This window comes from Tenacibaculum sp. TC6, assembly GCF_050606265.1.
GTDB lineage: Bacteria > Bacteroidota > Bacteroidia > Flavobacteriales > Flavobacteriaceae > Polaribacter.
In genome coordinates this window covers 57,672-115,342 of sequence record NZ_JBOCUK010000002.1, presented here as the reverse complement: position 1 = coordinate 115,342, position 57,671 = coordinate 57,672, and the positions used below count along the sequence as shown (strand labels likewise).

Here is a 57,671-nt window from a genome sequence, read left to right as displayed (position 1 = left end):
TAAATAAATACTTACAAAACATAATTTTGAAGGTTTCAACTGGTGCTATATTATTTTTACTATTCTTTTCTATTATTTTAAATAAACTTTTTAATTCTTCTTTTTCACTAACAAATGTACTTAACCTATAAATTATTCCTAATTTCTCTACTTCAATATCATTTAAAAATCTACCTCCATATCTATATTAACGTCATATTTAAATGTAATTTTAAACTTATAACCTTTGAATATTACATATTCAGTTTCAATTCTAACTAATACAAGCTCCAAATGCTCTATTATAGATGAGAATACTTCTATAAGATATTTAGTATCATCTGTCCATCTACTTATAATTTCATGATTAAGATTAACTTTATTGCTTTTCATAGCTATAGTATCAGTGAGCTAAATCTAAAAACATTTGATATAACTCTTCAATTTTTTTATTTACTTCTGGTTGTTTATACACTTTTAAACTAGGTATCATATTAGGTTTTATTCTTTCTGTATAGCTCTTAAAAGCCTTTTCAACTTCTTCTTTAGTAGGAAATGTAATTTTTCGTTTATATGGCGATGAGTCAATAATCTCCAATTGCCTGTCGCAGAAAGCTAGTAAATCTTCTGTAAGGTGCTTACCCTCCTTATTCATTTTATAACTTACTGCCATAATATATGGAACAATCTCTCTTATTTTTGAATAGAGATTAATTTCATTTAATTGCTTTTTTACATCCCAATCTTGTTCTCTTGACTTAGCTAATTGTAAAATTCTTTGACCTTGTTTCTCTTCTGATGACAATAATTGATACTCTAGATTGTCTACAACTTTTCTAAATACAGCCTTTTCTATAGAAAGATGTTTCTTATATTCATCATCATAATTTGTAGTATCTTCGAAGTTTATTGACTCTATTCTTCTCTTTAAAATTTCTATTTGTTTTAATATATCATTCATAATTATTATGGTATATATGTTAACTTAATCACTCTTACTAATGGATCATCTTCAGTAAATCTAGGTTGAAAAGTGAGCTCGTCAACTCTAAATTTCGAATCAGATTTAAAAAAAATTTCTCCTTCTGCTTTAAAACATGAAATATCGCAAATATCATAACCTCTTGGGTTTGAAATTTCATATATAACATCTCCATTTCCTTTATTCATAAAACCTTCAGCAACTTCTTCTTTAATACTTGAGGATTTAAAATCTTTAAAAATAATTTCATCTCCCACTTTCCATTCTTTAGCCAGCTTAGAGCAAGATGCTCGCGCTAGCGGGGAACCTCCTATTTCATCAATTACTCCTTATGAAAACCAGATTACCAAGGATATTTTCCTTTTAAATACTCTTGATACTTGTGTTCCCAATTAGGATATTTTTTATAATTTAATCTATAAAAATCGTAATAGTTAAGTAATTCGTCTAAAGGATATTCTTTATTATCTTCTTCAAAAAATTTACAATCATTTTTAAAAAAAGATACTATCTGAACTAAAGAAGATTCCACACTCATATTAATTGTCTGAATCATTAACCCTTTTAAAAACATTGATTTCCCATATTCATATCGCTCAGGATAATATCCAAAAATTAACATATGACCTTCATTTTCATAAACTATCTTATGTAAAGAAGACTCTAAAAAAGAGAAAGTTTTATATCTTGAATCAAGAATTTTATTTATTCTCAAACATTCATTGTAAATTAAATCAAAATACTTCATTATTTTTTATAATATGTTTTAGTAGCATTATCATAATAATAACCATATTTTTTTGCTAGACCTTCTGATCCTGTAATAGCGTCTAATTCACGTTTATAAGACCCTCCCTTCACAGGATCAGGCTGATAAATTTTTGGATCAGAAACTAATCTAATATCATCACCTCGTTGAAAAGCTTTTTCTAAAAAAATTTTATTATAAGTATGCCAAAATGCCTCATTACCATCATTTATTCCTTTTTTCAAAATGGATAACGCTTCATCCTTAGAAGCATTTGGCAATATTTTATTACTAATTATGTCTTTAACTTGATTACTCCAAGGATCCAAACCATCAATTAAATCTAATTTTGATTGATCTCCTTTAAATAATGGACTTGAAAGTATATTATCTTTTATATGTCCATTTAATAATGAGTTGTATTGGTCTTCTGGTAAATCTAAAAATGCAATAGAATTATTTGGAGGACGTTTATTAACTACCCTACTAATTATACCATTTTCTAAACCTGTTTTTGTTTTATCTAAATATACTGATGTTCCAAATTTAGGAGGATCGAAAAACTTACCCAAAACAGTTGTTACTTTATCTGGGGTCACCAATATATCACCTCCAAACCCATCATAATTATAGTATAATTTACCTTCTTCAATTCTTGCATATTGAAAACCGTTTGGAGCTGTAAAGTGAATTATATTATCTGACTTATTAGCAATTACTCCTAAATTTAACCATCTATCAATTTGAATCAACCACTCAATTTCGATTCTCTTATTAGATACTGATAATGCTACCCAAGCATTCACTAATTCAGACTTATCTTTAAATAGTTTTACTAAATCATTTGAAGCTTCTAAATCATTTCTTATCCTTACTTTATATTCACTTTCTACTGAATTAACTATTTCTTCAATAGCTTTATTATCTATATTATTTATTTCTTTCCATTTACTATAGCTTCCAGCATTTTTAATCTCATCTACAATTACTTCCGCTGTTTTATTTTTTGCCTTTAGGTATGTTGTTACAAAACTTAGCTCATCTAAATTTGTTCTTAAAGCATCTTCTCCAACTGTATCAAACACCCACCAACTAGTAATAGTTTCAGGGTTTTCATCTATAGCTGTTACTAAAGCCTTCCCTGTATCAGTGGTAGCATCAATATCTTTTGTAAAGCGAGACCATCTAAGTTCACAATCTGAACCTTGCGCTACAGAAAAAATTGAGTTCAGTAATATGATTATTACAAATAGTCTTTTTTTAAACCAACTTATTTTCATTGCCTTTATTTTTATTATTTTTTTGGAACTCTTGTTATAAATAACCAGCCATCATGTTCTACCTTACATTTTACATTAAGAATTTCTAAAAAGGAAATAAACTTATCTCTTAGTTCTTCTATTTTAAAATTAGCTTTAATGAATTCTTTTTCAAACTTATAATCATAAAATACTTTCCCATAATCAAAATACTCCTCTCTCTCTCCTTTATAATAGATTTCAACAAAACTTAACATATCCCCTTTATTTACATATTGTCTTTTTATAATCCCTTTAGCAATACTATCAATCGTAGGTTCAACATAATGTTTTTTATGTAGCTCTGAAGGAACCTCCATATAATGAATTCTTTTAAACTCTTTAGTTTGCTTATTTACAACTATTGGCCCTAGCCCTCCTACGGTTGCATATCTATCATCAAAGTCTATCCCCCTTAATTTCTCTAGTTTGGTAAATACATATATATAGGTTTCATCTTCAAAGGTTTTATAAATATATTTACCTTCTTCAATGATATCTTTTAATAATATTTTAATTTCTTTATTTGTCATTTTTCTCTTTAAGACTGCTTTGGGACTCTTGTTATAAATAACCAACCATCATCTTCTACCTTACATTTTACATTAATAACATCAAAAAAGTTTATCATTTTATCTCTAAGTTCATTATTTTTAAATTGTAAGCTAAGAATCTCTAAATCCTTTTCTAAATCATAAAGTACTTTTCCAAAAGTAAACTTTTCATTTCCTCTATAATTTAACTTTAAAAAATTATATACATCACCTTCATTTACATATTTTCTTTTTATAATACCTTTAGCAATACTATCTACTGTTCTTTTTTTAGAGTTTCTTTTTCGTAATTCTGATGGTACATCCATGTAATGAACTCTTTTAAACTCTTTAGTTTGTTTGTCTACCACTATTGGACCTGGTCCTCCCACTCTTCCATACCTATCATCATGATCTATACCTCTTAATTTTTCTAACTTGGTAAATACATATATATAATCCTTATCCTCATATGTCTTATAAATATATTTACCTTCTTCAATGATATCTTTTAATAATATTTCTAATTTCTCAATGGTCATATTACCTCTTTAAGACTGCTCCGGAACTCTTGTTATGACTAACCAACCATCATCCTCTACCTTACATTTTACATTAATAACATCAAAAAAGTTTATCATTTTATCTCTAAGCTCATTATCTTTAAAATGTAAACTAAGAATATCCGTGGTCTCTTTATGATTGTAAATAGCTTTTCCGAAATTAAATTTTGAATCATCTTTTTCTTTAAATTTAATTTTACAAAAGTCATAAGTATCGTTAAAATTTACATACTGCCTTTTTACAATACCTTTAGCAATAATATCAATAGTCCGTTCAACACGATTTTTATCATAATAATGTGAAGGGACATCCCTATTAGAAACCCTTTTAAACTCTTTATTTTTTTTATTTACTCTTATTGGACCAGGTCCTCCAACTTTTCCATACCTGTCATCAAAGTCTATCCCTCTTAATTTTTCTAATTTTGTAAATGCATAAATGTAGGTTTCATCTTCATAGGTATCGTATATGTATTCATCTTTTGGAATCATGTCCTTTAATAATATTTCTAACGCTTCAATTGTCATATTACCTCTTTAAGACTGCTCCGGGACTCTTGTTATGACTAACCAACCGTTATCTTCTACCTTACATTTTACATTAATAACATCAAAAAAGTTTATCATTTTATCTCTAAGTTCATTATTTTTAAATTGTAAGCTAAGAATCTCTAAATCCTTTTCTAAATCATAAAGTACTTTTCCAAAAGTAAACTTTTCATTTCCTCTATAATTTAACTTTAAAAAATTATATACATCACCTTCATTTACATATTTTCTTTTTATAATACCTTTAGCAATACTATCTACTGTTCTTTTTTTAGAGTTTCTTTTTCGTAATTCTGATGGTACATCCATGTAATGAACTCTTTTAAACTCTTTAGTTTGTTTGTCTACCACTATTGGACCTGGTCCTCCCACTCTTCCATACCTATCATCATGATCTATACCTCTTAATTTTTCTAACTTGGTAAATACATATATATAGGTTTCATCTTCAAAAGTTTTATAAATATATTTACCTTCTTCAATGATATCTTTTAATAATATTTCTAACTCTTCAATTGTCATAATCAAAACTTATTTATTTACATATTACACGTTTTGCACCTTGCAGGTTTGCTATCTTGGTTCTAATACTTACGGGTATATTTGGACTTCTTTCCATGGTTTCCCATACCTTAAATAAAAGTGGATCCTTATTAAACTCTGATAATATTTCTACTTTATTATCAAACTCTCTTACAAATTGCTGTAACTTCGTATATGGTAATCCTTCTAAAGTATTAAGAAACTCTTTGGGCATATTATCTACCCATACATGTATCTCTTTAGGTAAATCTCGTTTTAAATTGTTTCTAGAAATGTATGTATGGTCTTTATACAAAACTTCGAACACTTCAATGGAAGTAAACTTATCATCTATATAAGTTTTATCATATTTTGCTCCATTTTGAATATCTATGATTTCCCACTCTCTATTTGCCACCCTTCTTGCATTAAAAGCATGATGTGATGTAAAGTCTTCTATAAAATCTTCTTCATACTTTCCAACAAGTATGACACTTTCTTGGTGAATACCACTTAATTTAATAGTTAAGTTATCAAAATCAAGAGCGTTATGAATTTTTATATTATCAAAACCGAATACATCATAAATTAATTTATTAATCTCTTCTGGAGCAACACCTGCATGGTACTTTTTGGCTATTTCTTCAATAACTTCATTCGTACCTTTTGTAAATTCATTTTGATATTTAATAGCACAGGTAAAACAATTGTGATTAAGTTTATTAGGATTATGAATATCTCTCAACGCTAGTAATTCATCTACTTGTAGTTTTATAATGTCTTCTCTAAGCCCTCCAACTAAACTAAGATATATTTCACCATCATCAAGGTTTTTAACAACACTTATGTTCTTAATTCCTTTAGAACCCGCAGCAGTTTCTACTAACACGTTTTTAATGGTAGCTAGCTCTTCAGTATTTGTGATACCAGATGGTAAGAGTCTCTTGGAGTCTGAAAGTACTAATACATTACTTGAATTAAACTCCAAAGTTCCTAGGTTTACTTTTGAGCCTCCATTTGTATATATTAATGATGGCTTAAAGTCAACCCCTGAAGCTTCAATATCAATAATAGTGGGGGCTCCTTTTTTAAACTCTGTTACTAACTTTGTTCTAAATTTAAAATACGTTCTATAGTTAATTAATTTTGAAACAGGGTCTAATTTTTGTGGATTTTTATACTTTAAAACATAAAGCATCTCGTCTAATGCCTTAATAACTTCCTCTTTTTTCGCCGTACTTTCAATCGCATGGAATGCATCAACTGCATTATTTAAGTTCTCGGATTTTAGTATCGTTCTATTTTGCTGAATTGCCCCTGCAATGTTATCTATCGTATTTATAAATCCTTTCCCAGCCCTTCCAAGTCCTATAATAGCATCTGGCAAATCTTTTAAACTATAAATGGCAAATGCGGCATCCCAATATGCTAACTCTTCTTGTAAACCAGTATCTATTAACTCCTGTCTATTTACCGTTACATAAATATCGATAAGATTTGCAGCAACTTCAACATTTACTACAAATGGTGCTAAGCTTGCACCAAAAGTACTTGGGGCAGCAACTATAGCTAAGATATTTCCTACAACTCTAGCTACAGCCATATTCTGATCATCATCTACACTATCATCTAACCAATGAATAAATATTGCGGGTACTTTTAAACCTGTTCCTTTTTTGAATTGATGAGTTTTATAAGAACTATCTTCTCTAAAATGTATATATACATATTCAAGTGGAGAATAACTATCATTTATAATTTCGTGTCCATACCTATATAACTCTAAATTAATTTTATTATCGGTAAACTTGGTATCTAAGTAATAATTATCTCCTCTCTGTGCGCTTTTAATCCAACTTTCTCTAAAATAAGGAATATAATTATGTTCTTGACTTATAGGTTTTATATACTTTACAGCATCATAACTTGTGCCTGCTAAATAATTAACTTCAGCATACTCTTTAAACGCTTCTTCATTAATACCTGAAGTATCTCCTAATTTTACTTTCCACGAACAAATAGTAAATACAAAATTTGCTAATTCTTCTACTTTTACAAAATTATCAAGCTTGCTGAATGCATTTTTTAAGACCTCTGGTTTAGATTCAAAATATTTTACTAAATCTGCTTGATCTTGTGAACGGTTTTCTAAATTAGAAATAATACTTGCAAAAACTTTTTCTGTTTTATTACCCCAATCGTCTTCTTTAACGTCTGATAATTTTGTTAGAATATCTGTTCTATGTTTTATTCTATCACTTTCTTTTTTATTTACATATTCAGTATATAAATTCAGAAAATCAGGAATAATATCTTCATCTAATTTTTTAATTGATTCCCAAAACAACTTATAATCATCTTGGGTTAAAGTAATTAAGGTATTTTTTTCATCTCCTTCTTTAACAAACTTTACGAGCTTTAGTATTTGTTCGTCAAATTTATTTGTTATTGAGGTTATATCTCCATTATCTTCTCCATAATCTGTATGAGTTCCATTTGCAAATAGTAATAGTTCTATAGCTGTCTCTCTTTGGTTAGGGTTTATATAGTTCGTAATCTGTTCAGTAGTAAGCTGTTTTAAAATTTCATTAATTCTAACTGATTCAACAGCTACGAGAGATGGTGTAGTTACTTTAACAGTTGCTAATAAATTATGGAGCTCTTGAATTAAACTATCCCTTTCTTTTGAGAAAGAATTAATTAAATCGATATAAATCTCTTTTAACTTATCAATATCTAATTCTTTAAAAATATCTATATAGCTTTTTTCTCCATACTTTTGTTTAAAAAACGATTTAAATAATTCAGGTTGTGCATTGTTTAAAACAGCATACTTTGCTAAAATTGCATGCTTATTCGTCCAACTAAAATCTTTTAATATTGGATTCACATATTCAGCTTGTAACTCAAATTGAGAATTAAAAGGAGTCTCTTTGTATGAATACGACTTTGAAGGTTTTGGGTTTGCTCTATAGTTACTGAAAAATTTAGAAATACTGGTATAGTCATCTATCAAATTAAACGTAACTTGTTCTCCTGTATTTGGAGCAAAACTCAAATCCTCTCTAGAAATTTTAATCAACTGATAACCTGACTCAATTGTTCCACTTAAATTATAAGGGTCTTTATACTTTGTTGTATAATGGGGAATTAGTGCAATTACTTTTCCATCTTCAAATTTATTATAACCCTTTTCTTCTTTAGCTGTTCCATAAAAATGACCATCACTTAAAGATTTAAAACCTTTATATGTAAAAGTTAGATCTTCTTTTGTTATATCAGTAAAATTACTACTCCTATTAACTTCTGCACTAAAAGTAACATCGTTTATCTTAAACTTAATTAACGCACCAATTGGATAATCAATAAACTTATCAAAGTTATCTAAACCTGTACTAAATGTGAGTTCTTTTATACCTTTAGGCAAGGTTATATAACTACCATTAAGAGTCATAAAAGTATAAGTACCATCTGAATTTTTAAATTCAGATGGTATCAATTTAACTATTGTACTCTCCCCAGCCTCATCATCTTGAAACCAGTATAATTGAATACCCGGAGCGTGAAGTTTTTGCCAATCCATATGGCTAAAAGCAATTCCTGTTCCGTAACTCATTAAATATTCGTTTTCGTTTTTAGCGTTTTCAGCATTGTATTGATCAAACGGATGTTTCAATCCGAAGATACCATGTCCTAATTCATGAGCTGCCACACGTCCTGGGTCTTGTGTGGTAAATACAAAGCCAAACTGACGCTTTAAAGGCATAAACCCTTCCACATCACTAGCTAAAGTTATATTGGTCTTATCTATAAAAAATAGGTAATACTGGTCTTTCTTAGAACCATTTTTAGCGGTAAAATCATTAATAAAACCACGCTCTTCAGGAGTATAATTTGCCAGTATATCACTATCTCCATTATTTAATGATGTTATAGCTGTACTATAGTGAACAGTATCTATTTTAAAATGAACTCCTGCCTTATTATATATTTCATTAATACGTTCTTTAACTCCCGAAGTGGATGCTCCGTTAACTGAAATCAAGGTTAAATTGATTTCACGTTGTTGTACATGCCAAGTATTTAATTTACCTGCAATAGTATATTTATCGGTAGAATCTTTGGGTTTTACTGTGGCTAGTATTTCATCTTTTGCAAAATTAAACGTACGTTTTAATTGTAGGGTTGCTTCATTACCTAACCATGTTGTTTCTACTTTTGCCCCTTGTTTAGTTTTAAATACAATGTCGTCTTTTGTTTTTCCATTTGAAAACACCGCATTTACTTTAACCACATCATCAGCCTCAGGCTTATCTGAAATTAATTTATAGCGTACAGAATATTCTTTATTATCATGTGTTTTGATAAATTCGTATTCATTTTTATACTTCTCTGATTTTATAGACGTCTGATAAACATCAAAACCATAAAAACCTGACGGTGTAAAAGTTACTTGTACATCTTTATTACTAATTTCCTCAACATTTCCTGATCCAGAAATTCCTTCTGTATTATTATTATCAGGAGTACCCCCTTCTGCTGGCGTTCCACTAGATACATTACCTTCCTCATCAACTGTCCATTGCTTATCTGTTCCTTTAATAACTACGGGCTTGTCAGTTTCTATGGGGATTTCTGTTCCATCATTTAATACTAAAATTATGTCTCCGTTATCTGTTACTTTTACATCTTCTAAACCATCAACATTAGTGGCATCGTATACAGATATAGCACCATCATTTCCTGCAATATCATCAATAACTTCATCTACATCTAAAATACCTCCCCATGTAGGATCATAATCGGTTTCTACAACTCCCTGTGTCAGTTGTTTCGTTGTATTAATATGGACACTCTTAAAAACAACTTTTATTCTGGTATATTTACCTATATTAACATTTCCTCCCTTTCCATTCTCGTCGTTACTATCATTAGTAGCTATATTTACAGCATCAATAATTTCTTTAATATTTTCTAAAAAAGGTAACGTTATATATCCCCAACCACTAAAAACTCCATTACTTCCTGTCACTTCTCTTACTACTACAGGGAAATCTCCGGCTGTAAATGTATCATTTGCCTTTAATGTAGGTAATGGCTCGGTATTATTAATATCGATTTGCGGAGTGAATCCACAATTGTAATATGCCGCTTCATCATTTGAAGGAGTTGTGAATTCCTGAATATTAGAATAAGCATAGCCGGATAAAGGTGTACATTCTCCTCCTACTCTAAATTCATAAACTGTATTGGGCTCTAAACTATAAATGGTTCCTTCATTAGTGTAACTTTCCAGATTAAACCAGTCTTCATCTCCAAATCCTTTTTTTCTATATTGAATTTGATATTTTATATGATCAGATATTTGCCAATTAATTCTTACTGATTCTGCGTTTAAAGCCTGCGAAATGACAAAAGATGGCGGTAAACAATTTTCTAAATATTTAAACCAAAATATTTCACTTTTTCCATCGTTTTTAAATACCGAAGTTTCTTCTATACCATCACTAACAAAAGCTCTTACTTGCCAACCATACATTTTTCCAGACAATAATTGGGGAGCATCTGGTCCAACCAATAGTGTTGTGGTTTGTGTCGTGGTCTGATAAAATGGAATTGAGGCTAAAAAATTTGCTTGCGGGTTTTGTATATCCCACAATTCTTTTAATGTAAACTCGTATTGTACATTTGTTGCATTTGTATGTCTCGGCGTCCATGTAAATACTATATTTTGAGGATTTGTTGCGGCAACAATATTATCTCTAAACGGTAAATTTAAGATTGGTGGGTCATTTTGTAATAAATATATTGTTGTACAACTTTTTGATGATAATTTTCTATTGGTAAAATAATCATATACTTCAAAACAAAAATCATAACCTCCATTTGGTAATGGTGTATTGTATTGTTGTGAAGTAATTCCTGTTAAATTATTTACTTGAAAGTAAGGGCGTAAATCTAGATTTGTGAGCCTTAAATTAACTCCTCCATCAACATATATTGGTGTTTCTCCTATAAGTACATCATTGGTTGTTATAGAAAGCCCTTGCCCTTCTATATACATTTTCAACTTAATTCTGCGTCCTACCTCATTTACATCAGTAAGTAAAATGTTTACATATAATTTTTCATTTGATGTTGTAATATAATCGGATAATTTTACACTATAAGGGGGTATTACTTGTGGAGTAACTTGTACCGGGTATGTTTGTGCAAAAACAGATATTTGAAACCAGATAGTGAATAAGAAAAATAGTTTTTTCAGCATATTTTTAGTACTTAACATTGTTTTCATATACTTCTTCTTAATTAGCTTCTTTTTGAATTTTTATATCAACAAGTATATAGGAGCTTGTTGCTTGCTTAACAAATTGTTTAATTTTTATGGCTCCTTTTCTTTTATCTGATGTTTCAAAAGGGATAATTCTAGGGATAATAATATCATTAAATTCCTTTAATCCTTCATTAGTTTCAGTAAACATCATATTTGAAAATAAACTATCATTAGTCATAGTGTCAAATTCATTTTCTGACAATTGAATACTACAATTACATTTTTCTAAACTATTTATAAACTTTGTTACTTGTGCGTTAGGAATAGTAGAAAAGGCAACGGTAGATGCTTGAATTGGGCTGACAAATTTATTATAGGAAAAACTTTCATTTAATCCGAAAAAAACAAGGTCAATTAAACGACCTACATCATCAGTAATTTCATTATCCTTATATACTTTTCTTGTTTTTGTAGAAAAGAAAGCTCCTATTTTATTTTCTTTATGAGCTGTATTTATTCCTAATTTTATATTTTGAAAACTTCTTAAGTTGGTGTTTTTATATACTTCAATAGTTTTAGAAATTTCTTTTTCTTCTTTTCCATTGGTTACTTTTAGTTTTATTATGTGTACTCCCGGGGTTATAAAATCTATTTCGAGATTTTCTTCTGAACTACTAACTATATTGGCTCCTTCAAAAGACCATTGGAAAGCTGTTGCACTCACACTTTTATTGGTTAAAGTAACTTTTACAGGTATTTGATAATCATCATCTTCAAATGCCACTGAATAATCAAACTTAGCTTCTAAACGAGGTTTTACCTCTATCTTTTTTTCTAACGTATAATTTTCTTGTCCGTTACTTACTTTTAGTCTAATTGTATGCTCTCCAGTTGATGTAAAAACTATATTTTGTGGATGTTGCTCTGCGGATGTTTCAACATTACCTCCCTGGAAGAACCAGTCATAAGCTAATGCTCCTTTAGTTTTATTCGTTATTTTAACTTCTACAGGAGAAAAATTATTCTGTAAAATTTCTACATCGAAATCAATTATTATTGTAGGTTTTACTTCTATTGTCTTTGTTTTTATATCTATACTTCCATCTCTATTAGAAGCTTCCAAAGTAATAATATACTCTCCTTCATTAGCATAGGTTATGATTCCCGGATTTTTACTTGTAGAGGTTTCCGGCACTCCACCTTCAAACGTCCATTTATACGTATCTGCTCCATCTGTATTATTTATTATTTTTACTTTAACAGGAGCTGTAAAATCATTATTGACAACTTCCGTATCAAAATCTGTATAAACAGGTAAGGCTACTTCATTTACACAGGCATAAATAGAGATTATTGCTATTATTAAGCTAACTAAATATTTTTTCATTATTCAATAACTATTTTTCTAATTCTACGAGCTTTTGGTGTTTCTAATAGCAGAACATATATACCAGCCGGTGCTCCTAAATCATAGGTTATTTCATATTCTTTTTCTCCTTCCATTTTTTTATCTTCAATAATTGTATTGGCTGATAAATTGAAAAGACGTAATGAAATTTCTGCTTGTTTTTCTAATTCAATATTTACTTTGAATTTTCCTTTATTAGGGTTTGAGAATACGGTAAATTCTTTTATAAATGGATTTTTACTATCTCCTACATCTGTTAGATCTCTAGCTTTTAAAACATTTACTTTTTTAGTTGCTATTTTTTTACAATTACCCTCGAAAGAAATTAAAGAAATATCATAATTTCCCGGCGCCGGAAAGCGAAGTACTATTCCTTCGTTTGTTTTTTGTACTATTGTTACATTCGTAGGAATTTCCCACTCAACTTTTTCACTTATCGGATTTGACACATTAATAATAACGATATCTTCTCCTACAAAGGCTTGAGAAGTTACTATTAATTGTGCATCAATTACAGTTTCAGATTTATGAATTTGTATTTTCTTAGACACTACGCATCCATCTACCGTTGTTACTGTTAACGTATAAATTCCTCCTTCAGATAATACTACAACACTTTTATCACTGATAAAACCGTTGGTAGATTCCCATGAATATGATGCTATATTATTCATTGTTACATCATATTCTATAGTTTCTCCATAACATAAGGTTACTTCTTCTGGTACTAAATCGAAAGTAAATTCTTCAGCATCTTTAATAGAAATTGCTTTTTTAACTTGACAACCTTTTTGATCAGTAATTGTAACAGTATATTCTCCAGAACATAACTCTGAAATTGTATCAGTTGTTTCTCCCGTATTCCATAGTATTTGATAAGGTGGTAATCCTCCTTCGATAGTTAATCCTATTTCTCCGGTACAGCTCTTATAACAAATTTCATCTTTTACTATTTCTTTAATAGTTAATGGCGTAGTGTTTTGAAGCGTAATGTTACCTGATGTTTGACAACCGTTAGCATCAGTTATCAGTACAAAATAACTTCCTAAAGAGACATTTGTTATTTCACTTGTGTTTTGCCCTGAACTCCATGCATAGGTATACGGAGGGGTTCCTCCAATTACGTTTGATATTACAATCCAATCATTATTTAATCCGCAACCCGTTGCAGATGTTTGTAATGTAACTTCTAATATTTCTGGTTCAGAAATATTTAAATTGGCACTTTTAGCAGTATTATCATTAGCATCTGTTACTATTACATAATAAATTCCTTTTCCTATATTATTTAATGAGTTAGCAGTTGATAATATATTTCCATTTCCTTCTTTATACCATTGATATTTGTATGGGGGAATTCCTCCTGTTACTATTGAGTTTATATTTGCTGTATTATCATTATTACATAAAACTATGTTTTGTTGTTTGATAGTAGCTTCTAGTTTATCCGGTTGATTCACTATAAACTCTTTCTCTGTAAAACATCCTTTGCTATCAATTACTTTAACGATATAAGTATCTGCTCCAATAGTTAATAAGTCTTTTGATGAACTAATTATCTGTCCTAAAGAATTTTTCCATTCGTAAACATAAGGTTTAGTTCCTCCAGTAACGGAAATTTCAATGCTTCCATTAGTTAAACCAAAACCTGTAGTATTATTTACTTTTCCTTCAAGATTTAAAATTTCAGGTTGTGTTACTACTAAATTTATTGTTTTGATTGCTCCGTTAGTTTCTTTAAAATAACAATCATTACTATCTTTTATTTGTAAATCATATTCTCCTGCTTGTAGGTTTTCAAGAATGGTACTTCCTGTAAAAGATTGCCATATGCTATAAGCATTGCCATTTATTCTTTGTCGGTAAAAATAATTACCTGTTCCACCTACTGTCTCTATAATTATAGTCCCATTATTACTTTCAAAACAAGTTAAGTCAGAATGGTTAGCTGAAACTTGAATTATATTAGGTTCTGTAATTGTATATGTATTACTAACCGTTTCGATACCATTAAAATCGGTAACTTTAACATAATAATTCCCTGCCGGTAAATTGTATATTGTTTCAGTAGTTCCTACACTATTTCCTAAATCGGCATTATACCAAATAAAAGTATTTCCTCCTACACCACCTGTTACTAAAGCCTTTAGTATTCCTGAGGTTTCGCCATTACATTGTATCTCTTGAATTTGTGTTATACTAGCAATAAGTGGATCAGGTTCACTTAAACTATATGTTTCATTTAATTCACACCCTTTACTGTCAATTACTTTTATGTAATAATTACCCGCAGGGAGGTTCGTTATAGTATTTGTATTACTAATAATATTTCCGCTTTCATTTTTCCATTCTATAACGTAAGGCATTACTCCTCCAACCACAGTTACAACTATTTTTCCATCAGAAACTCCCGATCCTGTTGGTCGTGTTAATTCTTGTAATTGTATTTTATACTCATCGGGTTGGTTTATAGTAATCGTTTCTTGTTGTTGACATCCATTTTCATCTGTAACTTTTACAGAATAAATTCCTGCCGATAAGGTATTAATATCTTCTGTTTTTACTCCATTATTCCAGTCGTATGTATATACACCAGTTCCTCCTTTTACCGTTATATCAATGCTTCCGTCATTTCCATTAAAACAGGTTATATCTGTCTTGGTAAAGGCTATTTCAATTAAATCATTTTCTTTTAATTCTTCCTGTGAAAAAGCTATGTTACCATTAGAATCTGTTACAACCAATCTATATGTTCCAGCAACCGTAGTAATAGTTGGGTTTGTACTAATTATTGTAGAAAGATCAGATATATTATACCATTCATACGAATATGTTACTTCACTCATTAAATATCCTCCTATTACAGCTGAATTTAATACTCCAGTTTCTCCCTTACATGGTATGTTTTTATTTATTGTTAAACTTACTTCTAATTTATCTGGTTGTTGTAAAACGTATTCTTTATCTATGGTACAGCCTTTTGCATCTACTATTGTCATAATATAAGTTCCTGCAGAAAGTCCTGTAATAAAATTACTTGTACTTATAATTGTAGTTGTTCCTTTTAACTTTAATTCATAACTATAAGGTTCAGTTCCTCCTACAACATTTTCTATATTAATTTCTCCATTTGCTATTTCAAAACCTGTTAAATCTTTAGAAGAATCTTTTGTAATTGTAAGTACTGATGGTTCAGTTAGGGTTATTGTTTCTTCTTTTTGACATCCGTTTTCATCTGTAACTTTTACAGAATAAATTCCTTGAGCTACATTGGTTATATCTTGTGTTTGCATACCATTGCTCCAACTAAATGTATAAACTCCTGTTCCTCCGGTAACCGTTATATCTATTTTACCATCCCCCCCGTTATTACAACTAATATTTGTTGATACATAATCTATATTAATCGGATTGTTTTGTGTAAGTTCTATTTCTTTAGACTCGGTATTTCCATTAGTATCTGTTACTACTAACTTATAGATACCTGCAATAACTGTTATCTCTGGTGAAGTACCTATAATTGTAGTTGTATCATTTATATGATACCATTTATAATCATAGGTCGTTCCTGTTAATAAAAAACCTCCTGTTGTCTGTGACCCTATTGTACCTTTTTCTCCAAAACAGGCAATTTTATTAGCCACCGTTAAATTCAATACTAATTTATCAGGTTGAGTAAGAGTATATTCTTTTTTTATAGAACAACCATTTACGTCTTTAATTGTCATGGTATAAATACCTGCAGAAAGCCCTGTTGTTAGATTAGATGAACTAATTATTGAAGTTGCTCCTTTAATCCTTAGTTCATATGTATAAGGAGAAACTCCTCCTGAAACTTCTTCAATATTAATTTCACCATTTGCTGTTTCAAAACCTGTTAAGTTTTTTTGAGAATCTTTTCTTAAAATTAATTCGGATGGTTCTGTAACACTAATAATTTTTTCTATTGGAGGATTCGGACAATTATTAGAGTCTGTTACCACAACTTTATAGTCACCTGACTTTAAGTTTTCCAATACGTTAGTTGTTCCTATTTCTGCAACCTCGCCAACTTTATACCATTTATATATGTATGAACCTGTACCTCCTATTACATTTATGGTTATTTTTCCTGTTTTTTCTCCATAACAATCTACCTCTTTTACAGTTACTTTGTCAATTTCTACTTTACCTGGGTTTACCATTGTTTTCAAAGCATTGGCTTTTACTCCGCTTCCATCTCTATCTGTAACCTCAACTCCATAAGTTCCTGAACCAATACCACTCAATATAATAGCAGTTGCATCAGCTATAAATACCTTATTTCCTCCTCCATCAACTTCATACCAATGATATCTGTAAGGCTTTATTCCTCCAACAACAGATACATTCATTTTTCCATCAGTATCTCCATTACAAAACAATACTCCATCATTTGGTATAGTGATTGTAGCAATTAACTCATCAGGTTCTGTTATTATTTGATACAATTCATCAGTACATCCTTTAGCATCTGTTACTAATACTCTATAAGTTCCATCTCCTATATTAGTTATATTTTGAGAAGTTCCTATTACATTTCCTCCATCATTAAACCACTGATAAGTATAAGGTAAGGTTCCTCCTGATACTGAAATATTAATGCTTCCATCCGTAGCTCCGAAAGCTAATGGATTTTGATGACTATTATAGGTAACATTTAATTCGTTTGAAGGTTCATTAACAGTATATGTTTCTTCAATAAAACAATTATTTGCATCTGTAACCTTAACGGTATAACTACCTGTAAAAAGTCCTGCTATATTCTGTGTCTTTTGTCCATTTGACCATGAATAAGTATATGGTAATGTACCTCCATCTACTGTTAAATTAATACTACCATCATTTCCTCCTTTACAAGATACCGTCATGATAGATTTATGTATACTAATTGGAGCAATGGGTTGGTTTAAAGTTATGGTATTTTCATTGGTTTCTACCTCAACACTATTTAATAACACGGTAACTTTTACTTTGTAAGTGCCAATACTTAAACCTGTAATACTATTACTATTTGTTCCAATAGTTGTATTGGTAGCTCCTTCTACTTTAAACCATTCGTATTTATACGTATTACTAGCTCCGCCAGAAACCATTGCCTCAATACTTCCCGTGTTATCTCCAAAACATTTAATATCGGTTTTTGTTAGTTGTATTTCCAGCTTAGCAGGATTTGTAAGAACCATATCGGTAAACTCTTGAACACAACTATTGGCATCGGTCACTCTCACTTTATAGATGCCTGCTTTTAACCCTGATACATTTAGAGTAGTAGCAAAAGGAGTAGTACTTCCATCTTTGTACCATTGATAACTATATCCTGCTCTACCTCCTGAAACTGCTATATTTATAAATCCGTCGCTAGCATTATTAAAGGTTGGATTTCCATCAGTTATTTTTGAAACATTTAAGGCTGGAGGTTGTGTGATGGTAAAATTTTCTAATGAAGTTTGACAACCGTTCTTATCCTTTACTATATAAGTATATGTTTTTGCTTCTAAATCAGAAACTGAAATCGATGTGTTAAACTCCTCTGGTTTCCCTGTTGTTTCATCCAAAACTTCACTTCCTTCAAGAGTCAAAACATACGGAGAAGTTCCTCCAGTAATTGAGATTGTTACTGTTCCATTTTTACCTCCGTTACAAGAAACGTTTGTTACCGTAGCAGTTGGCGTAGACAATACTGGTGGTTGTATTAATGAAACTGTTTTAATTTCTTCATTATACTTATCCTTAACGGTTATTTGATATGTACCATGCTCTCTTCCAGTAAAATTCACTATTTTTTCTAATGTTGAAAAAGGAACAGTCTGTGTTTCCAAAATTGTTGAATTTCCACTTTTTCGCAATTCTACAATATAACCTCCATTACTTCGTGCTATACCTCCTTTAACTGTAGCTTTTATTGTTCCAGTGCCTCCATAACAATTTATACTCTGAGATACTGTTGCGGTAACATCAAATGAGGGAGGATTGGTAAAAGTAATTTTTTCACTAATTGCCTCACAAGTTTTACTTTTAATAATTACATGATATTCTCCTGGTTCAAGTCCATTTATTTTATTATTTACGTCTATTACTGGTTGTGGATTCATTAACACTGAGTTTTTGTACCACTCATATGAATAAGATCCGGCACCCCATCCGCCTACTGCCTTTATTATTTCAATAACTCCATTTTTAGCATCATTTGCAGTTATTTCTTGAACTGCTGCTAATTCAACTTCTAATTCTACAGAAGGTCCTCCTATTACGACTTCTTCTATTTTATCTGCAGGTTCTTGAGCCAACATAGTCATTACGTTTAATAAAAACATAATCACTATTCCTACTTTATTTACTCTTTTCATCATGAGTATAAATTTTTTATTCATAGAATTTTATTTACTTTGCTAAACAACCTTTACTATCTTTTACCTTAATTCTATAAGTAGCTTTTTTTAAGTTATCAACAATTACACTGCTATTCGAAAAAGATGTCCAATCTTTAACAACCATTGTAGTACCTCCTTGGAGTTCATAAATTATATATTCAAAAGTCCGTCCTTGTTCTCCGGAAACATCATAAATTTCGATTTTACCATCTCCTGACAGAAAACATGATTCATTATTTTTAAGTTTAGCCGCAAAAGAGACATTAGATACTATTTCTATTTGAAAAGTATTTGTTTCTTCTACAGAAGCCCAACTAGGATCATTTTGATTAATGGTACCAGCTCCTTTAATTGTTTGAAATTTTACATAATACTTTCCTTCATCTAAAGAGTCTAAGTTATTATCCCAAGTAAATTTATAAGTTGTCACACCATTATCTGTAACTTCTTCTAATACATCTGTAACTTGTTGTTTATAAGCATTAAAATTTCCAGGGCTAAACTCATAATATAAAGTAACTATTAACTTTTCGTTTTCTTCAAGTTTTCTATTTACTGTAAATGAAAAATTTCCATCTTTTTTATAGGAGCAGCTAGTCTTTCCATTAGATGGATGCATTACAATTTGGGGTGAGCAGGGAACCACTTTAAATGTTAAAATTTTACTACATAAATAAGCATATTGCTCACAATCTTTATCATAATATTTAACCCTAATATTTACATTGCTACCTATACCTGCACCTTCTATATTTTTAGCATCAAGTTCAAAAAAACTACCTCTTCTTCCATATGCTAAATAAGGTTTAAAGTTTCCTGTGCCAACAGAATACTCAACAGCATAACTTGATGTTTGATTACAATCATTGACATAAAACTTTAATGGTTCACAGTTTTTTAACTCGAGATTAGAAAATCCTTCATTGACATTACCAGAAATAAGTTTTGGATCTTCGTAAATTCTATATAAATTAAAATGATTAACTGTTATAGATCCGCAAGGTGGAAAGATATAATTATATGCTAAACATCCTTTTTCATTATCTACATTAGTATTCTCTGTTGAATCTAAAGTAGTTATTCCATTAGAATCCACGTTAGAATCCACACATGCCAACATAGAACTGGTTCGAAAACTAATATTAGTTCGGGCTACAACTAAATCTATAGGGTTTATAAATCTAACAATACTATCGTACTTAATATTTCTAATTTGGATAAGATCTGAATTGTATGATGTTATTACGCTTTCATTATAAACTATTTTTTTTTCAAGATTAGCATCAAGAGTAACCTTATAATTTCCACTGTAATTATCAAACGGAATATATTCTATATTAGATTTATTTGATAAATCTATATCGTATTCCAATTTATAACTATAATTCTTCTTTACCTTTGTTATCTCATAATCAAAAGAAAAATTGATAATAGCCTGTCCTCCACCATTGTCTGTACCTGTTATAGTTCCAGAAGAAAAATTATTAGAATCATATACTACATTTCTAGTTTCACTAACACTAGCTGTATATCCATTACATAACCCAACAGCATCTTGCTCATGTATATACGAAGAGAATTTAATACTCTTAATTTCATTAACAAAATACCTATCAACTAATTGAGATTTAACTAAATCATAAGGATTTCCTGTAAAAAATAAATCATAGGTATAATTATTAACATCTGTTACTGATAATCTAACGTGTTTGGCATCACCACACAAACCACTCTTAGCATACATTTGATAATTATAGTTTGTTATTTTAACATTATAATTATATTGCTGTGAGTACGCTATTATTGAGTAAAAAAACAATAAACTAAATAACTTTTTCATTTTGCTTTACATCTGTAATTATCTCTTATCTTTATTCTTTAAATTAGGAATTTCCTTCCAACCGGTATTACTGTAATATTCCCATACTAAACCTGACACATCATGATATTCTGTACCTGAACACTTATCTGCATACTGCCCACATGGACCTCCACAATCACAACTTGGATCATCATTAAAAAAGTCAAAATAATCTAGCTTAATATTAACATTATCTACAGAAGCATTATGTTTTACTTGACGATAAGATAAACTATACCAATACTGCCTATAAGAATCAGAATAACTATCAACTTCCGAATGCAAAACATACAATTCCGACTGGCAAAACCCATTAATAAAAAACAACAAACTTATACAGAAAAGTATTCTTTTTATCATACGTTAATACTTAACTTCCAACCTTTTGATTTGCCCAAAACTTCCATCTTTAAAAACTGGTCTTAAGATGTATATGTATACATTATTAGGATGCACATCTTCATCAACTATTCTAGTTATAACCGGAGGTACATTTCTTAAAAGAGTAGTTTTTTTCTCTTTAACTCCCTTATAAACCATAATCTCTGCTATACTTTCTTTATCAATTATTTTCCAAAACAACTCAATGAAAGCATTAGTTTTGTCAATATAAGTTCCTGCATTTTTTATTCCGGTTTCCAATATATTCTTTGGAATTTCAACCGTCAAGTAGTCTTCATTTGTAGATTGCAAGCCACTATCATCAATAGCTTTTATTAAATATTGATAATCAGTTCCTCCGTCTATATTTTCATCAATCCAGTCTGTGTAAGATATTTTTAAAGAATCTTTTGGTAAAGAAGTTATTAAATTCCATTGAATGCTGTCTCTAACTCTTCTATAAACCTCATGCTTTTCTACATCTGTACTCTGACTATTAGCCCATTTTAAGTATACTTTGCCTTCTTTTGCTTGATATGAAGTTATTACCGGTGATGTTGGAGGGATAAAATCAGGTTTTTTTAATGTTAGCACATCTGAAAATTCAGACATATTGAACCGCTGATCTACTGCTACAATTTTATAATACACTTTATCATTCAAACTTTTAACAGATATACTGTCATAAAAAATAGTAGCTAAATGTGGACTTACCGTGAGTTGTGAAAATTCTTCATTTTTGTTATTCCCTCTAAAAACTCTGTATCCTAACATATCTGGTTCAGCATTTGCTTTCCATTTTAAAGTTACCACACCTAAACTATCCACTTTACCTTCTAAGTTAATTGGTTTTTGAGGTGGTATTGAATCTACAGGTTGAACTAATACCGGATACGACTCTCTATTACTTCCATTTTTTCCAATAGCAGTAATTGTAAAATAATTTGTTGGGGTTAATTCATCAAATTGAATTTTTCTTTGAGTTGGTTTTATAGTATTAATTACTGTTTTATACACTCCATCAACCTTATCACTTTGGTTTAATTTAAAACCGGAAATAAACTCATTACCTTCATTCATAAATTCCCATTCTAAAATCACACTCTTATTATCGTTTATAATTTCTTTGGAAGAAATTTTAGGAACATAAGGCAAAACTTTTAATCCTTTTCCTGAAATAATTTCAGAAGGAGGACTTAATTCACCAAAAGGAGTTCTTCCCTTTACTCTGTAATAATAAGTTTTGTTATTAATAATAGAATCGGTATAATAAATCCTTTTAGTGTCTACTCTGCCTCCACTATTTAATGTGGTATAAGGTAATTTATTAAGTTTTTCAAAAGAAACACCATCTTTAGAACGTTCAACAAAGTAACTGTTATATTCATTAATGTGTATTGCATAATTCCAATTTAACATTACCTTTCCATCATCAAAAATTGCTGCTAAATCTAAAGGTTTAGGCAATTCTTGATAATCTTGTAACCCAACAAACACACCTCCGTCTTTAATAAGCATTTCATTCTTAGGCACAAGCGGATATACTTTATAAACATACTTTTCAGTCGATTTAACTTCTATATCTTCAAAACCTAACCCGGCTAATTTAGCTACTTCAAAATCTTGATCTGCAACATATAAAGCCCATGTAAATCGTTGTTCCTGCTCCTGAGACATATTAATAATTCCTTCCAAAGTTCCTTGCCCCTCCACATTAAAACTCTCTCCAAAAATAGCTTGAGCCATGACTGCTGCATTGTTATTTTTTTCAATAATTTTCATCCACTCTTCTGGTTCAGCAGGTTTAAAAAGACCTAAATCCTTTTCAATAGGTTTTGACAATGTTTGCCCGCTAATACTTATTGTAAATCTTTTAAGTTGGTATCCAAATGTATTTAATTTTCGAAATGACATTGGAGTATTAGGAGCCCATCTTAACATTATTTTATTACTAGGGTGCGGCCTGCTCAACACTTTAATTTCTGCTTTTTCTGAAGTATTTTGCGCCATAGTTATAGAAACTAAGCATACATAAACTAATAAAAAGACTATCTTTTTCATCTAACTAAAATGGATTTTTATATTTAAATATTGCTTTACTTCCTAAAATATTCCCTGGTAAAACATATTGCATTTGTACTTTATATTTCCCTGAGCTTAAAGCCGGAAAAATTCCATTTATTATGTAATTATATTTCTGAATTTGATTTGCATATTGATCCGGATAATTCAAGTATTTATTAACTACTTTATATTGTAAATCTATAAAGTCCATTTTATAATGATATGGTAAGTGATACCTGTAAGGTATTCTCTTATCTAATAAGGAAAAATTCGGGTTTTGCTTTAAATAAGGCACATACCATGTTAAAATATCAACTCCTTTTTTAGGAGGCATCCCTAACTCATTTATATTTCTATTAAAAGTAAAATCAGCTTCTAACGGGTATCCTTTATATATTAAATTATAAATTTTATTCTCATAATATGAATCATCCAACACTGCCTCTACGGTTACCAATGCTTTATAATCTGAATATTCACTTCCTTCCAATTCAATAGCATCAAATCTTTCTGAGCTTTTAACATCTGTTTGAATAGCATGTACATCAGAATAAATAGGTTCTAAATAATGTTGAGTAACATCTTTTGCATTGATTTTATCAGCAAACAAATTGTATTGGCTTGTGTTAAATGAGTACTTTAATAATTCTGTTTCTGCATCATTACTAATTACTTGTTGTACATCTTTATTTCTTATTTTAACAGTATTACCTTCTTGTCCGGTTTCTTGCGTTGTATATGAAATAGTATTTTCTTTTTCTTCTTGATTTTCCGGAGTACTAATTAGGTATAATGTATATTCCTTTTTATTTATGAGCTTAGCAAAGTTAAAATTCACTTGTCTTTCTCCTTTATTATAGCTAACCGTACTTGATGCTAAATGTCCTTCTGTGTTTGCATAACGAACAGCTTGTTTCCAATTTGTCTCTGGAGTAAATAAATAAGGTTGCCCTCTTTTTAGCTTTACATACCCCGATGTTCTTTCTTTTTGATAAAAGAATTTTTGATCAATTACCGGATATGAATACACTATATTTTTAACAGGAATATAATCTGGTGCTTCTCCTGTTGTAAAACTTCGTTCTTCTATTTCTTGTGCTTTTGTACCATTACTCATGATTGTTACCCAAGTACCATTTCTTAATTCTTGGAAACTCACAGCTACTTTTACTTTTATTGTTGATTTTGGTGGTAATACATCAAAAGAAACAAAATTAGTTACATCATTAGATGCACTCCAATCTAACTCACCTTGAATAGCAGTTCCATCCTTAGTTACTGTAAACTCATCTAACAAAATTCTATAGGTTTTTACTCCTTGATCATCTTCTAACTCAAATGCTTTATTAATTTTCATGTTAAAAGCAGCTTGTGGAGTAGTAAATACATCTACCTCTGAAGATTCATTATCAGGCGATACTCCGGATATAATTTTAAGACCTCCTAACGGTGCTCCTCCTATAATTTCACATTCATCTCCCAACTCTATTTTAAATCTAAATCTACCACTTACCAATCCTCCTAATAAGCTATAATGACCGCCAACATACCCTCTAAACCAAGATGGGTTAGGTAATTTAGCTTGCAATAACACGGCTGCCCCAGCTTTAATTATTGGTATTTTTTTCTTAATAAACCATAATTTAATTTTAATCCCTAACTCTCCTTCTAAGTATGCGTAAGCTTGTCCGTTGGCATACCATCCGTCAACACCTATCTGACCACTTCCTTTGCATGCTGTTTCACCATAATCTTTAATCATTATATCAAAACCTAAACCTGCTCTGAATCTGGCATAGAAAATTAGGAAAGTCATATCTCCTGTGTCTACACTTAAATCCATTCCTATAGCAAACCCTCTTCCATCACCCAAAGCGTTTAAATCACGCATGTAATCAAGTTTACCTAAATCTACTCCTAAAATATCCGCTACTGCTTGCGGAGGTGGTGGGCTTCCTGGGATTTTATCACCTATCATTAGGTAAGTTGTTGCTTTAATACTAAACGAACCTATACCTACTCTTAGCCCTATTCTATCTTTAGGAGTTCCCATATGTATATACCAACCATCCGGGCCTGTATGAAAAACTGCCCAACCGGCTCTTCCTCTAGGACCTACTCCACTGAAAAAATTCCCCGGTGTATTTACATATACTTCCATTTCGCTATGAAAAGAATTATTTTTAAAATCCATTTCCATTGAAAAATGTGCATCTATTCCGGCATCAAAAGTTAACCCGTCTTGTGGAAATGCTACTTTACTATACTCTGTAAGTTTTGTTTCTTTAAGTTTTTGAATAACGGTATTATTCTCTCCAAAACCATTGATTTTCTCCTGCATAGCAGTCAATTTTTGTTTAAACTTATCGCCAAACTTAAAATCTATGGTTTTCATAATATGGGCTTCTCCAAAGAATAAGATTCTATTAAGACCTCCATGGGTATTAAAAGCCATTTCAAAACCTACCTTTCCATTAAATGCTTTTTCATTACCTAATGCAAACCCTAACATAGCTCTAAATCCTAGTCCGGAGTTTTTATCCGGCGCATAGTCCATTCCTGATGGTGGTCCGGGTGTTTTTACCGGTGTACCTTCATAAACTAATTGAGGTGGATTTGTTTTTTTAGTCATGTGATAGTAAGCTCCACCTCCAAAACCATTAATTTCAACAGGTCCTATTTTCGGTTTGGTTGTTAAACCTGACAAATCAGCGTAAGCATCAACATACCAATACCTAACTTCTGTTTTTCCAAACCATGCGGTTGCTTTTACGTTTATTTTATTAAAGTCAGCTTCTAACTCACCATAAAAACCATTTCCATAAACAGGGTCGTTATCTTTAATATCTACTAATCCTTTAAACTTAACCTTTCCTAAATCTGCTGCTACCTGTATTCTTCCAATATTTATTTTATCGAATTTCCATCGGTGCATGTTTTCTTCTTCACTAAATTTTCCAACTATCTCTAATTTTGTTCCTCCGGAAAAACCTTTTCCCATTAGATTTACATCTAATGCAAATGTTAAAGACGCTTTTTGGTCATTAGCCGTTACTCCTATTTCTGAAATCGTCACCGGGAATTTTGCAAATTTAACTTCGCCTTTATACCCCATATAATCTACCTTAAAATAAGGCGATTCTGTTTGTAGCTGCAATTTTTCAAATGTAACTCCCTTAAAATCTACAACTCCTTTTTCGCCATTTTTTAGTTCTGCTTTACTGGCATTAATATTTAAACTCCCGTGTAAAATAGCTTTGGGTCTAAAACTTCCTTCTGCAATTTTTAACTCTATTTTTGAATTTTCTAAGAGCTCAGCTTTTGCTTTAAATACATTAAATTCTAGCTTTTTTAAAGGTGCTAAACTTAAATTATACTCATCTTTTTCTACATCAATTATAGCTTCATATTTAATAGCTTTCTTAGCTAACTCTTCTTCTGTTAATTTTGCAGCTTCTTCTCCATTAAGTTTCTTTGAAATCGGTAATACAATACTACCGCCAAAACCAGCTCCTGTTAATTTATTTGCTTCAAGATTAGCATATAAATTTTGTACTGAAAACTGCCATCCAGAGGCACTTCCTTTATCAATAGACAGTACATTCTCTGCAGAAAAATCACCGGTTATTCCTTCATTATCTAATAATAAGTTTACAGCATTAAGCGTTATCCTTTTATCACTCTTATTTTCTTTAAATTCTTTAGGTAAACTAACTTTTAAGGATTGAATAAAAACTCCTCTCCATAGTTCTTCATTCCCTTCAATTAAATATTTACTTCTATAACTATTAGAAAACTTTACATCTTGTGAATTTCGAATATCACTAAAATCAAAAACGGCTTTACTAACCTCAAAAATTAAACCTGCTTTACCTCTACCATTCGTTTTCTTTTTATCTGTAATTTGGAATGGTGTTAAACTTACTTCTGCAATTATATCATTCCAATCACTAACTACAACTTGAAAACTTCCTTGAACTCTAGCTTTGGGATCTTCAATCTTTTTTAAATTTGCATCAACAGGTTCTAGCAAGTCTCTTGAAAACAATACATTTGCTGCAATTCCTATCTCTTTTATACCGGAACAATCTATTGTTACATATGTTTTGTGATCAACAGCTCCGGTTTTCATATCAAAACCTCCTTTAAGTTCTAATAATGCTTTATTACCATTTATTGGAATTGGAATGTCTCCTAATAAAGAAATGTTAGTGTCACCTACAACTCCACCTTTATGTGAAATCTTTAAATTGTCAGCTCCAAAAAACAACACGATTTGACTTCCGTCTGATCTTGACTGTGGTAATATTAACTTAATAAAGGCTGTTACTTCCGTATAATTGGGATAAAACTTAGCCTTGCTAACCCCCAACACTGTTGTTAACCCTCCAACTTTCTTTTTTACCCCAATAGGCAAACTTATCATGTCATCGGCTCCTAAAACATCTACATAACTTCCCTTTTCTTCCAATTTTTCGAAAATAGCAGATGCTTTTGCTATTAAACTATCAACCTTAGGATTTTGCTCATAGTTATTTTTGATATATTCTTCGTTAAAATCAGCGCTAATTAATCGATCGAATAAAATTGTTTTTTCTATATTTTTAGCTATTGTAGGAGCAATATCTGTAGCAAATATAAACGTGTAGGTAACTTTAATAAATAACAAAAAAATCAGTAGAGTAATTTTTTTCATAGGCTAACACTTTGATTATTTTAATATGAGGCACATTATTATAGCAAAGCTGCAAACTTACTACTAATTTTCAAACTGTTAAAAGAAAGTTAAAAGTTTATTCGGCATTATTTACAAATACAGGTAATCTAATCATTAACTCCTTTTGCCTTAAAAACGATGTTATTAATCGTAAATAACCTCCGTTTTTAACGGAGGCTTTGATTTTCAGATTAACCCCAAATGGGCTACACGCTAAAGGCTAACCGTGATATACCTGATATTTCACATACCTTTTTATCATCTCTTCATCCAAACCAACTGCGCTGATAAAGCATCCTCTTGACCAAAAGTGATTGCTTCAATAGGGCTGTTCTTTTGAGTTTTGAACCCATCTTAAACATCTTAATCGTTATTTCCCCTTTTAACGTCCCCATAAAATCCGAAACTGAAAGTTTTGGCGGAATTGAGCAGACAAAATGAACATGATCCTTTTAGATATTGATCTCAGAACCCAATACATCTTTCCAACTGCATTTTTTTTTGCAAATCATGCTCGACTAACAATTTCACCATACCTTCTAAAATTAGAAACCGAAACTTTGGCCTGAATTCCATGTAATCTACACATTTATAGCACATCTATTAACTTCTATATTTACTCATCTTTAAAAAGTTTTAGATAAGCAAAGCTAAATATTGTCAAAACCTTTAACCCTCCCCTCAAAGACGGTGTTTTTTAAACAGAAATAAACCACTATCGTTCGAAAATCATTCTAATATGAAGCTTAAACCATCATTACCTGGCTTTCTACAATGTTCTAGATATTCATTTACCATTTAATCAGAATACTACCTGTACTCCAACAACCATAACCTATACCCCATAAATGACAAATTCAGTAATGTTTATGTGGTTCAGGAAACTCTTGTAATCTCCTTGAGCTTCTACCTTTTATCCTTTTTTACCAAAAAAATCACTGAAAATAAAGGGCGGTATTCAACATATATAGATTTTTGAAACCAATAAGTAATAAGTCCTACTTAATATATAAACGAAAATCTAACCCTAAAAGCAAATTTTCTGAACATATATTATAGCGTTTGACACACGACTTCTTAATATATTTTCCTTTTCTATAAGCCAATAAAAGTTTAACCATCAATGATTTAACAAAAAACAATTATACTACATAGATTAATACCTTCTGTAATGAATAATTGCTTATTAATTGAAATCTAGGACTATCGAATCTCCAACTCTCCCTTCATAATATATACTAACCCTTGTAGGTCTTGGAGAATTCTGTCCCACCCAAGAAGGAAACATTGAATAATCATAAGTCAATGGGAGAGTTAACATTGTTTGATCCGAATTTATTGACACATAATTATCTAAAAATTGATAAACATTACCGTTTGCAGGAATCCTTACTCCTGCAACTAAATTTTCTCCTGTTAAAATCAAAGTATCATTGTAATTATAAGCTTGTTGATTTGCAGAGTTTATTTTTGGTGCATTTTCTTTTAACACGTCAATATCATAAGATGTTTCAGCCTTTATTTGTCCATTGACTTTAAATCTTAATTTATAATTAACTGCTGTTTGGACATTTTCATTTATATGGAAATAAAAATTAGTCGTAGGAACTCCATTATCATCCCAAGTTTCAATATCGAAAACATCTAAAATATAGCTATTTAAATCATTCTCAATATAAAGTTGATAATTTTGACTCTGTAAATCTAAATAAGTCACTCTACCAAATAAAAACGCTCTAACGTAGCATTTCTGAATCGCCGTACTAATTTTTCTTTTCAAAATATTAACAGTATAAACATTACTTGTCCCATCCTGAGCTGTTACTAGATACTCAACAGGCTCATTAAAATCCTGATAATCATTTGAATTAGGAGAAATTACTGCTTTTTCTGATATTTTAATAATTGGAGAAACATTCGAAACATCCTTATGGGTTTCTACGTCTATAGTCAAACTTTCATGATTAATATTTCCTATGAAACTTTCATTATCAATATTTAGTTCAAAATTTAATATCTTTTTCTCGCTGGAAAACGGTGTATTACTCGTTACAACTGTGTAATTTGATTTTTGTCCATTTTCAGCCGTAACTATATAATTCACAGCTTCATTAAAATTTTGAGCTATCGATCCTAAAGGTGATATTGTAGCTTTCTCTGATATTTCAATGGTGGGTATGATTGATGTTAATGCTTCTAAACCTAATGTCTGAATTCTAATTTCTTTTGAAACATCATTTATGACTCCATTATAAGTAACATCATGAACATCTATTTTAAATGAAAGTATCTTGTTTTCAGAACTTAAAATTGGTAAATCATCGTCTTTTGAGCAATTTACAAATATAATACTTAGAATTAAAATTAAAAACGTATTCCTTTTCATCTTATTTAGTTTTAATTATGCACAACATTTTAGCTAACAAATGTTATTGTTATTTTGCCAAATGTAATTAAAATTTATTGATTTTAAGTATCAGATACTTCTCCACAAAAAAATTACTATCAATGATTAATTATACAACACGTTAACTACTTACTTTTCCAACATCCTTTTGATAAATCAATATACTACACTTCCTTCAAAACATAAATGAAGAGTATCTTGAATTTCTTCATGTTATATAATATTAAAGTAGGTAACCTACAATTCTGGCAATAAAACCTTCAATAAATCTATAATAGAATCCCATTAATTATATTTTCCCATAAAAATCAACATTAAATCGCAATTCACACACAACTTTTGTACTCGCCCCCTCTGAATGAAGTAAATCTTATAGGGTTGACAAAAAAAGCCCTAGTATATACTAGGGCTTTTTTTGGGTGGAAGACCGGGTTCGAACCGGCGACCTCTGGAACCACAATCCAGCGCTCTAACCAACTGAGCTACAACCACCATTTGTTTTGCGAGTGCAAATATATAACCTTTTTACAATTCCACCAAACATTTTTTTAAATTAATTTACCTAAATTTTCAACGGCCACATAACGTTCTGACGTAAAGCCTTCTGCATATTCCACTCCTATAAGTCTTCCTAAATCTCTAGCTCTATAATCTATACTATCCGTAAAATTTTTACTGGTAATAGGAGTTTCCGGTTCCTTACTATTCGGATCAAAAAACTGTGAAGAATACGCCATTACGGAAGCTATTTTTTTATCCATATAACCCGTTATATCCACTACAAAGTCAGGTTCTATGTTTTTCCATTGAATATAATGATACACTTGCTTAGGCCTCCATTTCTCTTGCACTTGTCCATCAACCTCTGTTTCTATTTTTAGTAATCCACTTAAAAAGCAAGCATCAGACACTAATTGACTTCCTTTAGGGTGATCAATGTGTCGATCATCAATTGCATTACACAACACTATTTCCGGTTGGTATTTACGAATCATTTTAATGATCTCCATTTGATGTTCTTTATCATTTGTAAAAAAGCCATCTGCAAATCCTAAATTTTCTCGTACACTAACTCCTAAAATTTCTGCTGCGTTCATTGCTTCTTTATCTCGCAACTCTGCTGAACCTCTCGTTCCTAATTCTCCTCTGGTTAAATCAACGATTCCTACCTTTTTTCCTAATGCAATTTCTTTGGCTATGGTAGCACTACACCCTAATTCCACATCATCAGGATGTGCTCCAAAAGCTAATATATCAAGTTTCATGTCTTTATATTTATTGTTTTTCAATCGTCACATGTAACCTTTGATGTTCAAAATAATCATTCTGCTGTGTGTTCATAATTATTTTGAACATGTCGGTTTCATTTTCTGTTATTTTTAAGGCCATACAGCCTTTTAATTTTATCGTATTGTTTTCTTTAAAGCTTGTTCAATATCTTCTATTAAATCTTTTGTTTCTTCTATTCCTACTGAAAACCGAATCAACCCGTCTTTTATGCCTTGCTTTTCTCTTTCTTCTCCAGATAGTAAAGCGTGTGAAGTTTGTGTTGGACTCAACATAGTACTTTCAACTCCTGCTAAACTCATAGACGGTTTTATTAAGGACAAATTACGTTGAAAAGTCATGGCATCAATTCCTTCTGCTAATTCAAAAGATAACATTCCTCCAAAATAGTTCATTTGAGATTTAGCCAATACGTAGTTTTCATGCGATTTTAGTCCCGGATAATACACACGAGCAACATGTTGATGTTTCTCTAAATATTTTGCCATTTTTAAGGCATTTTTACTTTGACGTTTTACTCGTAAGTTCATCGTTTTTAAACTCCGTTCTAACATCCAAACGGTAAAATCGCTTAAACTACCTCCTAAGTTTTTAGCTAAATTCCATACTTGTTTTATATGACTTTCTGAAGCGGCTACTGCTCCTGCAAGAATATCAGAATGCCCACCCATATACTTTGTTGCAGAATGTATCATAATATCAATTCCGAAATCAATCGGGGTTTGATTAATAGGAGATGCGAAGGTATTATCAATCATCGTAATCACATTATGTGCTTTAGCTAAATTAGCTACCGCTTGCATATCTACTATTTTCAATAAAGGGTTTGACGGAGTTTCAATAAAAATAACTTTTGTATTTGGCTTCATCGCTTTTTGAAAATCTTCTATAGCCAAACTGTTTGTAAAAGAATACTCTATACCTAATTTTTGAAATTCTTCTACTACAAAATTATAAGTTCCACCATATAATGTTTCTTGCAATACTACATGATCTCCTTTTTGCAAAAAAGCCAATAATGTGGTGCTAATAGCCGCCATACCCGAACCAAATATTAGAGCTGATTCTGTTTTTTCCAAGGCAGCTATTTTTCTGCATAAAGCTTCTTGATTGGGTGTATTAAAATAGCGAGGATACCTTTTTACATCCACATTATCAAATTGGTACGAAGTTGACATATACAAAGGCGAAACAGCTCCTTTGAACTGCTCGTCTTTTATTTCTCCTACATGAGTGCAAATGGTATTAATTCCTAATTGGTTTTTAGTATTCATGGGTAGTTAAAGGTTTTTAAAATCTGTCATAAAAACTTCTTTTCAGAACTTTTATAGCTAATTTACAAAAACTACTTTACACCTTAACTGTTTTCCATTTTCCTTTTTTAAACAACCAAATTCCAATAATCGCTATGAGAACCTCCGCTACAGTAATTGCCCAAAATACACCTTTGGGTCCAAAGTCTAACACTATAGCCATTACATAAGCAAAAGGCAATTGAAATAACCAAAAACAAACAAAATTAATCAATGTTGGTGTTTTGGTATCTCCGGAACCATTGAATGATTGAATGACCACCATTCCGTAAGCATAAGCTATATATCCTGCTGCCATAACTTGCAAGCATAAGGCACCATTGGTAATCACCTCTTCACTATTAGAAAACCAACCTAAAAATGTAGGGGCAAATATGATATAGATTACCGATACCGATCCCATAAAATAAGCGCAATATTTACTGGTAATCCATACTGATTTTTCAGCGCGTTCCGGTTGTTTAGCTCCTAAATTCTGGCCTACTAAAGTTGCCGCAGCATTGCTCATTCCCCAAGCAGGCATTAGAGTAAATAACATAATACGTATGGCAATGGTATATCCTGCTAAAACCTCGCTTCCGAATTCTGACATAATTCGCATTAAAAACACCCAACTTGAAGTACCAATAATAAATTGCCCGATACCTCCTAAGGATACTTTTATAATTTCGAAAATAAGCGCCACCTGTAATTTTAAACTTTGTAAGGCTATTTTTATCTTTCCAGAACCAAAAAACAGTACCAATAATTGTATCACCACTGCTACTCCTCTACCTGTGGTTGTCGCTATGGCAGCTCCTTCAACTCCATACGCAGGAACAGGACCTAATCCGAAAATAAAAATAGGGTCTAAAATAATATTCAATCCATTGGAAACAATTAAGGTCCACATAGCAATAGAAGCATTTCCGGCTCCTCTAAAAATAGCATTAATTAAAAATAAAAGCATTACCGTTATATTACCTCCCAGTAATATTCTGGTATAACCATATCCTTCTTCAATTAATTTAGGCTCGCCTCCCATTAACTCCAGTATTTCTCTTGGATAGAGAATTCCTATTATACTTATGACCACAGAAATAAGTATTCCTAAAAAAATAACCTGAACTGCGGTTTCACTTGCCTTCTTAGGGTCTTTCTCTCCTATTCTTCTGGCAACCATTGCTGTTGCTGCCATACTTAACCCTATAGCTACCGCATATACCAATGTTAATACTGATTCTGTAAGTCCAACAGTAGCTACTGCATTTACACTTACTCTTGATACATAGACAATATCTACCAAGGCAAAGATAGATTCCATTAACATTTCCAAAATCATAGGAATGGAAAGCATGAAAACTGCTTTTTTAATACTTCCTTGTGTAAAATCTTCTTGTTTTCCTAGTATAGCGTCTTTAAAAAGTGTGAATATATTTTCTTTTGAAGTTTGATTGTTATCAGTCATTATTGTTAAAATTTTATATAAAGAATAATTGACCTTAGTATTAAGGTCTTAGATTTTAAAACAGGTCTGTGGGTAAACTTAAACAATCATAATGCTGCAAATATGCAAAAAATTAACGAAAAGCTATTAAATAAAATCAATATCTTCGCTATTATGATTAGAGTTGTTATTATTGGTGGTGGAAATGTTGCTAATCACCTCATTCAAGCTTTTTTACATTCTAAAACTGTTCAGTTATTACAAGTGTATGCCAGAAATACGGAACAAGTTGCACTATTTAGCCATCAAATTTCTATTATAAATAACTTGACTTTTTTAGAAGAAGCAGACGTATATATTATTGCTGTTTCTGATAATGCTATTAGTGATGTTTCTTCTAAAATACATACATCTGGCCTTGTGGTACATACTTCCGGAAGTGCTTCAATGGCTTCTTTAAAAAATAAAGGAAGAAAAGGAATTTTTTACATGTTACAGAGTTTCTCAAAAAACAAAAAAGTAAATTTTGATGAAATTCCGTTTTGTCTGGAAGCTGAAAATTCAGAAGATGTAAAACTTCTTGAACAATTGTCATTAGCTATTGGGAAAAAAGTGTATCACATAAATTCTGAACAACGCAGGTGTTTACATGTGGCTGCTGTTTTTGTAAATAACTTTACCAATCATTTATATGCTATTGGGAATGATATTTGTGATCAACACCATGTTCCTTTTGAAATATTACATCCGTTAATAAAAGAAACAGCGTTAAAAATACAAGAGTTATCTCCTAAAGAAGCTCAAACCGGACCGGCCAAAAGAAGAGATACTGAAACCATAAAAAATCATTTAGATTTATTAACTACAAAACAACAAGAAATATATAAATTACTAACAGATTCAATTATACATGGAGAAAAGTTATAAAGAAATACTTCCGCAAATAGATACTTTAATTTTTGATGTTGATGGAGTGTTGACTAATGGAATGATTACCATTATGCCTAACGGAGAACTTATTAGAAACATGAATATAAAAGATGGTTTTGCTTTAAAAGCGGCTGTAAATGCAGGTTATCGTGTTTGTATTATTTCAGGAGGTACCAATGAGGGGGTTAGAACTCGTTTGGCCAACTTAGGGATTTCTGATATTTACTTAGGAGCTCATAATAAAATGGAGCAGTTTAATGAATTGGTTGAAAAGTATAATTTAACTCCTGAAAATGTGCTTTATATGGGTGATGATTTACCCGATTATCCTGTTATGAAAGTAGTGGGTATGCCATGCAGTCCAAATGACGGAGCAAGAGAAATTCAACAAATTGCTAAATACATTTCAGACAAAAAAGGCGGTGAAGGCTGTGTTAGAGATATTATTGAACAGGTTATGAGAGTTCAGAAAAAATGGAATGATAATTTTGACGCACAGTATGACTAAACCTATTAATTAATTATCTTTTAAATATCAATGAGTGGGCTTAAAGAATACATTGGTAATATATGTTATTTAAAAGAAGAAACATTTAATAAGTTAAAAAAGTGTTTCCATCCTCTTGAATTAAAGAAAAATGAGTTCTTTGTTCGAGAAGGAGAATATGCTCGACAAATTGGTTTTCTTGAGAATGGGATTGTTCGAGCATATTTTCTTAATCAAGCAGGAAAAGAATATAATAAACAATTTTTTGTTGGTCCTTCCATAATAGGCGCATATACTTCCTTACTTACTAAACAACCTAATAAAATAGCTCAACAAGCACTTAGCAACTGTACTATTTTAACAGCTGAATATTCTGAAATCGAAAAACTGTATGAAAGCAATCAGGAAATTGAGCGTTTAGGTAGAAAAATTGCTGAATATTATTTTTTAGAAAAAGAACAGAAAGAAATTGAAATGGCTCTCCTCGATGCAGATAAAAGGTATTTAATAATGAAAGAGCGGTTTCCTGGATTAGAATCAATTATTCCTCAATACTATATAGCTTCTTATCTTGGTATTTCAAGAACTCAATTAAGTAGAATTAGAAAAAAACTTCTTCACTTGTAATTAATTCTATTTACATATGTAATTGAAATGCTCGTAACGGTTCTTCAAATTTGTAGTGAAATTAAAACTACAATTATGAATATTTTAATCGCAATTTCTTCAGGTTCATTAGGCTTTTTTTTAGGTACACAACTAACAGAGGCTCTACTTATGGTTCCGTATTGGAAAAATCTCACTTCAAATGATTTTTTTCAACTTCATGAAACTTATGGTAATAAAATATATCGTTTTTTCGCTCCTATAACCATTATAGCTACCATAATTCCTTTAGTCACAGCTATACTCATTATTCAATCCTCCAATACCTTCCAGTGGACTGCATTAATCATGGGGACATGCACTTTAGGCTTTTTTATAACATATTTTGTGTATTTTAAACGTGCTAACAAAAATTTTGCTAATAGAAGTATCCATGATAATGAACTCCCTTACGCTTTAAAAAAATGGGAGTATTGGCATTGGACTCGAATTAGTCTGGAATCAATTGCCTTTTTATGTTCTTTGTTTTTGTTAATAAAGAATTAAATTTGAATTTTAATTAATGATATCAGATTGGTACGAAATCTGCTAATACTATATAAATAACAAAAATTATACGATAACATATGAAAAAATTAGTTTTTACTTTACTACTTACAGGTATTGCCTTTAATATGAATGCTCAATCTATTTTTGGAAAATGGGAAAACAGAGACGAAGCAACTAATAAAGTAGACAGCGTTATTGAGGTTTATGAAAAAGATGGAAAAGCGTATGCTAAAATAGTAGAAATTACCGATAAAGATCGTCAAAATGCAGTATGCGATAAATGTAACGGAAAGCGTAAAAATAAAGCTATTTTGGGAATGGATATTTTATCGGGGTTAGAAAAAGATGGTGATGAATGGAGTGGTGGAAAAATTCTGGATCCTAAAAACGGAAAAGAATACAAATGTTATATTAAATTAGAAAATGATTCTAAGTTAAAAATACGCGGATATATTGGTTTTTCTTTGCTTGGAAGAACAGCTTACTGGTATAAAAAAGATTAATAAACTAATATAAAAAATAAAAAAGCCGATACTCAATGTTAGTATCGGCTTTTTTATTACATATCTTTCAGTAAATGTGGAAATTTCCTTTTAAATCTATTCAATCTGGGAATTGATACTTTTTGTACATATGGATTTTCAGGATGCAAACGTTCATAATTTTGATGATATTCTTCAGCCTTATAAAACTTCGTAAATTTTACGACTTCTGTGGCTATTTTTCCATTATATACTTCTTTATTTAATTTTTCTATCGTGTGTTCAATAATTTCTTTTTCTTTTGCATTCTGATAAAACGCTATGGATCTGTATTGTGTTCCATAATCAGGGTATTGACCGTTTACTGTTGTAGGGTCTTGTGACCCGAAAAAAACATCAACCAATGTTTGAAAACTTACTACATCCGGATTGTAATAAACCGCTACAGCCTCGGCATGCCCTGTACTTCCCGAACCTACCTTCTGGTATGTTGGATTACTTGAATGTCCTCCTGCATATCCTGAAACGGCTTCTTTAACTCCTTTTACACTTTCAAAAACAGCCTCTACACACCAAAAACAGCCGCTTGCAAAATAAGCTACTGCTTGTTTTTGATTTGTTTTCTCTACCACTCTTTCTTTCTTAGGTTTAAGAGTAAAACCCGATAAAACTAGTACGAATACTAATGACGTTGTAATTTTTAACATTCTCATAAATTATTAATTATTCTAATAATTTAGCGATGCCTGTTTTTATAATTTCTATATTTTGATGTTCATTAGGTACATTGGCATTTTTTTGTAATTGAACCATATCTCTTAGCATGTTAATACCTACCTTATCAAAATTATATTGCTTATACTGTAACCCTTTAGCCACGATGTCATCAACTAAATTATTAATTGCTTTTGAATTATTACTCTTGGCAATTTTATCGTATGCCTTTTTATATAATGTTTGTATTTGTTTATTTTGACTCAAAAACATGCCTGACATTACATTACTTGCAATAAAATTTAATTCATCGTCATCATTTTCTTCTAAATAAATTCGTGTTAAAGGAGTTGCTATTATTTTTTTAACTTCTAAGGGTAGTGTTTTTGATTTTTGAACCGCTTGTTGCTTATCTACATAATACATCCCTACTAATGATTTTCCAAGAACAGCGTACGACTTGCTTTGTAATCCTTTTTCAAAAACAGGTTTTAATTCCGGATCCGTTAATTTTCCTAAGGTTTCAATAGCCCCCGCTTGTACCAATGTTTTAGGGTCGTTCATAGCTATCTTTTGTATTTTAGCTATTACGCTTTTTTTAGCATATTTATTAATCAAATCAATATGTTCAAGGGCTAACATTCTGATTTTATAAAAATCGTCATCTAAAGCTTCTGCCATGGCTTCAAAAGCCTCTCTCTCTTCTTGTTTTTTTGCTACTTCTAATAAAGCTTCGCGTTTATGAACAAAATTTTCAGCATGTTTTAGTTGATAAATATAATCGCTCAACACTTTATTTTCACGAATATCACATAACAAAACCCCATCGGCATTCACCTGAACTAAGTTTGGTTGTGTTGTAAACGGTAAAATAAATGATGCGTCTTTTCCTTCAATAAAAACATGATGACGTGTTTTTTTATTTCCTTCAAAAACATCAATAGCTAAAGGAAATTTAAATTCGTTTGCTTGTGTTTGAATGATATTTACAGTAACCGTTTTTCTTAATTTATTATAGTCATAAGAAATATCCAATTTAGGGTGCCCGCTATTAAAATACCATTGGTTAAAAAACCAATTTAAATCTTTTCCGCTTACTTTTTCAAAAGCCAATCGTAATTGATGCGCTTCACCAGTTCCGTATTTATTATCTGACAAATACGTGTGTAATCCTTCAAAAAACGCTTCGTTTCCCAAGTAATTTCTTAGCATATGTAAAATAGCTCCTCCTTTATTATAGCTAACAGCATCAAACATATCTTCTTTATCTTCATAATAAAAACGTACTAAATGTTTATCATAATTTTGTCCGTTTTTATAAGCTTCAACTTCTTCAAAAAGATGCGCATCTGCTTCATTTTTTCCATATTTATGCTCTGTCCATAAGTATTCGCTATAATTAGCAAAACTTTCATTTACCGTTAAATTACTCCAACTTTCCGCAGTTACTAAATCACCAAACCAATGATGAAAAGCTTCATGTGCTATGGTGTTTTCATGGGTGTTTTCATCTATTAACTGCCCCGGCATTTGATAGGCATGTTCTCCATGAATCACTGCCGTTGTATTTTCCATAGCGCCGCTTACATAATCTCTACCAACTATTTGCGAATATTTATTCCAAGGATAGTCAATTCCTGTAATTTTTGAAAAGAAAGCTAACATTTCCGGAGTGTTTCCAAAAATATCTTTTGCATACGGAGCATATTTTTTTTCTACATAATAATCTACCGGAATATTTTTATAGGTATCTTTAATTACCTCGTACTCTCCTACTCCCATAAAAAACAAATATGGCGCATGTTTTTGTGTAAAATTCCAATAATCGGTTCTTGTTCCGTCTGCATTTTTCTTTTGGTTTTCCAATTTTCCATTAGAAAGCGTTACATATTTATTAGGAACCGTTATATAAATTTCTTGTGAGGTTTTTTGATTTGGCGCATCAATGGTAGGAAACCAACAGCTACTAGCTTCTGTTTCACCCTGTGTCCATATTTGCATTGGTTTATCTTTATCTAATCCTGTTGAATTAATAAAGTATAATCCTTTAGCTGAAGTTATAGCGGCACTTCCTTTTTGTTTTACTTTTTCCGGACGAGCAGTATATTTTATATAGATGGTAAACTCCTCATTTCTTTTATAACTACGTGGTAAATCAATAGTCAATTTAAAATCATCATAATTATATGCCAATGGTTTATCATTCATAGTTACTTTATGAATCAGCATTGCTTTAGCATCTAACATAACTTTATCGGTTTCATAAAAATGGGGTTTTAGTGTTACCCACTCTTCACCATGCATTTCTTTATCCTGAAAGTTAAAGTCAACTTTTAATTTTGTATGTATTAAGTTATGTACTTTTTCTCTTTCGGCTTTATACACTTGTTGAGCCTGAATAAAAGAATAATTTAAGGTTAAAAAACACAGTAAAACAATAGCTTTAAAAAACTTCATAAATCTCTTCGTTATTTTTTATTATATGTAAACATCAAAGATAAGAAAATAAGGTGTTTGGCTTGTTAATGAGCCGTTAAAAGGAACTCTTGTAAACGGACAACAAAGCCGCTACATTTTAATTATTTACTGATTAACAACTTTTTAACAATAAAAAACAGTAACTATTGAAAAACATCGTTTTAAGAATAGAACCTATCCTAAATCTTTTAATTGTTTCTTTTTCAAAAATTATTGCAGCCTTTATCTAACTAAAGTAGGTAAAGAGTGCTTTTCTATATATTTCGTTATTATAATTTTAATTACCTTCGTAACTGATTCTTAAATTAAAATATTCTTATGAAATTGAAATGTATTATTGTTTTTGTTTTTGGTATTCTATTTACAAACCAAATTCTGGCACAAGAGCATGCTAACATTCTTCTAGAAAAAGCATTGGTAAAAGCACAAAAAGAACATAAAAATGTATTTATTAAATATGGTGCTTCTTGGTGTACTTGGTGCAAAAAGATGGATAAACAAATGAAAAGCGACGCTTGTAAAGATTTATTTGATAAAGAGTATGTTACTGTTAATCTTACTGTAAAGGAATCAAAAAATAACAAACATCTTGAAAATCCCGGCGCAAATGAGCTATTAAAAAAACAAAACGGCGATACTGCCGGGTTACCTTTTTGGGTTATTCTTGATGCTAATGGAAATTTAATTGAAAAGTCATTTAACTCAAAAGGAGAAAATTTAGGTTGCCCTGCTACCAGAGAAGAAATTCATGAGTTTATTTCAAAATTAAAAAACACCTCAAATTTATCTCAAGCAGAACTTGACGCTATTACTCTTGAGTTTAAAAGAAGATAAATAAAAGCAATCATCTTTCATTTGTATTTACATACTTAATGGTATTTTTGCTGCATGAAAACAATAAGCAGTACTCAAAATTCATACATCAAAGAGCTTCTTAAGCTTCAAGAAAAATCAAGAGAGCGCAAAAAAAACGGATTATTCTTAATTGAAGGAAAACGTGAGATAAGCTTGGCTTTAAAAGGAGGATATGAAATAGATACGCTTTTATTTGAACCTTCTCTTTTTACTGAAGAACAAATTACTGAGTTTGGTATATCCCCCTCAATAAGTATAGAAATTACTAAAGATGTTTATCAAAAGTTAGCTTACAGAGATTCTACTGAAGGGGTTATTGCAGTTGTTAAAACGAAAGATTTTAACCTTAAGCAGGTTACTTTTTCAACAACTACTCCATTGGTATTGGTATTAGAAGGTATTGAAAAACCCGGAAATATAGGTGCCATGCTACGTACAGCTGATGCTGCTTGTTTAGATGCTGTTTTTATTGCCAATCCTAAAACAGATCTGTTTAATCCTAATATTGTACGATCTAGTGTAGGTTGTCTATTTACAAATACTATTGCTGTAGGTACTTCAGAAGAAATTTGTTCTTTTTTAGAATCACAGAACATTAATATATATAGTGCTACTCTTCAAAATTCAAATGAGTACCATAAAAATGATTATACAAAAGCTACTGCCTTAGTAGTAGGTACTGAAGCCACAGGTTTAACTCAAATTTGGAGAGATAGAGCTACCCAAAACATAAATATTCCTATGCAAGGAGAAATAGATTCTATGAATGTTTCTGTTGCTGCCGCTATATTAACTTTTGAAGCAAAACGCCAACGAGATTTTAAACTCTAAATGAGATTTCTAATTCATTATTTTTTGCATTTCGGTGCTCCTTTTTTTATTGCTTTTTTCTTTTTTAATAAAGAATGGAAAAAGGTATATCTTATTTTTTTAGGTACTATGCTTATCGATTTAGATCATTTATTAGCTACACCTATTTTTCAATCCAATCGATGTAGTATTCAGTTTCACCCGCTTCATACCTATTATGCTGTTATACTTTATTTAATACTCCTCTTTTTTAAAAAACCTTATCGCCTCATAAGTTTAGGGTTGCTTTTTCATATCTTTACAGACTATGTAGATTGTTTACTTATGTAAAAAATATGAAAAACGAAATATGCAACGTATCTAAAGAAAACTATGTAGAAATAGTTGAGCTATGGGAAGCCTCTGTAAGAGCAACTCATCATTTTTTAAAAGAAGAAGATATTCTTTATTTTAAACCTCTTATTTTAAATGAATACCTAGATGCTGTTGAACTTCGTTGTATTAAAAATAACAATCAACAAATTGTAGGTTTTTCAGGAATTCATGAAAACAGTTTAGAAATGCTTTTTATCCATCCTGACTATCGTGGTCAAAAAATTGGGAAAAAGCTACTAACCTATGCCTTTGAAAACTTTTCTGTTCATAAAGTAGATGTTAACGAGCAAAATGAGCAAGCAATTGGGTTTTATCAACATTACGGTTTCAAAACTATAAGCAGATCTGAATTGGACGGGACCGGAAAACCTTATCCTATTTTACATATGGAATTAGTAAAAAGCTAGTTTTTACGGTAAATGAAAGACAGTACTGTTCATATAAAATTTCATAACCAACAATACCCTAAATCTGAGTTTGACATTCTTGATTTAAATGAACTGTTTACTCGTAAAAATCTTGAAACATCTTTTACACAACTTCAAACGGTAGAATTTTATATGATTATACTTATTCAGGAAGGAACCGGTATGCATACTATAGATTTTACTCAATACAATTATGAAAAAGGAACTCTTTTTACCATTCGAAAAGACCAAATTCATAAATTCCACATTAACAATTCTGTACAAGGTAACCTACTATTATTTACCGATAACTTTCTCGTTTCTTACCTAGAAAAAGTAGAAAATTATAAAACCCTACAGTTATTTAATGAGCTCTTAGGGGAGCCTAAAATTCAATTAACTTTAAAAGAACTTCATGAAATTAACGAAAGTATTGAACGAATTAACTCAGAATACTTTACCATAAAAGATGATTATTCTTTAAGTATTATAAGAAGCGAATTACACATTTTAATTACCAAATTATATAGAATAAAATCAAAAAGTAATCAAGTAATACACAGTAAGAAATATTTGAATGAGTTTATCATATTTCAAGAAATGGTTGAAAAAAACATATCCAAGCATACTAAAGTAAGTTATTACGCTTCTAAAATGAATATTTCTACCAAAACTCTTAATACCATTACTCAAAGTATTATTAATCAATCTGCCAAGGTATTTATTGATGATATACACATAAAACAAATAAAACGATTACTACTCAACACACATTCTCCAATAAAAGAAATAGCCTATTTAACCGGTTTTGAAGAAACTTCAAACTTTTACAAATACTTTAAACGTCATACCACTCTTACACCTGAGCAATTCAGAGACAAAAACCATTAACTTTCCCATTTTTACAGTTTAAAGTTTTATTTATATAATTTTTATAAGAACAAAGCTTTCCATTTTTGTATCCGATTTATTCATCTTATAAACTTATACAAAATGAAGTCAATTAAACTATTGTTTTTATTAGTAATAACAACAAGTTGCAGTAATTTAAAAAATTCAAATTTTAAAATTAACACTAAAACAAAAATGGAAACTACAAATTTAAAACCGTTAGCTGAAAAAGCACAAGAATCTTTTTTCAATACCCATAATAAAGAAGGTATTTTAACCTATTTTTCTGAAAATTACATTCAGCACAATCCTCATGTACCTACGGGTATAGCGCCTGTTTTAAACTTTCTCCCTTTATTAAAACAAGCAGGAACAACCAGTAAAACGCATCGTATGTTACAAGACGGTAACTTTATAGTAATGCATAACACTTATGATAACGCTCAGGCTTTTGGTGCTAAAGAAGTGGTTACTTTTGATGTTTGGCGTATAGATAATAACAAAATAGCTGAGCATTGGGATGCCGTTACCCCGTTAGTACAACAAACGGTTAGCGGAAGAAGTCAGTTTGACGGACCTACAGAGATTACCGACTTAGATAAAACTGATGAAAACAAAGCGATTGTTAAAAATTTTGTAAACGATGTTCTATTTGGTGTAAACCCTGCTAAAATTACCGATTATATAAACTCTGATAAATACCATCAACATAACACTAGTATTGGTGACGGATTAGAAGGTTTAAATAAAGCTATTAACTATTTGGTTTCTCAAAATGATATGTTTGTTTACAAAAAAGTTCATAAGGTATTAGGGGAAGGAAATTTTGTATTGACCATGAGTGAAGGTGAATGGCATGGAAAACCGCATGCTTTTTACGATTTATTTAGATTAGAAAACAGTAAAATTGTTGAACATTGGGATGTAATTCAGGAAATACCTGAACAAATGGCACATACCAACGGTATGTTTTAACCACATATTATGTTAACTAAAAATAGTCAGGTTACTATACAGTAATCTGGCTTTTTAAAAAGACATTAATAAACCAATACTTCCCAAAAATAAGCATAAAGGAGAATAGTAACGAGTATCATTTACAGCAAATGGTGTATTTTTTATTTTTTTGAAAAAGCCTACGTATTTAAAATCACCCAATGCTCTCAACATAAAAATAACACTAAAAATCATAACTGTATACTTGATTACATTTTTGCTTATAAATGTAACCTCTATAAAATTACTTCCTTCAGCATACAATAAAGAGCAACCTAACATAACAATAGCTACTATAACAGTAGCCAACCATCCGGGTTCAAATACTTTTTTTTCATTTTCTACAGAAGGAATCACACTTTTAATTCCCCATTTACCTCCAAAAGCCCAATAAAAGTGAATTAATGAAATAAACAGTAAGATAATTGCACCTATCAATCCTAAAAAATTAACCATAGTTTGTCCTTTTTAATGTAAGTTTGTTACGTCAAATTTAAGAACAACACATGACAACTTTATTGATAAATATCAAAGAATTACTTCAAGTAAGAGATACTTCTATAAAAAAAGTAGCAGGTAATGATATGAAAACAGTGCCTACTATTAAAAATGCTTATTTATTACTTAATAACGATATAATTGCAGGATATGGTGAAATGAAAAATGCCCCTTCTACTGCAGATAAAATTATAGATTGTACCGGTAAAATGATTCTGCCATCTTGGTGTGACTCACATACCCACATAGTATATGCCGGTAACAGAGAGCAAGAGTTTGTTGATCGTATTAACGGATTAACCTATGAAGAAATTGCTAATAACGGAGGTGGTATTCTTAACTCAGCTAAAAAACTACAAGCAACTTCAGAAGAAGAATTATATCAACAATCTGCTAAACGACTAGAAGAAATTATCGCCTTAGGTACCGGAGCCGTTGAAATTAAATCAGGTTACGGATTAACAGTTGAAGCGGAATTAAAAATATTGCGAGTTATACAACGTTTAAAAGAGAATTATAACCTACCTATAAAAGCAACGTTCTTAGGAGCTCATGCTTTTCCTGCTGAATATAAAAACAACAAAGAAGGGTATATTAATTTAATTATTAATGAAATGCTTCCTAAAGTGGCTAGTGAAAATTTAGCTGATTTTGTAGATGCTTTTTGTGAAACAGGTTACTTCTCAGTTGAAGACACAGACAAGATTTTAACTGCTGCTCAACAATACGGACTAATTCCTAAAGTTCATGTAAATCAGTTTACAACCATTGGTGGCGTACAGGTGAGTGTTAAACACAATGCTTTGTCTGTTGATCATCTTGAAGTAATGAATAAAGAAGATATTGAAGCGTTAAAGAACTCCGATACAATGCCGGTTGCTCTTCCTTCTTGTTCTTACTTTTTAAGTATTCCGTATACTCCGGCCCGAGATATTATAAATGCCGGATTACCTTTAGCTTTAGCTACAGATTTTAACCCAGGGTCTACTCCATCCGGTAACATGAATTTTGTAGTAGCTACCGCTTGTATTAAAATGAAAATGACTCCTGAAGAAGCTATTAATTCTGCCACAATTAACGGAGCTTATGCCATGAATCTATCTGATGAAGTAGGAAGTATTACCCTTGGTAAAAAAGCCAACTTTATTCTTACCAAAGAAATACCTTCTTACGGTTTTATTCCTTATAGTTTTGGCTCTAACTTAATAGATTCCGTTTTCATTAATGGACAACAGGTTTAATTTGTGTATCGTCAATTTTCATAGCTTATGTTAACAATTTTTAATCAAGACACTATTAACGATTTTACCAACACACGTGAAGGTGAAATTAAACTGGGAGAATGTGTTGCTGTACTTAACTCGAAAAAACCGTTAAAAGATGAGCTTGAAAAATCTTCAGCTACTTTTGTCATTCTTGGAGTTCCGGAAGATATTGGAGTACGTATGAATGGTGGTAATGGCGGAGCTCATACGGGTTTTATTCCTGCACTAAAAGCTTTTTTAAACACGCAACAAAATCAATTTATAAAAGGTGACAGCATTTTAGTTCTTGGCTATTTAGATTGTTTAGATGATGTGGTAGATTTTGATAGTACAGACAAGGAAAAAGGTGATTTATTAGTAAAAGCAATAGATACGGAACTTTCTACTCTAATTCAATTACTAATTGAATGTGGAAAAACTCCCATAATTATTGGCGGTGGGCATAATAATGCTTACGGAAATATTAAAGGACTTTCATTAGCTAAAAAATCTCTTGTTAACGCTATTAATTTAGATGCTCATACAGATTTACGTCGTTTAGAAGAACGTCATAGTGGTAACGGTTTTTCGTATGCTTTAGCAGAAGGGTATTTAGACAAATACTTTATGTTTGGTTTACACGAGAACTACACTCCTCAATATATATTTGAAAAAATTCATAACAGCATGAATTTAGAATATACAACATTTGAAGAGTTAGAAGTATACAATGTAACTACTTTTAAAAATGAATTACAACGTGCTGAAAGTTTTATTACCAATACTCCTTTTGGTATTGAAATAGATTTAGATTGTATTCAATATTTTCCTAGTAGTGCTATGACTCCAAGTGGTTTTACACCTCAACAAGCACGTCAGTTTGTGTATAATTTAGCTAAAAACAGTCATTCAGCTTACCTGCATATATGTGAAGGTGCACCAATAGTAAAAAATGAACCTACAACTGCTATTCAGGTAGGTAAATTTATTAGCTATTTAATAGCTGATTTTATAAAAGCAAAGGAAAGCCAATAAAAGCTTTCCTTTATTATTTCTATGAGAATAAAAACATACATTATAGTAATTGGTATATTGTTTATAAATTTTAAGATGCTGGGGCAGGAATCTGTTTTTTATACTACAGATAACAATAACAGCTATGAAATTAAAAAATTTGGGTTAACAGTATATAATCTAAACTTTATAAAAAACAATGAATATTTTAATTTCATTGCAGATGGTTACACTTTACTAGGCACTCAGTTACATCCTGAGTTTATTTATAATAATAGTAAAAATACTCAGTTTAAAGCCGGAGTATTTTTATTAAAAAACTTTGGTGAAAATAAAATAGATTATGCAATTCCTACCTTTAGCTTTAAGTATAAACTAAATAATCACCATTTTACCATTGGTAATATTTTTGCCGGAAACAACCACGGAACTATTGAACCTATACTTGCCAGTGAAAAAATTCTTAGTAACCAAGTTATTGAAACAGGTTTACAATATAAATACAACTCTCACAGGTTTAATTTAGAGGTATGGCTTGACTGGGAAAACTATATTAGAAAAAATGATGATTTTAAAGAAGTGTTTACCGTAGGAATTTCAGGTAGTATAAAAGCTACTCAAAACTTATCATTTCCTGTTCAACTTTTAACCCGTCATAAAGGTGGGCAAATTAACAAAAAGCTTCGTGATTCAGAAAATATTACAGATATATACAACATTCATACTATAGCCTTTGGTTCTGAGTATGTAATAGGAAAAAACACAACTCACCAATTAAAGCTAAGTTATTTCTTTTTAGCTCACACAACAGATGCTCCGTTAAGTGAATATCCTTTTACCAAAGGAAATGCCAGCTATATAAAAGCTACTTACAAACTAAATAATTTTCATGGTATGATTGCTTATTATACAGCTAATAAGTTTATTACTGCAAAAGGAAATGAAATGTTTAGCTCCTACTCTCTTAAAACAAATAATAATTATTGGAACGGTGTTTTAGACAATCGATATGTAAATCATACAGAACCTAACAGAACATTGCTTTTTGGTAAGTTTTTTTATGAAAAAACCTTGGCTAAAAATATTTGTTTCGGAGCTCAAGTTGAAGGTTTTCTTCAGTTAAATGAATCTATAGATAGGGTTGTTACTCAAGAAAACAAGAAAAACAACTTTGATTACTCTTATGGTATTTACATACGTTTTAATGATGTTTTCAACTTTTAATCAATCCAATTTTTAAAATCTTTTACACGCTCTCTACTTACTATAATTTCTGACTCTTCGTAAGTATGTAATTTCAATTGTAATCGGGAATTGGTATAAGAAACAATATCTTTTATAGCATTAATGTGCACAATAAAAGTTCTGTTAACTCTAAAAAACTGTTCCGGATCTAATTGTTCTTCCCAGTACTCTAAAGAATTATCAATTAAATAACTTCTGTTACCATTAGTATGAATATAAGTAGCTTTATTTTCTGAATAAAAACACTCTATTTCATCAGTGTGTATAATTTTTATATGCTGCCCTACTTTTATCGTAAATCGCTTTTTATACTTTCTATCAATAGGATTAATTAACAACTTTCGAATGTCATCAATATTAACCTGTAAATCCGTTTTTTGAGGTTGTTGTTCTTTAAATTTTTCAACAGCAACCTTTAACTCATCTTCATCAATAGGTTTTAATAAGTAGTCTATAGAGTTTAATTTAAACGCTTTTAAGGCATACTCATCATAAGCGGTTGTAAAAATTATGGCAGATTTTACCGGTACTTCTTCAAAAATTTCAAAAGACAACCCGTCTGACAACTGAATGTCTAAAAAAATTAAATCCGGATGCTCATTTTGCTGAAACCAATTAATTGCTTCTTCAACCGAATGCAACATTTGAGTAATGTTTAAATTAAAAACAGCTAACATTCTTTGTAATCTTCTTGCTGCCGGCTTTTCATCTTCTATAATAACTACTTTCATTATATAATAAATCCTTTACTATCTTTTTTTACTGTTTATTACTCTCTTTTTTTTATTTTTCCATAAACTCTTTAATCTTTCGCTCCTCCCAGTTTTTCCCCATAAAAAAATCAAATCCAAAAACCCGAAAAGTATGAAAAACGATTCCTATACCCCAAAAAATCCAAAGAGAAAATGTGTTAAAATCTAACAAAGCTTCTTCAAAAGTTTCGCCACCATTCATATTTCTTACTATTTTCTTAATTGAAATAAATAAGTTAACTGCAATATAAACAGCTAAGTGTATATAGTATCTTTTTATCTCATCAACTCTTTTTTTAGCTCTAAGATACTTTTGTTCTTGATTAAAATTTTCTGTTTCCATTATAGTACATTTTATCTTTATCCATATATTCTTTAATTTTTCGCTCTTCCCATTCTTTATTGAGAACTACAGAAGTACCGAAAACTCCTAACCAATGGAAAAACAACCCTATTCCCCAAAAAAGCCATGTTGAATACACACCAAAGTTTTGAATAGCATTAAAAAACGTTTCTTTACCTTCAGACATGATTCCTACAACAATAATAGCTGATAAAAAAACATTGACAACAACATACGATACTGCATGCCAATAAAAACCTTTTATCTTTTCTACCCTTTTTTTGGCCAAAAGGTATTTATGCTCTTTTAAATATGCTTTTTCCATGTTTATTTGTCTTTATTTAAAAGTTCTTCAATTTTTTGATCTTCCCATTTTTTCCCTAAACCAATTATTTCTGTACCAAAAACACCAATCCAGTGAAAAAAAGTAGCTAATACAATTCCTACTACAGCAAACCAAAACCAATGATATTGCGGTGAAAATTTTAAGTTAACAACTACAATAATGATGATTGAAATCACATTTATCAATGCATGGATATAAAACGCCTTTATTTGTTTAACTCTTTTTTTGGCTTCTAAATATTTCTTTTCTTGTGTGTACTCTTTTTCCATTTTTCTTATTTTTCGTCTAAATATTGTTTAATTTTTCGCTCTTCCCAATCTCTTCCTAAGCCTAGTTTATCTGCTCCGTAAACACTAAACCAATGAAAGAAAAGTCCTACGCTCATTCCTATAATAGGATACCAAAACCAATAAAATTCAGGAACAAACTTAATATTGATAAAAATTAAAAAAGGAATTATTAAAACGGTAACTATTACGTGTATATAAAATCCTTTTATTTTTTCTACTCTCTTTTTAGCTCTTGCGTATCTGTATTCGGTTAAATGATCTCTGTCCATTGTCTTAGTTTTTATAGTTATCTTCTTCTTCCATTAATTCTTTAATTTTTCGATCTTCCCAGTTTTTTCCTAAAAACAAGCTATAGTTATTTACTTCTAAAAAGTGAAAAAACAATCCTATACCCCAACCTATCATTGGAAACCAAAACCAGTGAAACTGAGGTGAAAATTTTAAATTAATAACTATTAAAAACGGAATTACTAAACAATATGATAGTAAGTTTTGGTAAAACTCTTTTAATTTTTCAACACGCTCAACAGCTTTTACATACTTACTATTTTCTAAATTTTGTGTGTCAATTCTCATATCTTTTGTTTTTGTTAACAGTGGTAAACTCACTGTAAATGTTTTGTTATTGTTGGTTATTTTAACACTTTCATCTGTTATCAAACCATACCTATCAGCTATATTTCGTAAACCTACTTTTGTGCTTTTCCCTATAGCTTCTTTAGGATTAATTGTGTTTTGTACCTGTAAAAAACCATCTTGCTCAAAAATGTTTATTTCTAATGGTTTGTTAGAAGAAACCACATTGTGTTTTACAGCATTTTCTAATAATAACTGTAATGAGAGCGGAACTATTTTTAAATCAGGATTACTTATTTCTGTTGGAATGGTAAACTTTACCGCATCTTCAAAACGCATTTGTAACAATTCCATATAGGTTCTGGCAAATTGTAATTCTTCCTGTATAGGAACCAATTCTTTATTTCTTTGCTCTAAAACGTAACGATATACTTTAGATAATTTTGTCGTAAACTTTTCTGCCTGATACGGGTTTTCTCCTATTAAAGAGGTTAAAACATTTAAACTGTTAAATAAAAAATGTGGATCTATTTGATTTTTTAAGGTTTCAAACTTAGCCGTTTCTGTTTTAGCTACAATTTGTTGTTGAGTTGTTTCTTTAGCCGCTGCTTTTTTCCAAGCTAACATAAAATCTTTGGCATGAAAAAACGAAGCAATTCCTAATGATAAATTAATAGCGAATAAGTGAATCCAAATAAATTTTCCTGAAAAAAATGAGCCTATCGTATACTTTAACACTACAATATATTGAATGTAATGAATTAGTAATACGGCAAAAATTGTATATACAATAGTTGCTATAATACCCGCCGTAGCTCTTTTATTGGTTTCGGTAACCCAACTCCATTTTAAACTCAAATAATCATTAATAAGACCATTGCCCATACCTAAAATAAACGAATACATTCCTGAGAATAAAAACACAAGCCCTATACCTTTTATAGAAAACTCTTGATTAATTATGGTAAAAACAGCTCCGAATACCAAGGTCATTTTTAAACAAACCCATAAGTCTTTCTTAAACCTTTCCATAAAAGTTGTACTCTCTGTATTCATTATATTCAGTCTTAAAATCTAATTTCTAAAGATACATCTTTATTAACAACCGTAAACTTTGCATCCATATATACCGGAGGGCCAAAATTCATAACATTATTTGAAGCTCCATAATCCTCTAACGGCATCCCGTTGGGTTGAAAATCCATTTTTTTATTTTCATTTTTGTCATGATAACAAACAACGGCATACTCACCCGGTAGTACATTTTCAAATACTACTAAACTCTTTCCTTGAGAAATTTTAGAAGATTTACTTTGAAGAGGTTTCATTAAAAAACCTTCTTTATCATATAAAGCAAAATTTACCGTTCCGGTATCTGAGGTAGCATTAACAACTTCTACTGTTATGGATTGACTTTGTGCCGAAACCATTTTTACAGCTAAAAAAGCAATCAATACAAAGGTGTTTACTAAAAGTTTCATTGGTTATCTATTTTTAAAATTAATTACACAGCAAATATCTTTCAGTACTGTTAACTTTTAAATTAAAAGGAACCGAATTGTATTTTTTTAAAGATGAATTGTTACTTCTTAAGAAAATCGAAAAAAAAATAGGTTATCATGTAACGTTTTTTATTTTTGAGCTACTTATTTATTGTCAACTGGAACTAAACTTAGTGCAAAAGGAACTCGAAAATAGATTTTTAACAGATTTTGAAACCAATCAAAATATTGTGCATAAAGTATGTAGAATATACACTACAAACCCTGATGCTCATAATGATTTGTTTCAGGAAATAACCATCCAACTTTGGAAAAACTATGATAAGTTTAGAGGAGATGCCAAGTTTAGTACTTGGATGTACAGAGTAGCTTTAAATACCGCTATTTCTTTATATAGAAAATCAACCAAGGCTGTAAAAACACAAGACATTAGTGACTTTGCTTACAAAATACAGTCTAATGAGTATGATGATACTGAAGAACAGCAATTAAAAGATTTATATAAAGCTATACATAAATTAAGTGATATTGATAAAGCGCTCATCTTTTTATATCTGGAAGATAAATCGTACAAAGATATTGCCGACACTTTAGGTATTAGTGAGGTAAATGCCAGAGTAAAGATGAATAGAGCAAAAGATAAATTAAAAAAAATATTGACCCCGTAACAGCCGTATGGACGCATTAGATAAATATAAAAAAGTATGGGATAGCCAGCCAGATGATACAAATAAGGTATCTAAAGCTGATATTTATAAAATGTCCCGTTCAAAATCATCTTCTATTGTAAAGTGGATCTTTATTATTGGCTTATTAGAGCTTATAGTTCCTTTTACTATGTATTTATTTTGTGACTTAGATGAATTAAACAATAATTATAAAAAACTTGGCATTGAAAATTACGCTTTGTATTCTCAAATCATTTTATACCCAATTATTGTTGTTTTTATCTATCTGTTTTATAAGAATTACAGAAGTATTTCTTCTACCGATACAACCAAGGAGTTGATGAACAAAATTTTAAAAACAAGAAAAACAGTTAGAAACTATATCTTCTTAAACTTGTTTTACGCTTTTATAACACTCGTAACAGTTATCATAGCAACTGTTAATATTCAAATGTCACATTTAAGCACAAAAAGCATTGTAATAACGGTAATTGCTGCGTTATTTTTAGGAGCTTTATTTATAGGTTTTTTATGGCTAGTATATCAATTATTATACGGAATTCTTCTTAGAAAACTTAACAAGAATTATAAAGACCTAGCCAAATTAGACGAGTTAAACTAAAACAAAAAGAGAGCAGTTAAAAAACTGCTCTCTTTTTAGTTATTATCTAATATTCTTTTAATTCTTTTATCAACGTTGTTAGCATTTCCTCTGTAAAATCTAAATGCGTTACTATTCTTAGCTTTCCCTCTCCCATTGAGATTAGCAAAATATTTTTTGCTGCCATTTTTTTCATAAACTCATCGGGGTTAATAGTATCCTTTACATAAAAAATAATAATGTTTGTTTCAATAGGTTCAACTTTTTTAACATAAGAACACGTTTCTAAAACTTCTCCAATTTTTTTAGCTTTCAAATGGTCTTCTGCTAGTCTTTCTACATGATGATCTAACGCGTATATTCCTGCTGCAGCTAAATATCCTGCTTGTCTCATTCCGCCTCCAAACAATTTTCTAACTCTTAACGCTTGTTCTATATGCTTTTTGCTTCCTAATAAAATAGAGCCTACCGGAGCTCCTAATCCTTTAGACAGGCAAATAGAAATGGTATCGAACAATTCACCATATTGTTTAGGGGTTTCATTTTTAGCTACTAAAGCATTAAATAACCTAGCTCCGTCTAAATGATATGCTAACTCATTTCTTTCAGCTACCTCTTTTATTTTAACCAGTTCCTCAAAATCCCAACACGCACCACCACCTTTATTTGTGGTATTCTCAATACACACCAATCTATTAAAAGGGGTGTGAATATCATTCCTTCCTGTTACCAAACTTTCCAATTGAGTAGCTGTAAACATCCCTCTACTACCATCAATTAAACACGAAGTTACACCGGCATTAAAAGCTGCTCCACCTCCTTCATAATTATATACATGCGCCCATTTATCACAAAACATTCTATCTCCCGGATGTGTATGAATTTTTATAGCCGTTTGATTTGCCATAGTTCCGGAAGGAAAAAACAACGCATCTTCCATTCCAAACATAGCCGCTGCTTTTTCTTGTAATGCATTAACTGTTGGGTCGGCTTTAAAAACATCATCACCAACTTCAGCATTCATCATGGCTTTTAACATTCCTTCAGTTGGTTTGGTAACCGTGTCACTTATTAAATTAATTTTCATTGAGTTTAAAATTTTATCATTTTACAAAAAGTTGATAAACACAGCTGTTTTCTTTCTTTTTGTAAATTCATATAAAAATAGTGTATTTAAATAAATTAATTAAGGGTTCCTATAGGAGAACCATCTGGTATTTTTGGTGCTTTTTCTCTTTTAAAATCTTTAGGATTTTTTTTATAATCTGTAATCATTTTCACATAAAGCATATCTGTAGTTGTTAATTTTTTAGCGGCTTTTAAAGCTATTTCATTAATCGTTTCATCAACAATAGCTTTTGCCTGAGGATATATTGAATCATCTGACGCTAATGAAAATATAGCTTCTAATGTTTCTTTTTTTACTATTTCATGAAGTCCTTGTAAATACCCATCTTCATATTTTTTATCAAACGTTGTTTTAATCAGTTCTTTAAAAAGCTCTTCAGCTCCTAATTGATTTTTATCTACACTTTTATATAGTATCAATCTGTTTATTCTTTCAGGATGCAGTAAAAAGTCAAGTGTAAACTCGGTTGCCGTTTCAACAGCTCCAAAATAATCAAAAGCTACGCCCACTTTGCTTTTAAAACTTTCTCTGGTTCTGGCATAACCATACGCACGAGGAGGAAATAAACCTAGCTTATTTTTAGGAATTGCTATTTCATGTACATCCAATGTTTTTAACAATACCTGTAATGCTTTTCGTTCTATAGCTCCTTCTATATTTTTAACCACCAATTCTTTCTGTCCTTTAACAGCATAGGTATAATCTAAACCACCAATAAGCTTTGAAACAGCTTCTGTTTGGTAACGATGAAAAAAGTACAAAGGAACAAACACATCTTCTAAAACAGAGTAAGGCTCATTGTATTTAATATTGTCTATTGAAAAATTTTGAATAGCCAGTTTTCTTATGCGTAAAATATTTTCAAGTTCCTCTACTATATTTTCTCCATTATCCCATAAATGGGCATAGGCATGAGCACTTCCTTTAGGTCGTGCATCTTCATCTGTAATAAAACGCAATCCTTTAGCAAAAGCATTTTCAAGAATTTGATTAAGTTCTTTTTCTTCTTTTTTATGTTTTGGGAAGTCTTGGTATGCGTAGGCTACCGTTACTTTATCCCATTCTCCTATTTGCGTATCATAGGCTTGGGTAAAGTCAATTTTATTGTTCTTAATTGTTAGTTTAGGATGTGGATAATCCATCACAGAAGCTCTGTTATGAGTACTCGCAGCAAAATTATGCGCAAACCCTAATGTGTGACCTATTTCATGAGCAGACAACTGCCTGATTCTTGCCAAAGCCATTTCCAAAGCAACCGTTTCATTTGCCGTAGCATTTGTATAAGGAGCCTGCAGTGCTTGTGCTATTAAAAAATCTTGTCGGATACGCAAAGAGCCTAAACTTACATGTCCTTTAATAATCTCACCCGTTCTCGGATCTGAAATACTTCCTCCGTAACTCCAACCACGAGTAGAACGATGTACCCATTGAATCATATTGTAACGCACATCTAAAGGATCAGCACCTTCAGGTAACATTGCAACCTGAAAAGCATTCTTATATCCCGCAGCTTCAAAAGCCTGATTCCACCAGCTACCTCCTTCCAGTAAAGCTGATCTGATAGGCTCCGGTGTTCCTCTGTCTAAATAATAAACAATAGGTTCTTTAGCCTCACTAAGTGTAGCTTCAGGGTTTTTCTTTTCTAACCTATGACGATAAATAAATCGTTTTTGTATAGGCTCATTTACAGGCGTGGCATAGTCCATATAGGTCATTTGCCATGAACCACAACGAGGATCGTATTTTCTTGGTGTATAACCATTATCCGGTAATTCAACAAACGAATGGTGTTGATGTACCGTTACTAATGAAGCATTCGGGGCTACACTTGCCACTTCATTTCCTTTAGGCTTTCCTTTAAATGTGAGCATTACATCAAATTCAACATTCTTCGGAAAAGCTTTGGTTCTTTCTAAATGTATAGCACTTTTGGTTTTATCTAACTGATAATTTCCTTGCTGACTTTGTGATAATCTGTTAGCCACTCCGTGTGCATCTTTCATAAAAAAATCAGTTGCATCAACCAAATACACACCGTTATACGTTTCTTTAATAATAAACCCGTATAGTACCGATTTAGCAAAGGCTTCTTCAACAGATTTTCTCTCTTCTTCATTACGGGTAACTGCCCTGTAATTTTGGTTGGGTTGTATTAATAATAACTTATTTCCTGCCTTTG

General features: G+C 30.8%; 49 protein-coding genes and 1 tRNA gene (1 of these 50 only partly in view). 16 read left to right on the top strand and 34 right to left on the bottom strand.

Features of this window, described 5'->3' with window-relative positions; all coding sequences use genetic code 11:
- Positions 1–162 precede the first annotated feature (162 nt).
- From ACQY1Q_RS02055 to ACQY1Q_RS01950, 22 genes are all read right to left on the bottom strand, one after another.
- On the bottom strand, positions 163–372 hold the full coding sequence (locus ACQY1Q_RS02055) for a hypothetical protein (RefSeq protein ID WP_431003619.1): 210 nt from the start codon (positions 370–372) through the stop codon (positions 163–165).
- Positions 373–382: 10 nt separating this feature from the next.
- Positions 383–940, bottom strand: coding sequence for a hypothetical protein (locus ACQY1Q_RS02050; RefSeq protein ID WP_431003618.1), 558 nt, complete (start codon positions 938–940; stop codon positions 383–385).
- A 5-nt stretch (positions 941–945) separates the two neighbouring features.
- Positions 946–1,218 (bottom strand): hypothetical protein, encoded by a 273-nt coding sequence (locus tag ACQY1Q_RS02045; RefSeq protein WP_431003617.1) that lies wholly within the window; start codon positions 1,216–1,218, stop codon positions 946–948.
- 86 nt (positions 1,219–1,304) lie between these two features.
- Positions 1,305–1,709, bottom strand: coding sequence for a hypothetical protein (locus ACQY1Q_RS02040; protein WP_431003616.1), 405 nt, complete (start codon positions 1,707–1,709; stop codon positions 1,305–1,307).
- Positions 1,709–2,989, bottom strand: a complete 1,281-nt coding sequence (locus tag ACQY1Q_RS02035) for a hypothetical protein (RefSeq protein ID WP_431003615.1) — start codon at positions 2,987–2,989, stop codon at positions 1,709–1,711. The genes ACQY1Q_RS02040 and ACQY1Q_RS02035 overlap by 1 nt, the downstream gene beginning before the upstream one ends.
- Before the next feature lie 14 nt (positions 2,990–3,003).
- A complete protein-coding gene (locus ACQY1Q_RS02030; protein ID WP_431003614.1) occupies positions 3,004–3,540 on the bottom strand; it encodes a hypothetical protein in 537 nt (178 codons plus the stop codon).
- Positions 3,541–3,548: 8 nt separating this feature from the next.
- Positions 3,549–4,082, bottom strand: coding sequence for a hypothetical protein (locus ACQY1Q_RS02025; protein WP_431003613.1), 534 nt, complete (start codon positions 4,080–4,082; stop codon positions 3,549–3,551).
- A gap of 9 nt (positions 4,083–4,091) precedes the next feature.
- Positions 4,092–4,631 (bottom strand): hypothetical protein, encoded by a 540-nt coding sequence (locus tag ACQY1Q_RS02020; protein ID WP_431003612.1) that lies wholly within the window; start codon positions 4,629–4,631, stop codon positions 4,092–4,094.
- A gap of 9 nt (positions 4,632–4,640) precedes the next feature.
- A complete protein-coding gene (locus ACQY1Q_RS02015) occupies positions 4,641–5,174 on the bottom strand; it encodes a hypothetical protein (protein ID WP_431003611.1) in 534 nt (177 codons plus the stop codon).
- 13 nt (positions 5,175–5,187) lie between these two features.
- The gene (locus ACQY1Q_RS02010; RefSeq protein WP_431003610.1) at positions 5,188–11,469 is read right to left on the bottom strand and encodes a hypothetical protein; all 6,282 of its coding nucleotides are present in this window, start codon (positions 11,467–11,469) and stop codon (positions 5,188–5,190) included.
- 10 nt (positions 11,470–11,479) lie between these two features.
- The gene (locus tag ACQY1Q_RS02005; RefSeq protein ID WP_431003609.1) at positions 11,480–12,835 is read right to left on the bottom strand and encodes a PKD domain-containing protein; all 1,356 of its coding nucleotides are present in this window, start codon (positions 12,833–12,835) and stop codon (positions 11,480–11,482) included.
- On the bottom strand, positions 12,835–19,227 hold the full coding sequence (locus tag ACQY1Q_RS02000; protein ID WP_431003608.1) for a hypothetical protein: 6,393 nt from the start codon (positions 19,225–19,227) through the stop codon (positions 12,835–12,837). Before ACQY1Q_RS02000 ends, ACQY1Q_RS02005 begins: the two co-directional genes overlap by 1 nt.
- Positions 19,228–19,258: 31 nt before the next feature.
- The gene (locus tag ACQY1Q_RS01995; RefSeq protein ID WP_431003607.1) at positions 19,259–21,088 is read right to left on the bottom strand and encodes a hypothetical protein; all 1,830 of its coding nucleotides are present in this window, start codon (positions 21,086–21,088) and stop codon (positions 19,259–19,261) included.
- A gap of 18 nt (positions 21,089–21,106) precedes the next feature.
- Positions 21,107–21,469, bottom strand: a complete 363-nt coding sequence (locus ACQY1Q_RS01990) for a hypothetical protein (protein WP_431003606.1) — start codon at positions 21,467–21,469, stop codon at positions 21,107–21,109.
- A gap of 3 nt (positions 21,470–21,472) precedes the next feature.
- Positions 21,473–23,551, bottom strand: a complete 2,079-nt coding sequence (locus tag ACQY1Q_RS01985; protein ID WP_431003605.1) for a fibronectin type III domain-containing protein — start codon at positions 23,549–23,551, stop codon at positions 21,473–21,475.
- A 4-nt stretch (positions 23,552–23,555) separates the two neighbouring features.
- Positions 23,556–28,250 carry a hypothetical protein gene (locus tag ACQY1Q_RS01980; RefSeq protein WP_431003604.1) on the bottom strand — a complete coding sequence of 1,565 codons (4,695 nt, stop codon included), beginning with the start codon at positions 28,248–28,250 and terminating at the stop codon, positions 23,556–23,558.
- Between the two features lie 287 nt (positions 28,251–28,537).
- Positions 28,538–28,666 carry a hypothetical protein gene (locus ACQY1Q_RS01975; protein WP_431003603.1) on the bottom strand — a complete coding sequence of 43 codons (129 nt, stop codon included), beginning with the start codon at positions 28,664–28,666 and terminating at the stop codon, positions 28,538–28,540.
- A 791-nt stretch (positions 28,667–29,457) separates the two neighbouring features.
- Positions 29,458–30,657 carry a DUF5018 domain-containing protein gene (locus ACQY1Q_RS01970; protein ID WP_431003602.1) on the bottom strand — a complete coding sequence of 400 codons (1,200 nt, stop codon included), beginning with the start codon at positions 30,655–30,657 and terminating at the stop codon, positions 29,458–29,460.
- A 438-nt stretch (positions 30,658–31,095) separates the two neighbouring features.
- A tRNA-His gene (locus ACQY1Q_RS01965) sits at positions 31,096–31,171 on the bottom strand.
- A 55-nt stretch (positions 31,172–31,226) separates the two neighbouring features.
- A complete protein-coding gene (bshB1, locus tag ACQY1Q_RS01960; protein WP_431003601.1) occupies positions 31,227–31,943 on the bottom strand; it encodes a bacillithiol biosynthesis deacetylase BshB1 in 717 nt (238 codons plus the stop codon).
- A 138-nt stretch (positions 31,944–32,081) separates the two neighbouring features.
- The gene (locus ACQY1Q_RS01955) at positions 32,082–33,239 is read right to left on the bottom strand and encodes a trans-sulfuration enzyme family protein (protein WP_431003600.1); all 1,158 of its coding nucleotides are present in this window, start codon (positions 33,237–33,239) and stop codon (positions 32,082–32,084) included.
- A gap of 76 nt (positions 33,240–33,315) precedes the next feature.
- The gene (locus ACQY1Q_RS01950; protein ID WP_431003599.1) at positions 33,316–34,725 is read right to left on the bottom strand and encodes an MATE family efflux transporter; all 1,410 of its coding nucleotides are present in this window, start codon (positions 34,723–34,725) and stop codon (positions 33,316–33,318) included.
- Positions 34,726–34,878: 153 nt separating this feature from the next.
- Between ACQY1Q_RS01950 and ACQY1Q_RS01945 the strand changes: the two genes are divergently transcribed.
- The 5 genes from ACQY1Q_RS01945 to ACQY1Q_RS01925 all read left to right on the top strand — a co-directional run bounded on the left by ACQY1Q_RS01945 (position 34,879) and on the right by ACQY1Q_RS01925 (position 37,779).
- Positions 34,879–35,631 (top strand): Rossmann-like and DUF2520 domain-containing protein, encoded by a 753-nt coding sequence (locus ACQY1Q_RS01945; protein WP_431003714.1) that lies wholly within the window; start codon positions 34,879–34,881, stop codon positions 35,629–35,631.
- Positions 35,615–36,142 (top strand): KdsC family phosphatase, encoded by a 528-nt coding sequence (locus ACQY1Q_RS01940; protein WP_431003598.1) that lies wholly within the window; start codon positions 35,615–35,617, stop codon positions 36,140–36,142. Before ACQY1Q_RS01945 ends, ACQY1Q_RS01940 begins: the two co-directional genes overlap by 17 nt.
- 30 nt (positions 36,143–36,172) lie before the next feature.
- On the top strand, positions 36,173–36,748 hold the full coding sequence (locus ACQY1Q_RS01935; RefSeq protein WP_431003597.1) for a Crp/Fnr family transcriptional regulator: 576 nt from the start codon (positions 36,173–36,175) through the stop codon (positions 36,746–36,748).
- A gap of 75 nt (positions 36,749–36,823) precedes the next feature.
- A complete protein-coding gene (locus tag ACQY1Q_RS01930) occupies positions 36,824–37,273 on the top strand; it encodes a hypothetical protein (RefSeq protein ID WP_431003596.1) in 450 nt (149 codons plus the stop codon).
- 80 nt (positions 37,274–37,353) lie between these two features.
- Positions 37,354–37,779 carry a DUF2147 domain-containing protein gene (locus ACQY1Q_RS01925; protein ID WP_431003595.1) on the top strand — a complete coding sequence of 142 codons (426 nt, stop codon included), beginning with the start codon at positions 37,354–37,356 and terminating at the stop codon, positions 37,777–37,779.
- Between the two features lie 56 nt (positions 37,780–37,835).
- On the opposite strand, the gene msrA is transcribed toward ACQY1Q_RS01925, so the two are convergent.
- Both msrA and ACQY1Q_RS01915 read right to left on the bottom strand, forming a co-directional pair.
- The gene (gene msrA, locus ACQY1Q_RS01920) at positions 37,836–38,471 is read right to left on the bottom strand and encodes a peptide-methionine (S)-S-oxide reductase MsrA (RefSeq protein WP_431003594.1); all 636 of its coding nucleotides are present in this window, start codon (positions 38,469–38,471) and stop codon (positions 37,836–37,838) included.
- 10 nt (positions 38,472–38,481) lie between these two features.
- Complete coding sequence (locus ACQY1Q_RS01915) at positions 38,482–40,929, bottom strand: M1 family aminopeptidase (protein ID WP_431003593.1); 2,448 nt, start codon at positions 40,927–40,929, stop codon at positions 38,482–38,484.
- 339 nt (positions 40,930–41,268) lie between these two features.
- Here ACQY1Q_RS01915 and ACQY1Q_RS01910 point away from each other — a divergent pair, with 339 nt between their 5' ends.
- The 6 genes from ACQY1Q_RS01910 (at position 41,269) to ACQY1Q_RS01885 (ending at position 45,263) form a co-directional block, all read left to right on the top strand.
- Complete coding sequence (locus ACQY1Q_RS01910; RefSeq protein WP_431003592.1) at positions 41,269–41,784, top strand: thioredoxin family protein; 516 nt, start codon at positions 41,269–41,271, stop codon at positions 41,782–41,784.
- 54 nt (positions 41,785–41,838) lie between these two features.
- Complete coding sequence (locus ACQY1Q_RS01905; protein ID WP_431003591.1) at positions 41,839–42,636, top strand: TrmH family RNA methyltransferase; 798 nt, start codon at positions 41,839–41,841, stop codon at positions 42,634–42,636.
- Positions 42,637–42,945, top strand: a complete 309-nt coding sequence (locus ACQY1Q_RS01900) for a DUF6122 family protein (RefSeq protein ID WP_431003590.1) — start codon at positions 42,637–42,639, stop codon at positions 42,943–42,945.
- 5 nt (positions 42,946–42,950) lie between these two features.
- On the top strand, positions 42,951–43,397 hold the full coding sequence (locus ACQY1Q_RS01895; RefSeq protein ID WP_431003589.1) for a GNAT family N-acetyltransferase: 447 nt from the start codon (positions 42,951–42,953) through the stop codon (positions 43,395–43,397).
- A 12-nt stretch (positions 43,398–43,409) separates the two neighbouring features.
- Positions 43,410–44,288, top strand: coding sequence for an AraC family transcriptional regulator (locus ACQY1Q_RS01890; RefSeq protein ID WP_431003588.1), 879 nt, complete (start codon positions 43,410–43,412; stop codon positions 44,286–44,288).
- 102 nt (positions 44,289–44,390) lie between these two features.
- Complete coding sequence (locus tag ACQY1Q_RS01885; protein WP_431003587.1) at positions 44,391–45,263, top strand: nuclear transport factor 2 family protein; 873 nt, start codon at positions 44,391–44,393, stop codon at positions 45,261–45,263.
- A 54-nt stretch (positions 45,264–45,317) separates the two neighbouring features.
- Here the strand turns inward: ACQY1Q_RS01885 and ACQY1Q_RS01880 are convergent, their stop codons facing one another.
- Complete coding sequence (locus ACQY1Q_RS01880; protein WP_431003586.1) at positions 45,318–45,740, bottom strand: DUF3995 domain-containing protein; 423 nt, start codon at positions 45,738–45,740, stop codon at positions 45,318–45,320.
- Between the two features lie 50 nt (positions 45,741–45,790).
- Here ACQY1Q_RS01880 and hutI point away from each other — a divergent pair, with 50 nt between their 5' ends.
- From hutI to ACQY1Q_RS01865, 3 genes are all read left to right on the top strand, one after another.
- Positions 45,791–47,023: an imidazolonepropionase gene (hutI, locus tag ACQY1Q_RS01875; protein ID WP_431003585.1), complete on the top strand. Its 1,233-nt coding sequence runs from the start codon at positions 45,791–45,793 to the stop codon at positions 47,021–47,023.
- Between the two features lie 27 nt (positions 47,024–47,050).
- Complete coding sequence (locus ACQY1Q_RS01870; protein WP_431003584.1) at positions 47,051–48,061, top strand: formimidoylglutamase; 1,011 nt, start codon at positions 47,051–47,053, stop codon at positions 48,059–48,061.
- A 75-nt stretch (positions 48,062–48,136) separates the two neighbouring features.
- A complete protein-coding gene (locus tag ACQY1Q_RS01865; RefSeq protein WP_431003583.1) occupies positions 48,137–49,264 on the top strand; it encodes a hypothetical protein in 1,128 nt (375 codons plus the stop codon).
- Here ACQY1Q_RS01865 and ACQY1Q_RS01860 read toward each other — a convergent pair.
- The 7 genes from ACQY1Q_RS01860 to ACQY1Q_RS01830 are packed head-to-tail and all read right to left on the bottom strand — an operon-like array spanning position 49,261 to position 53,073.
- A complete protein-coding gene (locus ACQY1Q_RS01860) occupies positions 49,261–50,016 on the bottom strand; it encodes a LytR/AlgR family response regulator transcription factor (protein ID WP_431003582.1) in 756 nt (251 codons plus the stop codon). The genes ACQY1Q_RS01865 and ACQY1Q_RS01860 overlap by 4 nt on opposite strands.
- A 52-nt stretch (positions 50,017–50,068) precedes the next feature.
- Positions 50,069–50,380, bottom strand: coding sequence for a 2TM domain-containing protein (locus ACQY1Q_RS01855; protein WP_431003581.1), 312 nt, complete (start codon positions 50,378–50,380; stop codon positions 50,069–50,071).
- Positions 50,361–50,705: a 2TM domain-containing protein gene (locus ACQY1Q_RS01850; RefSeq protein WP_431003580.1), complete on the bottom strand. Its 345-nt coding sequence runs from the start codon at positions 50,703–50,705 to the stop codon at positions 50,361–50,363. Before ACQY1Q_RS01850 ends, ACQY1Q_RS01855 begins: the two co-directional genes overlap by 20 nt.
- Positions 50,706–50,707: 2 nt before the next feature.
- A complete protein-coding gene (locus ACQY1Q_RS01845) occupies positions 50,708–50,995 on the bottom strand; it encodes a 2TM domain-containing protein (protein WP_431003579.1) in 288 nt (95 codons plus the stop codon).
- 5 nt (positions 50,996–51,000) lie between these two features.
- Positions 51,001–51,285, bottom strand: a complete 285-nt coding sequence (locus tag ACQY1Q_RS01840) for a 2TM domain-containing protein (RefSeq protein ID WP_431003578.1) — start codon at positions 51,283–51,285, stop codon at positions 51,001–51,003.
- Positions 51,286–51,289: 4 nt separating this feature from the next.
- Positions 51,290–52,648 (bottom strand): 2TM domain-containing protein, encoded by a 1,359-nt coding sequence (locus ACQY1Q_RS01835; RefSeq protein ID WP_431003577.1) that lies wholly within the window; start codon positions 52,646–52,648, stop codon positions 51,290–51,292.
- Positions 52,649–52,659: 11 nt separating this feature from the next.
- Complete coding sequence (locus ACQY1Q_RS01830) at positions 52,660–53,073, bottom strand: DUF2141 domain-containing protein (RefSeq protein WP_431003576.1); 414 nt, start codon at positions 53,071–53,073, stop codon at positions 52,660–52,662.
- A 194-nt stretch (positions 53,074–53,267) separates the two neighbouring features.
- Between ACQY1Q_RS01830 and ACQY1Q_RS01825 the strand changes: the two genes are divergently transcribed.
- Positions 53,268–53,762, top strand: coding sequence for an RNA polymerase sigma factor (locus tag ACQY1Q_RS01825; protein ID WP_431003575.1), 495 nt, complete (start codon positions 53,268–53,270; stop codon positions 53,760–53,762).
- A 7-nt stretch (positions 53,763–53,769) separates the two neighbouring features.
- The gene (locus ACQY1Q_RS01820; RefSeq protein WP_431003574.1) at positions 53,770–54,384 is read left to right on the top strand and encodes a hypothetical protein; all 615 of its coding nucleotides are present in this window, start codon (positions 53,770–53,772) and stop codon (positions 54,382–54,384) included.
- 46 nt (positions 54,385–54,430) lie between these two features.
- Here the strand turns inward: ACQY1Q_RS01820 and ACQY1Q_RS01815 are convergent, their stop codons facing one another.
- Both ACQY1Q_RS01815 and ACQY1Q_RS01810 read right to left on the bottom strand, forming a co-directional pair.
- Positions 54,431–55,450: a threonine aldolase family protein gene (locus ACQY1Q_RS01815; protein WP_431003573.1), complete on the bottom strand. Its 1,020-nt coding sequence runs from the start codon at positions 55,448–55,450 to the stop codon at positions 54,431–54,433.
- 95 nt (positions 55,451–55,545) lie between these two features.
- Positions 55,546–57,671, bottom strand: the 3' portion of a protein-coding gene (locus ACQY1Q_RS01810) for a zinc-dependent metalloprotease (protein ID WP_431003572.1). 262 nt of this gene lie beyond the right edge of the window; 2,126 of the gene's 2,388 nt are visible here — the last part of the coding sequence; its start codon lies beyond the right edge, outside the window; the stop codon is at positions 55,546–55,548.

Bases quoted from the DNA above. Each gene is read 5' to 3' on its own strand.
- ACQY1Q_RS02055 (WP_431003619.1), bottom strand. From the start codon at position 372: ATGAAAAGCAATAAAGTTAATCTTAATCATGAAATTATAAGTAGATGG.
- ACQY1Q_RS02050 (WP_431003618.1), bottom strand. From the start codon at position 940: ATGAATGATATATTAAAACAAATAGAAATTTTAAAGAGAAGAATAGAG.
- ACQY1Q_RS02040 (WP_431003616.1), bottom strand. From the start codon at position 1,709: ATGAAGTATTTTGATTTAATTTACAATGAATGTTTGAGAATAAATAAA.
- ACQY1Q_RS02035 (WP_431003615.1), bottom strand. From the start codon at position 2,989: ATGAAAATAAGTTGGTTTAAAAAAAGACTATTTGTAATAATCATATTA.
- ACQY1Q_RS02030 (WP_431003614.1), bottom strand. From the start codon at position 3,540: ATGACAAATAAAGAAATTAAAATATTATTAAAAGATATCATTGAAGAA.
- ACQY1Q_RS02025 (WP_431003613.1), bottom strand. From the start codon at position 4,082: ATGACCATTGAGAAATTAGAAATATTATTAAAAGATATCATTGAAGAA.
- ACQY1Q_RS02020 (WP_431003612.1), bottom strand. From the start codon at position 4,631: ATGACAATTGAAGCGTTAGAAATATTATTAAAGGACATGATTCCAAAA.
- ACQY1Q_RS02015 (WP_431003611.1), bottom strand. From the start codon at position 5,174: ATGACAATTGAAGAGTTAGAAATATTATTAAAAGATATCATTGAAGAA.
- ACQY1Q_RS02010 (WP_431003610.1), bottom strand. From the start codon at position 11,469: ATGAAAACAATGTTAAGTACTAAAAATATGCTGAAAAAACTATTTTTC.
- ACQY1Q_RS02005 (WP_431003609.1), bottom strand. From the start codon at position 12,835: ATGAAAAAATATTTAGTTAGCTTAATAATAGCAATAATCTCTATTTAT.
- ACQY1Q_RS02000 (WP_431003608.1), bottom strand. From the start codon at position 19,227: ATGATGAAAAGAGTAAATAAAGTAGGAATAGTGATTATGTTTTTATTA.
- ACQY1Q_RS01995 (WP_431003607.1), bottom strand. From the start codon at position 21,088: ATGAAAAAGTTATTTAGTTTATTGTTTTTTTACTCAATAATAGCGTAC.
- ACQY1Q_RS01990 (WP_431003606.1), bottom strand. From the start codon at position 21,469: ATGATAAAAAGAATACTTTTCTGTATAAGTTTGTTGTTTTTTATTAAT.
- ACQY1Q_RS01985 (WP_431003605.1), bottom strand. From the start codon at position 23,551: ATGAAAAAGATAGTCTTTTTATTAGTTTATGTATGCTTAGTTTCTATA.
- ACQY1Q_RS01980 (WP_431003604.1), bottom strand. From the start codon at position 28,250: ATGAAAAAAATTACTCTACTGATTTTTTTGTTATTTATTAAAGTTACC.
- ACQY1Q_RS01975 (WP_431003603.1), bottom strand. From the start codon at position 28,666: ATGGGGACGTTAAAAGGGGAAATAACGATTAAGATGTTTAAGATGGGT.
- ACQY1Q_RS01970 (WP_431003602.1), bottom strand. From the start codon at position 30,657: ATGAAAAGGAATACGTTTTTAATTTTAATTCTAAGTATTATATTTGTA.
- bshB1 (WP_431003601.1), bottom strand. From the start codon at position 31,943: ATGAAACTTGATATATTAGCTTTTGGAGCACATCCTGATGATGTGGAA.
- ACQY1Q_RS01955 (WP_431003600.1), bottom strand. From the start codon at position 33,239: ATGAATACTAAAAACCAATTAGGAATTAATACCATTTGCACTCATGTA.
- ACQY1Q_RS01950 (WP_431003599.1), bottom strand. From the start codon at position 34,725: ATGACTGATAACAATCAAACTTCAAAAGAAAATATATTCACACTTTTT.
- ACQY1Q_RS01945 (WP_431003714.1), top strand. From the start codon at position 34,879: ATGATTAGAGTTGTTATTATTGGTGGTGGAAATGTTGCTAATCACCTC.
- ACQY1Q_RS01940 (WP_431003598.1), top strand. From the start codon at position 35,615: ATGGAGAAAAGTTATAAAGAAATACTTCCGCAAATAGATACTTTAATT.
- ACQY1Q_RS01935 (WP_431003597.1), top strand. From the start codon at position 36,173: ATGAGTGGGCTTAAAGAATACATTGGTAATATATGTTATTTAAAAGAA.
- ACQY1Q_RS01930 (WP_431003596.1), top strand. From the start codon at position 36,824: ATGAATATTTTAATCGCAATTTCTTCAGGTTCATTAGGCTTTTTTTTA.
- ACQY1Q_RS01925 (WP_431003595.1), top strand. From the start codon at position 37,354: ATGAAAAAATTAGTTTTTACTTTACTACTTACAGGTATTGCCTTTAAT.
- msrA (WP_431003594.1), bottom strand. From the start codon at position 38,471: ATGAGAATGTTAAAAATTACAACGTCATTAGTATTCGTACTAGTTTTA.
- ACQY1Q_RS01915 (WP_431003593.1), bottom strand. From the start codon at position 40,929: ATGAAGTTTTTTAAAGCTATTGTTTTACTGTGTTTTTTAACCTTAAAT.
- ACQY1Q_RS01910 (WP_431003592.1), top strand. From the start codon at position 41,269: ATGAAATTGAAATGTATTATTGTTTTTGTTTTTGGTATTCTATTTACA.
- ACQY1Q_RS01905 (WP_431003591.1), top strand. From the start codon at position 41,839: ATGAAAACAATAAGCAGTACTCAAAATTCATACATCAAAGAGCTTCTT.
- ACQY1Q_RS01900 (WP_431003590.1), top strand. From the start codon at position 42,637: ATGAGATTTCTAATTCATTATTTTTTGCATTTCGGTGCTCCTTTTTTT.
- ACQY1Q_RS01895 (WP_431003589.1), top strand. From the start codon at position 42,951: ATGAAAAACGAAATATGCAACGTATCTAAAGAAAACTATGTAGAAATA.
- ACQY1Q_RS01890 (WP_431003588.1), top strand. From the start codon at position 43,410: ATGAAAGACAGTACTGTTCATATAAAATTTCATAACCAACAATACCCT.
- ACQY1Q_RS01885 (WP_431003587.1), top strand. From the start codon at position 44,391: ATGAAGTCAATTAAACTATTGTTTTTATTAGTAATAACAACAAGTTGC.
- ACQY1Q_RS01880 (WP_431003586.1), bottom strand. From the start codon at position 45,740: ATGGTTAATTTTTTAGGATTGATAGGTGCAATTATCTTACTGTTTATT.
- hutI (WP_431003585.1), top strand. From the start codon at position 45,791: ATGACAACTTTATTGATAAATATCAAAGAATTACTTCAAGTAAGAGAT.
- ACQY1Q_RS01870 (WP_431003584.1), top strand. From the start codon at position 47,051: ATGTTAACAATTTTTAATCAAGACACTATTAACGATTTTACCAACACA.
- ACQY1Q_RS01865 (WP_431003583.1), top strand. From the start codon at position 48,137: ATGCTGGGGCAGGAATCTGTTTTTTATACTACAGATAACAATAACAGC.
- ACQY1Q_RS01860 (WP_431003582.1), bottom strand. From the start codon at position 50,016: ATGAAAGTAGTTATTATAGAAGATGAAAAGCCGGCAGCAAGAAGATTA.
- ACQY1Q_RS01855 (WP_431003581.1), bottom strand. From the start codon at position 50,380: ATGGAAACAGAAAATTTTAATCAAGAACAAAAGTATCTTAGAGCTAAA.
- ACQY1Q_RS01850 (WP_431003580.1), bottom strand. From the start codon at position 50,705: ATGGAAAAAGCATATTTAAAAGAGCATAAATACCTTTTGGCCAAAAAA.
- ACQY1Q_RS01845 (WP_431003579.1), bottom strand. From the start codon at position 50,995: ATGGAAAAAGAGTACACACAAGAAAAGAAATATTTAGAAGCCAAAAAA.
- ACQY1Q_RS01840 (WP_431003578.1), bottom strand. From the start codon at position 51,285: ATGGACAGAGATCATTTAACCGAATACAGATACGCAAGAGCTAAAAAG.
- ACQY1Q_RS01835 (WP_431003577.1), bottom strand. From the start codon at position 52,648: ATGAATACAGAGAGTACAACTTTTATGGAAAGGTTTAAGAAAGACTTA.
- ACQY1Q_RS01830 (WP_431003576.1), bottom strand. From the start codon at position 53,073: ATGAAACTTTTAGTAAACACCTTTGTATTGATTGCTTTTTTAGCTGTA.
- ACQY1Q_RS01820 (WP_431003574.1), top strand. From the start codon at position 53,770: ATGGACGCATTAGATAAATATAAAAAAGTATGGGATAGCCAGCCAGAT.
- ACQY1Q_RS01815 (WP_431003573.1), bottom strand. From the start codon at position 55,450: ATGAAAATTAATTTAATAAGTGACACGGTTACCAAACCAACTGAAGGA.